This is a genomic window from Pseudooceanicola marinus, from assembly GCF_002786295.1.
GTDB lineage: Bacteria > Pseudomonadota > Alphaproteobacteria > Rhodobacterales > Rhodobacteraceae > Pseudooceanicola > Pseudooceanicola marinus.
Genome location: NZ_PGTC01000029.1, coordinates 2,064 through 58,136 on the forward strand (window position 1 = coordinate 2,064; position 56,073 = coordinate 58,136).

A 56,073-nucleotide genomic window follows, 5' to 3' on the forward strand; every position below is an offset into this window, starting at 1 on the left:
GAGTGGAAGACCTGGGGCCCGGTGATCGAGACCCCGCGCGGGCCGATGCCCTGCCCGCAGCGGCGGGGCGAGACGTTCGAGCGGTGGCGCAAGGCCATCCGCAAGTTGGGCGGCAAGATGGAGACGCGCGAGTTGCGGGCCTGCGACTACGGCGCGCCCACGATCCGCAAGCGGCTCTTCGTCATCATCCGCTTTGACGGCCAGACCATTGTCTGGCCCGAACCGACCCACGGGGCGCCGGACGATCCCCGCGTGATCTCGGGCAAGCTGCAGCCCTGGCGCACCGCCGCGGAGTGCATCGACTGGTCGATCCCCTGCCCCTCGATCTTCGACAGCGCCGAGGAGATCCGCGCGCGCCTCGGTCTGCGCGCCGTGCGCCCCCTGGCCGACAACACCCTCGCGCGCATCGCCCGGGGCGTGGCCCGCTACGTGCTGGAGGCCGAAGCGCCCTTCCTGGTGGTTACTCACTCCATCGTGAGCTCAAGGAACATTGCCCCCTCCATTAGCGGACATACGTACGTTTGCGCGAATGGTACGGCAGATTGCTGCTGTCATCTGGACCGCCTCACTTGCCGGTGCCAAATTGGTGCTGGCTCGGACACACACACCTGCGTGTTTCAGAAGGACCGACGCATTCAAAGCCAAGGCTTTGCTGTGCCATTCGCACCATCCCCCTCCAAGGATGCGATTTTGAGCCCGGTTCCGACCTACGCTCAGCAGGGCGGGAACACCCGCGACGCCACGCTGCCCCTGCACACCATCTGCGCCAGCACGAAGGACCAGAACGCCGTCCTGCTGCCGACGCTGATCCAGACCGGTTACGGAGAACGCCAAGGCCAGGCGCCCCGCGCGCTGGACATCGGCAGGCCGCTCGGGACCATTGTCGCCGGGGGCGCCAAACATGCCGCCTGCGCTGCCTTCCTGGCCCAGCAGAACGGCGGGCCGCGCATGGGTGCCCACGCAGGACACGACGCGCGCGATCCGCTCTCCACCGTGGCCGCCAGCGGCAGCCATCAGACGCCCGTCGCCACCTTCTTCGCCAAGTACTACGGCACCGGCGACGGCGCCCGCACCGATGCGCCCTGCCACACGATCACCGTGAAGGACCGGATGGCGCATATGCAGGCCGCCCTGCAGGCCCCGCCCTTCACGGCAGCGCACGAAACTCGCGCCCGCGAAGTGGCCGAGTTCCTGCGGTCCCACGGCGCCTGGGACGGCGGCGACCTGGTCACCCTCGACATCGCCGGCACCCGCTACGTCATCGCCGACATCGGCATGCGGATGCTCACCCCGCGCGAGCTCTTCACCGCCCAGGGCTTCCCCACCGACTACGTGATCGAGGGCGTCTGGGAGCAGGACGATAGCGGCGCGTGGGACTGGCGCAGCTTCACCAAGAACACCCAGGTCAGCTGCGTCGGCAACTCCGTCTGCCCGCCCGTCGCCGCGGCGGTGGTTAAGGCGAACTGTGGGCAGCTGGCTGAGAAGGAGGACCTGCAATGCTTGATGAATTGACGGGCTACCAAGCCGAAGAAGTCGGACGACTGCATAGCATCGGCGCTCGCGCCCGGTCGCTTGCGCAGGAGGCTTCCCCTGCGCTGCGAAACGTCTGCGTCGCCATCCTGGGCGAGACGAAACTGATGATCAAAGAAATCAGGGAGGGCCGCTAATGCTAGTGCATTCAACTCTTCTAGGTCGACCCGCCGTCCGAGCTTGGAACCTTCCTTGCTCAAGCTTACACGCCGTATCCCCCAAACACCCGTCATCAGAACGGACAAAGCGATGAGCCGCCCCCGCCCCAAACTCGCGGTGACCGACAAGGAGGCTGCGCATATGCTCTCGCTGCCCTTGGGAGAATTCAACAAGCTCGTAAAGGCAGGGGCTTTGCCTAGGCCAATTCTCCTTGCCAGCAAACACCCAAGATGGCCAGTGAAGACGCTCGACGCTGTGCTGTCGAGCGCAGCACTTGATGACGATAACGAATTCGAGACATGAAACGCCCTGACCTGCCCTACCTGGAATTCAAGACCGTCAAAGGTCGAGAATACATCTACTTCCGTAAAGGCAAGTATCGCAGACGGCTGCCCTCCAACCCCGACAGCGAAGAGTTCAGCATCGAGTATTGGGCAACCCGCAATGGCCAGCGGAAGCGTCAGGTAAAGACCACCTGGCATGCGCTGATAACCAGCTACTTTCAGAGCGCAAACTACAGGAGCCTCTCGAAGGGTTCGAAAGCCAACTACAGACGCCATTGTGAAGAGATCCGTGAAAAGAACGGTGACAAGGACATGCGCGCCTTTCGGCGAAAGCACGCTCTGGCGGCACGTGACGCTCTCCAAGACACATGGTCCAAAGCCAATGAGAGGGTCGCCGTACTGTCGATCCTGTGCAAGCACGCCGTCGACCTGGAATGGATTGAACGAAACCCGGTGGAAGGCATCGAAAAGTTGAAGGGCGGCGAGTACGCGCCCTGGCCAGATGAAGCTCTAAGTGCCTTCACGAAGCTCTGTGAAGAAAAGAATCTGAACCTTGCTCGGACTGCGTTCGAATTGGCCATCGGCACGGGCCAGCGCCTCGGGGATTGCATCAAGATGAAGTGGTCTGACCTCGACGGTGAGTACATCCGCGTCACACAAGAAAAGACCGGAGCTGATCTTTGGATCTACTGTCCCACTCGCCTGCGCCAATACCTCGACGAGCTTCCTCGCATGGGGGACTACATCCTTGCGAACGGATCATCAGGACCAGTCGGCAAGCGGCAGATACAGAAAGCAATTCAAACTGTGAGAGAAGAGATCGGCGCCATGCACGGCTCTGGGCGACTTGTTCCACATGGCTGGCGGTACACGGCGGCGGTGCAGCTCTCGGAAGCGGGCTGCAGCGACGCGGAGATCCAGGCAGTGACCGGCCACAAAACTCTTGCCATGGTCCAGAAGTACCGCGCCAAGGCAAGCCAGAAGCGGGCCTCCAAGGCAGCACAGAAGCGTCGAGAAGAATGGCAGGAAGATCCATGAAAGCGTTTCGCAGGTTGGCACTTTGCCCCGCAAATGTCCTGCGAACTCTTCACCCTCAAGCCACTGATTTAAATTAAAAATTCTGAAATTTAGGTTCTGGCGCCTTTGGCGTGGGGGTTCGAGTCCCTTCACCCGCACCACCTTGAAATCATCGAGCATTGTCGGGACGCTCGTTTCCTGGGCGCCGCGAAGCTGGAATGGTTTCGCAATTCGTCTCGCACTGTCCCGATTTATCCTTGCTTCGTTGCCGCTTCTGCTGGGCCCGTTTGGACGCCTTCTTCTGGGCTGCGTCAGAGGCATATTTTTTCGCCATTTCAATTACCTGGCGCCCGGTGACCGCTTTATTTTCGGAAATGTCAGTGCCCGCGACGGCTCGCTCCTTGACCGCAATGTAGTGCCACCCATGGTCGACGTCGTTCTCTAGCGGCATGCGGCGCGGGACCGGGTGTTCTTCGGCCACTTCGGCACCGGCGGGGTGCAGCATGCGACGGAAGTCACGAGCGGGCGCGGCAGCGGACCCAGCGGATGGCAGGGCCGCCCCAGCCAAAAGCAAAAGGCGCGACGGGGCTCAAAGTGTGGGGACATTCAAAATCCGTCGCGCCCCGCAGTCGGGGTGGGTTTCCCTTCCACCCGAGATGCGAAAGCGAAGTCATTCGCCTGCGCGCTTAATGCCCCGGTCTCAGAAGGAATGTCAAACGGTTGTTTAGCACCTCTGATATTCACGCCCCCGGATCAGCGCAGGCTCGGCCGGGCGTTCTCCGGCCCGACCTCGGCCGCCGCCAGCCCCGTCCAGGCAGGGATGCCTGCGCGCCCCACCCAGAGGCAGCAGGGGCATGGCGCATCACCCTCAGGCCAGGGCCGGGGTGGACGACAGGGCTGGCCGGCACCGCACGTTATCATGCGCTTCCCCTCGCGGTGACAATTGCCTTCCCCATGGGCGCGCGGCTTGCCCCGGGCGTCGCTGTCAGGGAAGACCGCCGCCTAGCCCCTCACGGCATGCGCATGCTGCGCCACGTCACTCTCTGGACCGACGTTGCGGCCCTGCTCCTGACGGCCCTCGCGCCGTAGCAGGCGCGATCTTCCTCGGGCTGCGCATGCAGTCCTTCCGTGGCAGAGACGGACGTCTGCCTGGCGCCGGGGCTCTTCCCCGGGTCCGTCGGCCGACTTGGATGCAGCGCGAGATATTTTCCGTGCCGCCCCCGATCCGCCGCGCGTGCGCGCGTGCGCGCGTGCGCGCGGCAAACACATCCACCGGCCCCCAGGGCGCAAGGGAAACACCCGGGAACCGGCAGATTGGGAACGTGTAACAACTGCCCTCCCCGGCCCGGCAGTCGGGGATGGCGGATCCGGGTCCAGCGCAGGCACCCCCACGTGCCTTCGTCAAACCCGATTGGATCAGGGGCCGAAGCTGATCGGTCCCGGAGAGAGGCCCAAAGTCAGGCCAACTGTCAGGCCAACTGTCACGCCAACTGTCGGGCCCGGTATCAGACCTTGTTCAGGCTCAACGTGTCTTCAGGGAGCATCCCGGCGGCCTGAAGGGTTGCAACCAGATCCAGCGCCGCCGTGCGCTCGCTCGTGGAAGAGGCGGCCCCCAGTTGCTCCTGGCACCAGGCCTGAAGCGCGGAGGGGGTGGCTGCCGCGTCCTCCGAGGCGAATTGCGCCGGCGCCGGCACCACGGTGGCCTCCGAACGGGTTTCAGCCCCGTCTTCCAGCGCCCGTGCGGTCGCATCATCGACGAAGATATCGCCCTCGATCCCGGCGAAGGCGCGGATGCGGTTGATGCGCTCGTCGGTGCAGTCCAGCAGCGCCGCCATGGCGGATGTCTTGCCCATGGGCTTGGTCGAACCGACATAGCCGTAGGGCACGCAGTCGGAGCGTTTCAGCACCCGGTTCATGATCGGGTCGATCACGGTGACGATGTCGGTGATGCCCGAATCCCGCGCGAATTCCAGCGAGCCGGCCATCAGTTCACAGGTGGCGTAGCTGACAGAGTTGCGAGATTTCCCGCCGCTCAGCCGGTCGGTATCCACGCAGAACCGTGTCGATTCCCAGAGCGTCGGGCTGCGCAGCGGCGGCTCACCGTCCAGGATGTCCGAGAAGACATCCGACAGCATGTGCGGGCCGGTTGTCTGCAAGGCCCGGACACAGGCCACCACATGCCCATCATCGTCCAGGCCCAGCACATAGGCCGGATCAAGAGAATCGAATTCATCGATTTCCTTGCCATCCTCGACCACCACGTCCCATCCCAGGCGGTCCTTGAAAACACGCGCACGCAGCGCGAACATCTCGTCAATCAGGTTGCTGTAGCGATGCCGATTGAGTCCGTCGACAATTAGGATCATTCTGACCCCTCCAATTCATTCCCACGAATGAAGGAGTATGCCGATCGCCGCAGCCATTCTATTAGGGAAATCCCTTACCCTGCCCCAGAGCCAGGAAACAAAGGGGTTCAGCCGGGGTGGATCAGTCCGAGGCTGATCGCGCGGCCCACGGCCTGGGCGGTGGTCAGCGCCCCCAGCTTGGTCCGGCTGGACCGCAGGTGCACCTCGACCGTCCGGCTGGAAATCGTAAGGATGTCGCCGACATCCTGCTGGGTCTTTCCGGCGGCAATCCATTGCAGCACGTCGGTTTCGCGCTGCGACAGGGCCGGATGGGTCAACCGGCGCACCATGTCATGAGATTGCACCACATGATCATGCAGGTGCACGGCCGCGGCCTGAAGATCCGAGAGGATGCTGGATTTCAGCAGCTGCCATTCCCGTTCGGAACAATCCCGAGTGACGCTGAACAGCCCGATGTCGCCGTAGGGCCCGCGCACCGGGATGGTCAGCCCCTGCTTGGAAATCCCGAAATCATGCGCGGCATGGAAGATCGTGTCGAAGGCCTCTTCCCGATGCAGGCGTTTCCAATCCACCGGGGAAATGCTGCGGCTGGCGGCCAGCAAGGTCGGATCCCTGTGCTGGAAATTCTGATCGACGTAGAGTTGTTGCCATTCGTCGGGATAGTTGACGAAACCATGCACCGTCTGCGCAATCGGGTTGACCCCGGCATAGGCCGCGTAATCGAGCTGGTGCGTGTCACACACGGTATCCAGAAACTGCCTGAGATCGTTCGCAGGCGCGTTGCGTTTACTGAGATCGATGACAGCCAAAAGTCTCTCGCGTTAACCGTAAGGTCCCAACATCAAGTGCCGACAATGCAGGATAGCTCTCCTATGAATTGTCGGGATCGGCTCGCAAAGCAACCGAAAAGGCATCTTGCAATGGCCTGACCTGGTCTCGATACCACGAATAGGAACAAGTCAAAAAGGGATGACGCGGCCGAGTGCCGCCTGCTTTGCGCGTCAACCGCCCTGCAATGCCCCCAGGACATGCGGCAGCATCTCCGGCAGGTCTTCGGCGATCAGGCCGGGGCCGAAGCGGCGGGCGCATTCGGCATGCACCCAGGCGGCGGTCGCGGCGGCGTCCAGCGGGGCGAACCCGCGGGCCAGAAGGCCGCAGATGATCCCCGACAGAACATCCCCGGCCCCGGCCGTGGCCAGCCAGGGGCAGGCCCGGTCACGCAGGGCGGCATTGACCCGCGCCGCGCCGTCGGCGCCGACAATCACCGTGTCGGCCCCTTTCAGCAGGACCACGCAGCCGGCCCGGTCCGCCGCCTGCCGCACCACATCCAGCTTCGACAGGGCCGGACCGCGATCCGCGGGCGCCTTGGCGGCCTCCGCCAGGTCCGGGAAGAGCCGGGCAAATTCGCCCCAATGGGGCGTCATCACCACCGCCTGCCCGCGCGTCGCGGCAAGAAGCGCCTCCGGATCCTCGGCAAACAGACTGAGGGCGTCGGCGTCCAGCACCGTGCGCCGCCCGGCAGCCAGGGCCGTCAGGACCAGCGCACGCGCGCGATCACCCGTGCCCAGCCCGGGGCCGAGGCAGATGGACGTGAAGCGCGGGTCGTCGGCCAACAGGGTGCCGAGCGCATCGGCGTCGGGGATCCGCGCCAGCATCAGCGCGGTGATCTGCGATGCAACCTCCATCTGCGCGGCGGGGGGCACGCCCAGGGTCACCAGTCCGGCCCCCATGCGCAGCGCCGCGCGGGCCGACAGGCGGGCGGCACCGGTGCGCCCTGCCCCGCCGGTCAGCACCAGCGCATGGCCGGATGTGAACTTGTGCCCCGCAGGATCCTTCTGCGCGGCCGGGCGGCACGCTTCCCGCTCGACCAGCTGCGCAACGGGCCCGCCGGCCCGCTCCGCGTCCCGGCCCCCGTCCAAGCCGATATCTGCCACGGCCAGCGCCGGGCTCAGCGCCGCGCCCTGCCCCAGCATGTGCCCCGGCTTGGCGGTATGGAAGGTCACCGTCAGGTCCACGGCGCCCACATCGACGCCGCCCAGCATCCGGCCGCTGTCGGCATCGAGACCCGAGAGAATGTCGACTGCCACGCGCCGCCGCCCCGCCGCCAGGACCTGCCGCAGAGCAGTCGCCAGATCCGCCGCCAGGGGGCGCGCCAGACCGGTCCCGAAAAGGGCATCCACCGCCAGATCGACCGGCGCTGCGTCCAGCCGATCCAGCAGGCTGTCCAGGTCGAGCACGGCGCCCCGTACTGCCCATTGCGCGTGCATCTCGGCCGCATCGCCCGAAAGGCAGGCAGGATCGCCCAGCAGGCCGAGCTCCACCTGCCAGCCGCGGTCGACAAGATGTCTTGCCACGACGAAACCATCGCCGCCGTTGTTTCCCGGCCCGCAGAGAATCGCCGCACGCGGGTGATCGGCCTCGCAAAGCTCTGGCCAGTAACGATAAATCTCCGAAACCACCGAACTTCCGGCGGTCTCCATGAGGTCCAGACCGCGGCATTCCCCGGCGGCCATGGCCGCCCCTTCCACGGCCCGCATCTGTGTTCCGGTCAGGAGATTTGACATAACTTTCCCAAACTGCACAAATTTTACGCTCACCGCCACTTTTTCGCGCGGCATTTTCGCGCCATCTCTGGCCTCTCCTCCGGTTTCCCTCTAGCCAATTGTGAGGGCGCTGCGAAAGTGGTCTGACCGATGCGACGTTACTGTGAGGAGTATCCCATGAAGAAGATCGAAGCGATCATCAAGCCGTTCAAGCTTGATGAGGTGAAGGAGGCGCTTCAGGACGTGGGCGTGCAGGGGCTCTCCGTGATCGAGGTCAAGGGCTTCGGTCGCCAGAAGGGCCACACCGAACTTTATCGCGGAGCAGAATATGTCGTCGATTTCCTTCCGAAGGTGAAAATCGAAGCCGTCCTCGACGACGACCAGGTGGATGGTGCGATCCAGGCGATCATCGACGCCGCCAAGACCGAGAAAATCGGCGACGGCAAGATCTTCGTGTCGCCGATCGAACAAGCCATTCGCATCCGCACCGGCGAGACCGGTACGGACGCACTTTAAGAGACTCAAAACCGAAGGGAAAAGGGAATGAGCAAGGACAAGGTTCTGAAGCTGATCGCTGACGAGGATATCGCCTACGTCGACATCCGCTTCACCGACACGCGCGGCAAGCTGCAGCACGTCACCGTGATGGCAGATCAGGTCGACGAAGACTTCCTCGACGAAGGCTTCATGTTCGACGGGTCGTCCATCGCCGGCTGGAAGTCGATCGAAGCATCCGACATGAAGCTGATGCCCGACACCGAGTCGGTCTACATCGACCCTTTCTATGCCGAGAAGACCCTGTGCGTTCACTGCACGGTCGTCGAGCCCGACACCATGGAGCCCTACGAGCGTGACCCGCGCGGCACCGCTCAGAAGGCCGAAGCCTACCTGAAGTCTTCCGGCATCGGCGACACCGCCTTCATGGGCCCGGAAGCTGAATTCTTCCTGTTCGACAACGTCAAGTTCTCGGTCGCCATGAACAAGGTGTCCTACGAGGTCGACGCGCTGGACGCCGCCTGGAACACCGACACCGACTACGAAATGGGCAACACCGGCCACCGTCCCGGCGTCAAGGGCGGCTACTTCCCGGTCAACCCGATCGACGACGGCCAGGACATCCGTGCCGAGATGCTCTCGACCATGAAGCGTCTGGGCATGAAGGTCGACAAGCACCACCACGAAGTGGCGTCCTGCCAGCACGAGCTGGGCCTGATCTTCGACAGCCTGACCAAGCAGGCCGACGAACTGCAGAAGTACAAGTACGTCATCCACAACGTGGCCCAGGCCTACGGCAAGTCGGCCACCTTCATGCCGAAGCCGATCGCCGGCGACAACGGCACCGGCATGCACGTGAACATGTCGATCTGGAAGGACGGCAAGCCGCTCTTCGCAGGTGACAAGTATGCCGACCTGTCCGACGAAGCCCTGTTCTTCATCGGCGGCATCCTGAAGCACGCCAAGGCCCTGAACGCCTTCACCAACCCGTCCACCAACTCCTACAAGCGCCTGATCCCCGGCTTCGAAGCCCCGGTTCTGCGCGCTTACTCGGCCCGCAACCGTTCCGGCTGCGTCCGTATTCCGTGGGCGGAATCCCCCAAGGCCAAGCGCGTCGAAGCTCGCTTCCCCGATCCTTCGGCCAACCCCTACCTGTGCTTCGCGGCCCTGCTTATGGCCGGCCTGGACGGCATCAAGAACAAGATCCATCCCGGCGACGCGATGGACAAGAACCTGTACGACCTGCCGCCCGAAGAGCTGGCCGACATCCCGACCGTCTGTGGCTCGCTGCGCGAAGCCCTGACTGAGCTGGAAGCCGACATGGACTTCCTGCTGGCCGGCGACGTCTTCACCAAGGACCAGATCGAAGGCTACATCGGCCTGAAGATGGAAGAGCTGGAAATGTACGAGCACACCCCGCACCCCGTGGAATACGCTCTGTACTACTCCTGCTGATCCCCATCACCGGGACAGTGACGGAAGGGGCGCCCATCAGGGCGCCCCTTTTGCGTTGCGCCCCTACCCTGCGATGCGCTGCTGCGGCGCGCCCTGCCCCATCGTCCGACCGATCTGCGGCATCCGAGGGACGCGCCGCGGCGCCGGGACGGGCGCACGGCGCCTCGTAACGCGCAACACGCGCCCGGCTCGACCCTATCCATTGGGATAGGCCGATCCTACCAAAGGACCCTTGGGATGGACCTGCGCGCCATTGACGGTAAACTCGTCGCAGCAGGCCCCAATCCGGGCAAATAGGTTAATTCCTCCGCCACAATCCCGCCACATTGCGGCGCGAAGCGGGATCGAAAGGGCGCCCTTGCCGCAGTTTCGACCGCATTTTACACGCAGCGCGTGTATCCGATTCTGCCCGCTATCCTGACCCTCAAACGCATCAATGGCCCAAGTCGCTGTATACAGCGCCAACCGGCCCAATTGCGGCGCAAAGACGGCAAGGTCGCCACACCCACGCCGCACTGTGGCGCGAACCGGGCCGATCGCCATGAAAATTCCTAACCAACTGTGAATTTCCCGGCTTTGCGTCCAACTTCCTCCCGATTCGCCCGCCAGGATGTCCTTAATCGAGAGCAAACCACGGAAAGACAGTTCCATGTCTCATACCGCCCAATGCCACCAAGCCGGCCTGATCTTCACCGACGACAGTGACGTGACGGTCGAACATCTGCTGGATCCGGTGAAATTCGTCCTCAGCGCCTTCGGGCAGCAGGGTGATGTCGTACAGGTCGATTTCGACCAGGCCGCCATCGCCTCGCAATCGGTTCTGGTCGAGCTTCAGATCTTCGATGCGCCCGAAGCGGACCCCGATACCCTGCGGGTCCTGTCCTCCGGCCCGCGCACCCACCTCAGCGACGCCTCGCGCCAAGCGCTGGAGAACCCGACGTTCTGGATCCACGTCTCGGTCTGCGACACCTCCTACGACGACAACCGCCACCCCGAGGCCTCCAAGGCCCTGCTGGCCGAACTCGTGCATCGACTGATCGCCGAGACCGGCGCGCCCTTCGTGCAGTGGCTGGACCGCGAGACCGTGCTGACCTCCGCCCGCTTCCAGTCGGCCTTCACGCCGATCTCGATGCGCGACACCGATGTCAGCCCGCTGCAGCACCCTATGCATCCCAGCCGCGCCGGCGGTGGCATGGCCAGCAGCATGGCCTCGACCCCCGTACGGCCCACCCTGGCGGCGGCCGTCTTCCCCGAGATCCAGTCGGAAACCGGTCACCTGGACGAACGGTTCGACGCCCTGCGCGAAGAACTGAAGGCACGGCGCCAGAACACCTGGGTCGGCACTGATCCCGCCGGTGTCACCAGCCGTTCCATGGCCTCCGAGGACGAACTGCGCGAGGTCTTCCGCGCCGACCTGGAACTGGACGAGGAAGACGACCCCAAGCGCCTGGAACACAAGGTGGCCATCTATACGATCAACGCCGCCGTGGCCCTGGTGAACCCGCCTGTTGCCGGGGCCCTGCTGGCCTACAACGTGATCAAGGGCGAAGACTTCCGCATCTCGACCCATGCCATGACCCTCTCGGCCGTCTTCGCTGTCGTGGGCACCGGCGCGACACAGGCCATGGCCGACACCCTGGCCTGGCTGCCCCTGCTCTGAGGCAGCCAGTGGCCCCCGCGGGGCCGCTCTCGATGTCCTTCTCCGACCCTTCGGACACCGCCTGCCCTCGGCAGGCGGTTTTTTTCTTGCCCGGCGGTCCGCGGGTTCGGGGGTCAGGCGCGGATCATGAAGGTGTGGATGCCAAAAGCCACCGCGCGGCTCTCGGGCAGGCGCCACAGGCTCTGGCGCTCACTGCGGATATAGGCGCCGTCCTCGGGGTGGCGCTGCGCGGGCGGTGCGTTTTCCGACACCGGCGCAAAGAGCGTCGGCGCCGCGTAGCGCAGGTGGTTGGCCCGCCACAGCGGCCGCCCGGGCTGGATCCCGTCAAAGAGACGCTGCACGCGCCGCGCCAGCATCTCGTCGTAGACCGGCACCGGCACATGGATGCGTAGCAGGGGCTGGCGAAATTTCTCCGCCAGAGTCCAGCTGGCGGGGAAGCAGAGCACGGCGCCGGTCAGCACGTGTTCGTCGCCGCGTTTCTCCATCAGGCAGAAGTCCTGCTGCACCAGCCGCCCGATCAGCGCCAGCGGCGCCTCGGGCGCGGGATCCGTGCCCGCCGCCAGAGGGACGCGCCCCCCATCCGGGCGGGTCACATGGCTGTCCCCAACCTCGTAGTCAGGCCGCGCCCGCAGCGCCTCCAGCACCTCGGCCAGCAGCTCCTCGGCGGCAGGTCGGGCGGCTGGGTCGCAGGCCAGCACCTTGTCGGTATGGCTCATCAGCAGGGCCTCGCGCTCGGCCATCTGGGCACCGAAAGCCTCATCCACCAGAATCCAGTCAGCGGGATCCATCGGCGCCACGCCCGGCAGGCGCGCGGGCACCTCGAAAGGCAGTCCGGCCTGCAGGATCTCCCGTATCGTCAGGTTGCCCTGACGTTCCCTGGTCTCACCGCTCATCCCTGACACTCCGCTGGCCGGTCTTCCGACGCCAAGGCTATGCGCTCCGCCATCGGCAGGCCAGACGTACGGGGCGAAAGCTGCGGGTCCCGCAGCGGCATTGCCACTGCGCTCGGCAGATGCGGGGCAATGACATCACGCAGGCCTGATCGCCCTCTCGGATCCGTGGCTTGACCGGACCGCGCCCGGCCCGAAGAGTGCCGGCACCCCGCCGCAACCTGGACCCCGCCCCATGGCCCCACAGATCACCTTTGCCCGCCTGCCAGACGTTCCCCTGGCGGAGATCACGGCGCAGATGAACGATCCGCGCGTCGGCGCCCACATGCCGCTTCTGCAAGGGACATGGGACGAGGCGACCACGCGCCGCTTCGTCGCGGCGAAGGAAGCCTGCTGGGCCCGCGACGGGTTGGGGCACTGGGCGTTTCTGGGGGACGGCCAGTACCTTGGATGGGGCGGCTTCCAGAAGGAGGGCACGGAATGGGATTTCGGGTTGGTCCTGACACCGGAGCATTTCGGGGCCGGGCTGCAGATTGCTCGCCAGGCGCTGGCCTTCGCCCGGGCCGATCCCCGCATTCCCTTCGTCACCTTCCTGCTGCCGCCCAGCCGGCGGAGCTTCGGCGCGCTGGCGCGTCTGGGCGCGCGCGAGCTGGGACCGGTCCGCTATGATGGCGAGACCTTCCTGAAATACCGCCTCGAGACCACCTGACAGGCCCCGCCGTCTTCCGGCGGCGCCCAAGCAAAAGGGGCGCCCCGCAGGACGCCCCTCATGATCTTGCAATCCTGTCCGGATCAGCCGCGGGCGCGGCCCACCAGTTTCCAGGCCAGCGGCAGCACCAGGGCGGCCAGCGCCAGCTTCAGCGCGTCGCCGAAGATGAAGGGCGTCAGGCCCCAGGCGACGATCGGCTGGTCCCAGCCATAAAGCGCGCCCAGCCAGGCCAGGCCGGGGACGTAGAGCACGACATTGCCGATCAGCATCGCCAGCGCCATCCACAGGACCGACCGGTCCCAGCCGCGACGCGCCAGCACGCCCAGCACCACGGTGGCCATCACGTAGCCCAGCAGGTAGCCGCCGGTGGAGCCCATCATGTAGCTGACGCCGTTCAGGTCGGCGGTCGAGCTTTGGAAGACGTCGAAGCCCAGCATGCCGATCAGCATGTAGCCCATGATCGTCACCAGGCCGAGGCGTGCGCCATAGGCCGCGCCGAGGCCCAGCACGGCGAAGGTGCCCATGCCGATGGCGACGGGAGAGCCAGGCACCGGCACCTGGATCTTGGCCATGATCGTCAGCAGGGCGATGCCCATGACGACCAGAACGGCCTGTTTCAGACGCAGCGCGCTGCCTTCGGTCGGGCCGAAGGTCTCGCTCAGCACCTGTTCATTCATAGCGTGGGACATGGGTACGTCCTCTCCATTGCCTCCAGTGTCATCACTTCACTGATGCCCGAAGCCGCAGCGCAGCGCAAGTTTTGAGCAGCGTCGGAGCGGCTGCAAATTGCAAATCCGTCCGGACAAACCCCTGCGGAATTGCAAAGTCTGCAAACTTTGCAAGGCCGGAACAGCGCCCGCCCTGTCCCTCCGGGGCTACTCAGCCGGGCTGATGCAGGCTCTCCATCCGATAGTCCTTGCGCGGCCCGCGCACCTCCCAGGTGCAGCGCCAGCGGGGCCAGTCGGCGAAATCATAGACCACGTCGTAGACATCCGGCGGACAGTCGTGATGCGCCTGTGCCCCGGCGCCCGAAGGATCGAAGTCGTGGAAATATCGGCCATCCTCGAAGAGGACCGTGATCCGTGCGCCCTGCCCCTGCCAGAGATAGCGGCGCGTGGCGCTCAGCACCGGCCCGTCGCCCAGGCGCAGCTGGCCGGTTTCCTCCCAGATCAGGCCCCCTGCGGGATCGGCGCGCAGATCCGCCCGGCCGTCGAACCGACCCATGGTGCCCGCCCGCCGGTCGGTGATGACCCGCGAGATCCGCCAGCCCCCAGCGAAGGCATTGATGTTCCGTGCCGTCATGGCCCGCTCCTTCTGCCATTCCCCCTCTCTATCCCGCCCCCCAACCCGAGAAAAGAAGCATGGATAGTCCGCATGACCCCACGGCGCTTGTCCCGACGCCCGGCCTCGCTTATGAGGCCCCCAAACCTTGCCTGGCCAGAAGGATGCTGCCGATGATCCCCCGTTATGCCCGCAAAGAGATGACCGACATCTGGGAGCCCGCCACCAAGTTCAAGATCTGGTACGAGATCGAGGCCCATGCCTGCGACGCCCAGGCCGATCTGGGCGTCATCCCGCGCGAGAATGCCGACGCCGTGTGGAAGGCCAAGGATGTCGAATTCGACGTGGCCCGCATCGACGAGATCGAGGCCGTCACCAAGCATGACGTCATCGCCTTCCTGACCCACCTGGCCGAACACGTCGGCTCCGAAGAGGCGCGTTTCGTCCACCAGGGCATGACCTCCTCCGACGTGCTGGACACCTGCCTGAACGTCCAGCTGGTCCGCGCCGCCGACCTGCTGCTGGCCGACATGGACAAGGTGCTGGCCGCGCTGAAGAAACGCGCGATGGAACACAAGATGACCGTGCGCGTCGGCCGCTCCCACGGGATCCACGCCGAACCCACCACCATGGGCCTGACCTTCGCCCGCTTCTACGCCGAGATGGACCGCAACAAGGCCCGACTGCAGGCCGCCCGCGAAGAAGTTGCCACCGGCGCGATCTCCGGCGCCGTCGGCACCTTCGCCAACATCGACCCGGCGGTCGAGGAGCACGTCTGCGCCAAGCTGGGCCTGAAGCCGGAGCCGATCTCGACCCAGGTGATCCCGCGCGACCGTCACGCCATGTTCTTCGCCACTCTGGGCGTCATCGCCTCCTCGATCGAAAACGTCGCGATCGAGATCCGCCACATGCAGCGCACCGAGGTTCTGGAAGGGGCCGAGTTCTTCTCCATGGGCCAGAAGGGCTCCTCGGCGATGCCGCACAAGAAGAACCCGGTGCTGACCGAGAATCTGACGGGCCTTGCCCGCCTCGTCCGCATGACCGTCGTGCCGGCGATGGAGAATGTGGCGCTGTGGCACGAGCGGGACATCTCGCATTCTTCCGTCGAGCGCGGCATCGGCCCCGACGCCACCGTGACCCTGGACTTCGCCCTGAACCGTCTGGCAGGCGTCGTCGACAAGATGATCATCTATCCCGAGAACATGCTGGCGAACATGAACAAGTTCCCCGGTCTGGTGATGTCGCAGCGCGTGCTTCTGGCCCTGACGCAGGCGGGCGTGTCGCGCGAAGACGCCTATTCCATGGTGCAGCGCAACGCGCTGAAGGTCTGGGAAGAACGCCTCGACTTCCGCGAGCTGCTGCTGGCCGACGAGGAGGTCGTGGCGGCCCTGGGCGTCGACGGCATCAACGAGAAGTTCGACATGGAGTATCACACCAAGCACGTCGACACGATTTTCAAACGGGTCTTCGGCGAGAGCTGATCCCCGCGACAGGAAGCGACATACAGCGGCGCCCCTCGGGGGCGCCGTTTGCCTTTGCGGGACCGACAGATGGGGGCGCTGCCCCCCGCCCCGCCTGCGGCGCGGCGCCCCCCGGAGTATTTTCAGCCATCGTATGGGAGCAGGGGCGGCGCAGGCGGCGTCGGAGCGCCCGGAATTTCGGGTTTCGGTCCCTTCGTGCTATGCTGGCGCCATCAGACGGAGGATTTGCCATGAAGACCCTGCTCGTCACCACCCTTCTTACCTTCACCATCGCCGCGCCCCTGCAGGCCAGTTGCGCCTGGCATGAACAGCAGGCCAGCACCTGCGGCGAGGGCCTGACGTGGAACGCCGACAGCCAGAGCTGCGAGAAGATCGTCACCGGCTGAGGCGAGGCTTCGCCGCGATTTCAGCCTTTCTTCACGCTTCCCTGATTAGCTGCCCCCCGCACGCTGAATGAGGGGATCATGGGCGATCTGGCACCGCTGGCGCAGTTTGCGCCCTCTCCGGCCTCGCCGGGGCAGATGACTCGCAAACAGAAGGCCGCGGTAATCATCCGGCTGCTGCTCAGCCATGGGCTGGATGTCCCGCTGAAGGAACTGCCGGACGAGGTTCAGGCAGAGCTGACCCTGCTTCTGGGCAGCATGCGCCACATCGACCGCAGCACGCTGTCCGGCGTGGTCGACGAGTTCGTCGAGGAGTTGGAGGCCCTGGGCCTGACCTTCCCCCGCGGTGTCGCCGGGGCGCTCTCGGTGCTGGACGGCAAGATTTCCCCCCACACGGCGGCGCGGTTGCGCAAGGAGGCCGGGGTGCGCCAGACCGGCGATCCCTGGGACCGGGTGCGCGCCCTCGATCTGAAGAAGCTGCAACCGATCGCCGAGAGCGAGTCGATCGAGATCGCCGCCGTGATGCTGTCGAAGCTCGACACCGGCAAGGCGGCGGAACTGCTGTCGAAACTGCCCGGCCCTCGCGCCCGGCGCATCGCCTATGCGATCTCGCTGACCTCCGGCATTTCCCCCGAGGCGCTGGACCGGATTGGCCTGTCTCTGGCCAGCCAGCTGGACGCCCAGCCCGACAGCGTTTTCGACAAGGATCCCGTCGAACGGGTGGGCGCGATCCTCAACTTTTCGACCGCCGCCACCCGCGACGACGTGCTGGAAGGTCTCGATGAGACCGACAGCGACTTTGCCGAGCGGGTGCGCAAGGCGATCTTCACCTTCACCAACATTCCCGCCCGCGTGGCCCCGCGCGACATCCCCAAGGTGGTGCGCCAGGTGGATCCCGGCATGCTGGTCACGGCGCTCGCCGCCTGCAACGGGGCGGAGGAAACGGCCACGGCGGACTACGTGCTGGGCAATATGTCGGCTCGCCTGGCCGACAGCCTGCGCGAAGAGGTGAACGATCGCGGCAAGGTGAAACCGAAAGATGCGGAAGAGGCGATGAACTCCGTGGTGTCCGCCATCCGCGAGCTGGAAGCCGCCGGCGAGTTGCTGCTGCTGGCGGGAGACGAGGACGAAGAGGGCTGATTGCAGGGGGCTGTCCTGGACGACGTGCGGCCCGCTCCGCCCATGCTCGCCCACCGTCATCGGGTCCAGCGACCCCGATCCCCCGGGCCGGACAGGACGCCGTCGCAGGATTACCCCTCCTTGCCGAGGGGCGGCGGCGCCTCCCGGCCAAGGTTCCGGAATCATCGCCTCCGCTCACCCGGGCTCGGTCTTCTCTTTGCTGTAAGTCTCCCGGAGACTGGGCCGCTCCCGGGACGCGTCTAGGGAACGATTTCAGCGATGGAGGCGCGCGGGCCTGGACCCGAGCCAGCAGGACGCAAGAGGGGCAGAGCCCGCTGCCGTGGCGCCCGGAACGCACGCCGCGCGATGTCTCCCCCAGTTTTTCCCGCTCACCTCCGTCCTCCCCGCAGGAACTCGCCCGTCCTGGTCCGCGCTTGTGCAGCCCCCGCGCTCTGGACACGCCTGCACGCGGCCCCTACCGTCCGCCGGACACGCGACCCGAGGCCCCAATGTCCAACGATCCCACCCACACCGGCCGTGCCATCCTGCTGATGATCATGGCGATTTTCTGCTTCAGTTCGATGGATGCCTGCGCCAAGGCCATCGCGGCGGAAAGCAACACGGTCATGGCGCTCTGGGCGCGCTACGCCGGCCAGGTCGTGCTGGTGCTGGCCATCGTCGCGCCTCGGCTGCGGCAGGTGGCGCGCACCCAGTTCCCGAAACTGCAGTTCTTCCGCTCGGTCTGCCAGCTGACGGCAACCTCGGCCTTCTTTCTGGGGCTGAACCACCTCGGGCTGGCGGAAAGCACGGCGATCATGGACATGAACCCCGTGCTCATTACCCTGGGCGCGGCGCTGTTCCTCGGCGAACGGCTGGGCCCGCGCCGCCTGATGGCCATCGTCGCGGCCCTGGTGGGGGCGATGATCATCATCCGCCCCGGCAGCGCCGTCTTCTCGCCCGCGGCCCTCTTCCCGCTGACCGCCGCCCTGGCCTATGCCGGCTTCGCCCTGGCCACCCGCCACATCGGGCATCGCGAGGATCCCTGGACCTCGCTGCTCTACTCCGCCCTGCTGGGCTCGCTGGTGCTGTCGATGCTGCTGCCAGCCTACTGGGACCTGCCCTCGCTGAAAGTCGCGCTGCTGATGCTGGCGCTGGCCGGGCTGGGCACCTCGGCGCAGCTGCTGCTGATCCGCTCGCTGTCGCTGGGCGAGGCGGCGATGCTGGCGCCCTTCTCCTACGCCGGGCTGATCTCGGCCACCTTCTGGGGGATCGTCGTCTTCGGCGAATACCCCGACCGGGCGACGGTGATCGGTGCGCTTGTGATCGTCAGCGCCGGGGTCTATGTCTGGCACCGCGAAACCCGCGCCGCCCGCGCGCCGGCGCTGGCAGAGGTGAAGGTGGCCCCGGCGCCGGAAACCCCGGTCCTGCCCGACAGCGCGGATCCCCGGGACTAGGCGCGGCAACCGTCCCGACCCGAGACAGAGCCCGAGAGACCGCCCGCCCCATGGCCAAGCCCGTCGTCACCGACCCCGCCCAGTTGCCCCCCGCACAGCGCCTCGGCCAGTACCTGGTCAACCTCGGCCTCGGCGGCATGGTGCGCCTTGGCCTGGCGCTGCCCTATCGGGTCCGTGTGCCCCTGGTCGGCTGGCTGGTGTCGCGCCTGGTGGCGCCGCTGGCGGGCTACAACCGCCGTATTCGCGACAACCTGGCCCTGGTGCGCCCGGACCTGTCGCCGGAGGAGGTGCGGCGCATGGAACGGGCGGTCACCGACAATGCCGGCCGCACCCTGATCGAGATCTACTCGGGCCCCGAGTTCAAGGCGCGCCTGGCCAATGCCCCCCTCGACGGGCCGGGCCTGGCCGCGCTGGATGCCGCGCGCGCCGCCGGGCGCCCCGTCATCCTGGTCTCCGGTCACTTCGGCAATTACGACGCCTTCCGCGCCAAGATCGCCGCGCGCTACGGCGATGTCGGCGCGCTTTACCGGCCGCTGAACAACCTCTTCTTCAACCGCCACTACGTACGCGCGATGGAATCCATCGCAACGCCGCTTTTCCCGCGCGGACGGCGCGGGCTGGCGGAGATGGTGAAATACCTGCGCGGCGGCCATATCGTTGCGCTGCTGTCGGACCAGTATTTCGGCCAGGGCGCCGACCTGACCTTCTTCGGCCGCCCGGCGAAGACCGCCACCTCGGCCACCGAGATGGCGCTGAAATACGACGCCGAAATCCTGCCGATCTACGGCATCCGCCAACCCGACGGGCTGTCCTTCCACATCCGGGTAGAGGCGCCCCTGCCCCACAGCGATCCGGAAACCATGTCCCAGGCGCTGAACGACTCGCTGGAAGAGATGACGCGGGCGCATCCCGAGCAATGGTTCTGGGTGCATCGGCGCTGGAAACAGAAGACGCCGAAACAGCCCAAGGCCCGCAACCGCAGCTGAGGGCCGGCGCCCCTGCCAGGTCCCGCGATAGGCAAAAGGCGCCTGCCGCTCGGCACGCGCCTTATTTCATCAGGAGGAAACGGGATTGGATCAGGGCAGCCGGGCCGCGGCCTCGATCGGGCCCATGCCGGCGCGCTGCACCAGCACGGCACCGGGGCGGTCCTGGACGGGATCGAAGGCCAGCTTCAGGGGCGCGCGCCCGTCCCAGTCGGCCACCGGGCGCCAGAAGGTCACCACGTTCACGTAGTCGATCCGCGCGCCGGCATTCTCGCCGCGCAGAATCTCCACCTGCTTGTGCGGCAGGTAATGGACCAGGGTGACCTGCATCGGGCCTGCTGCCAGACCCTCGGTCGGCAGGACCTCCAGGTGGTAACCGCCCCCGGCGGCCTTGCCCACCTCGACCCGCACCGATTTCGGGCGCAGGCGCGCCCGGGCGATCTCATCGGCCACCTCGACCTCATGGGCGCCCTTCACGAACCCCTGGCCGTCGATGATCATCTGCGGCGTATAGACCATGCGCGAGCCCTGGGCGCGGGCATAGGCCTTCTGACGGCGGGTGAACATCGGGTCGGCCAGGCCGTCCTTCCAGCCCAGGTAATCCCAGTAATCGACATGCAGCGACAGCGGTAGGACCTGGGGATGATGCACCATCTCCTGCAGCATCCGGTCCGCCGGCGGGCAGGAGGAGCAGCCCTGCGAGGTGAACAGCTCGACCACGACCGGAGAGGTTTCGGCGGGCGCATCCTGCCCGGGCGATACGCTGACCGTCTGTGCCCAGGCCGGCCCTGCGGCCAGCATGCCACCGACGGACAGAAGCCCTGCCACCATCGCGTCCCTGCGGCTTGCGACCATCCTTCACACTCTCGTCTGCAAAATTCCCGTTGCAAGATACCTAGCCAAGACGCCCCTCAACTGCCAATCAAGGTTTTGCGAGAGGCCGGAAGACGGGCGCAATCTGTGACCCTTTGGTCAGGGCCGATGCCGCCGCGCCCCCCGCCGCACCCTGCTTGAGGCCCCTCAGGGCCAGCGGTGAGCCGCCCGATCCGACGATTTGTGTGCAAAGGTATACTAAAATTGCCGATGCCCCCTTGATCGCTCCCCCCCGATGGGGCAGAAGCTGAACACAGCACGAACCCCTCATTCTCATTGGAAGGGAGCCATCTCCATGCCCATCGTAGTCGGACAGGACACCGCCAAGACGCGCAAGACGCTGACGGTCGGTGACAAGAGCATTGCCTATTACTCGATCCCCGCGGCGGAAGCTGCCGGGCTCGGCGAGTTTTCGAAACTGCCCGCCGCCCTCAAGGTGGTGCTGGAGAACATGCTGCGTTTCGAAGACGGCAAGACCGTCTCCGTCGACGACATCAAGGCCTTCGCGGAATGGGGCGCCAAGGGCGGCAAGAACCCCCGCGAGATCGCCTATCGCCCGGCCCGCGTCCTGATGCAGGACTTCACCGGCGTTCCGGCGGTGGTCGACCTGGCCGCCATGCGTGACGGCATCAAGGCCCTGGGCGGCGACGCCAAGAAGATCAACCCGCTGGTCCCCGTCGACCTGGTCATCGACCACTCGGTGATGATCGACGAGTTCGGCAACCCGCGCGCCTTCCAGATGAACGTGGACCGCGAGTACGAGCGGAACATGGAACGCTACCAGTTCCTGAAGTGGGGCCAGACCGCGTTTGAGAACTTCCGCGTCGTTCCCCCGGGCACCGGCATCTGCCACCAGGTGAACCTGGAGTACCTCGCCCAGACCGTCTGGACCGACAAGGACCAGGACGGCACCGAGGTCGCCTATCCCGACACGCTGGTCGGCACCGACAGCCACACCACCATGGTCAACGGCGCCGCCGTCCTGGGCTGGGGCGTTGGCGGCATCGAGGCCGAGGCCGCGATGCTGGGTCAGCCGATCTCCATGCTGATCCCCGAGGTCGTCGGCTTCAAGCTGACCGGCGCGATGGTCGAAGGCACCACCGGCACCGACCTGGTGCTGAAGGTCGTCGAGATGCTGCGCGCCCATGGCGTTGTCGGCAAATTCGTCGAATTCTACGGCCCGGGCCTGGACAACCTGCCCCTGGCACAGCGCGCCACCATCGCCAACATGGCCCCCGAATACGGCGCCACCTGCGGTTTCTTCCCGATCGACGCGGAAACCCTGCGCTACCTGGAACAAACCGGCCGCGACAAGGACCGCATCGCCCTGGTCGAAGCCTACGCCAAGGAGAACGGGTTCTGGCGCGGTGAGGACTACGACCCCGTCTACACCTCCACCCTGGAGCTGGACATGGGCGACATCGTCCCCGCCATCTCGGGCCCGAAACGTCCGCAGGACTACCTGGCGCTGAGCACCGCCGCCCCGGCCTTCGCCAAGACCGTGGCCGAAATGCGCGGCATCGACATCTCCGCCGAAGCCCAGGAAATGGCCGACGAAGGCCCCGCCCCCGTGCTGGCCAAGTCGCCGCTGAAATCCGCCTCGGTCGACGGCGAAGACTACGAGCTGAAGGACGGCTCGGTCGTGATCGCCTCGATCACCTCGTGCACCAACACCTCGAACCCCTACGTGCTGATCGGCGCGGGCCTGGTCGCCAAGAAGGCGCATGAGATGGGCCTGAACCGCAAGCCCTGGGTGAAGACCTCGCTGGCCCCCGGCTCGCAGGTCGTGACCGAGTACCTGGATGCCGCCGGCCTGACCGAGCACCTGGACGCCGTGGGCTTCAACCTGGTCGGCTACGGCTGCACCACCTGCATCGGCAACTCCGGCCCGCTGCAGCCCGAGATCTCCAAGGCGATCAACGACAACGACCTGATCGCAACCTCGGTTCTGTCGGGCAACCGCAACTTCGAGGGTCGGATTTCGCCGGACGTGCGTGCCAACTACCTGGCCTCGCCGCCGCTGGTCGTGGCCTACGCCCTGGCCGGTGACATGAACATCGACATCGCCAACGACCCGATCGCCCAGACCCCGGAGGGCAAGGATGTCTACCTGAAGGACATCTGGCCGACCGACGCCGAGATCGCCGAACTGGTCGAGAAGGTGGTCACCCGCGAGGCGTTCCAGTCCAAGTACGCCGACGTCTTCAAGGGCGACGAGAAGTGGCAGGCCGTGGAAGTTTCGGGGGCCGAAACCTACGACTGGCCGGCCTCCTCGACCTACATCCAGAACCCGCCCTACTTCCAGGGCATGGGCGCGGAGCCGGGATCGGTCAACGACATCACCGGCGCCAAGGTCCTGGCGATCCTGGGCGACATGATCACCACCGACCACATCTCGCCCGCCGGCTCCTTCAAGGACACCACCCCGGCCGGCAAGTACCTGATCGAACGTCAGGTGCCCGTGCGGGAGTTCAACTCCTACGGGTCGCGTCGTGGTAACCACGAGGTCATGATGCGCGGCACTTTCGCCAACATCCGCATCAAGAACGAGATGCTGGACGGCGTCGAAGGCGGCTACACCCTGAGCCCCACGGGCGAGCAGACCTCGATCTATGACGCCTCGATGGAATACCAGGAGGCAGGCATCCCGCTGGTCGTCGTCGGTGGCGAACAGTACGGTGCGGGCTCCTCGCGCGACTGGGCGGCCAAGGGCACCAACCTGCTGGGCGTCAAGGCCGTGATCGCCGAGAGCTTCGAGCGGATCCACCGCTCGAACCTGGTCGGCATGGGCGTGATCCCCTTCGAGTTCACCGGCGGCGACACCCGCAAGACCCTGGGTCTGAAGGGCGACGAAACCGTGGACATCGAGGGCCTGGGCGACGTGAAGCCGCTGCAGGAGGTCCCGGCGACCATCACGATGGGCGATGGCTCCAAGAAGGAGATCACCCTGAAGTGCCGCATCGATACCGCGATCGAGAAAGAATACATCGAGCACGGCGGCGTTCTGCACTACGTGCTGCGCGATCTGGCCAAGTCCTGATCCCCGCTGCGATGGATTGACGGAAAGGGCGCCTTCGGGCGCCCTTTTCTTTCGTGCCGGGCGCCAATGCCGCGCGCCTCCCCCCGAAGCGTCACCCGCTGTCGGATGGGGCTTGCCTCTCGGCGGCAGCCGGCGTTCTCTGGTCCGATGACACAGCCCGTTTCCTCCACCCACCTCCCCGTTGCCCTTGTCACCGGGGGCGCGCGCGGCATCGGCGCGGCGATCACCCGCGATCTGGCGCGCGACCACCGCGTCGTCTTTACCTATCGTGGCGCCGAGGCGGCCGCGCAGGCCCTGGCCGCCGAGCTGCCCGGGAGCCTGGCTCTGGCCGCAGATTTCGCCGACCCCGCAGCGCCCGAGGCGTTGATCGACGCAGTGATGGCGGCCACGGGACGTCTGGACGTTCTGGTGAATGCCGCCGGCACGGTGGAGGAAGAGGACGCGCTTAGCGTCGACATGGCCTCGGCCGAGCGTCAGATGCGGATCAACGCGCTGGCGCCCGCCGCGCTGATCTCCGCCGCGGGCGGGCTGATGCGTGAGGGCGGCGCGGTGGTCAACGTCACCAGCATCAACGCCACCTTCCCGCCCGCCGGCGCGGTGACCTATGCCGCCTCCAAGGCCGCGCTGGAAAACTACACCCGCGGCTTTGCCAAGGCGTTCGGGCCCAGGGGCATCCGCGTCAACGCCGTGGCCCCGGGGGCGGTGGAACGCGCCCATGCGCCGCGTCCCGAGGCCCTGCAACAGGCCTTCCTGAACGAGACCGCCCTGGGCACCTTGGCCACGCCCGAGGACATCGCCCAGGCCGTGCGCTACCTGATCGCGGCGCCGGGTGTGACCGGGGTCATCCTGCCGGTGTCGCGCGGGTTCAGACTCTGAGGAACCGATACCGGCCGCATCCGTTGGCCCCATATGACCCTGACAGAACTCTCTCCCTGGCTCCTGGGCGCCTGGGCGGTGGTGATGCTGCCCTCGCTGGCCCTTGTCCTCCATGACCTGCGCCGCCACAACAGCCACCTGATGCCGCTGATGCAGGTGGTCTGGGCACTGACGGTCTTCTACTCCGGCCCCCTAGGCCTGCTGATCTACTGGCGCACCGGGCGCAAGAGCATCCCCGATGACGGCGACTGGCGCCGCGCCTTCCGCTCCGTCGCGCATTGCTACTCTGGCTGCGGCATGGGCGAGATCGTCGGCGTGACCCTAGCCGTGGGGCTACTGGCGCTCGGCAATGCCTGGACGGCGGCGATCACCTTCGCCTTTGCCTATCTCTTCGGCTTCGCCCTGACCGTCGGGCCGGAAATCCAGGGCGGTACAGCCCCGCGCACCGCCGTCATGGACGCGCTGAAGGCCGAGACGCCTTCGATCGTGATGATGGAGCTGGTGGCGATCAGTGTCGACCTGTTGCTGGCCGGGGACGCAGGCATGGGCGATGCGCTCTTCTGGCTGTCGCTGGTGGTCTCGCTGACCTGTGGCTTGCTGGCGGCCTGGCCGGTGAACTACTGGCTGATCCGCCGTGGCGTGAAAGAAGGCATGATGGACCCGCGCATGACCGACCATCACGGGCATGGTCACGACGCGCATGAGCAACACGGACAGGCCGCGCAGGGCTGACACGTCGTCGCGCCCGCCCGGCCTGGGCGATCACTGACGCTGAACGGAAAGCGCGCCGAGGCTTGGACAGCACCGGCGCGTTTCGCAGTCTCAAACTCGCCGGGCGGCCCGGGCGGTGGCCAGAGAGACTACTCCCCCCGCGCCTCGGCAATGGCCGGGCGGATGGTGCTTTCCAGAACCCGCTCGGTGATCGGCCCGGCAAAGCGGGTGATGATCACCCCGTCGCCGTCGATCACGTAGGTTTCCGGCACACCATAGAGGCCCCAGTTCAGGCCCATGCGCCCCTGGGCGTCGGCACCGACGGCGGTATAGGGATCGCCCAGTTCGGCCAGGAAGCCGCGCGCCGCGTCGGGTTTGTCCTTGTAGTTCACGCCGTAGATCGGGATCCCCTCCAGCCCAAGGGCCAACAGGTTGGGATGTTCCACCCGGCAGGGCGCGCACCAGCTGGCCCAGAAGTTCACCAGCTTCACCTCGCCGTCACGCAACGTGGCGTCATCGAAGGGCGTCAGCCCCTCCAGCGCGGTCACCTGCACCGCCGGGGCCGGCGCGCCTGCCAGCGCAGTCGGCAGCTGATCCGGGTCCTCGCGCTGCATGCCGATGTAGAAGAGCGCAGCCAAGGCCGCAAAGACCAGCGGCGGCAATACCATCAGGGGTTTGATCTTCATCCCAAGTCCTTTCCGGCGCGTCCTGCGCCCGCGCCGTTATTGCGCGCGCTTGCGCCGCGCCTCGACCGTTTCCAGCTCGGCCCGCATTTTTCGCGCGCGCCAGATCGACCAGACCGCCAGCACCACCAGAAGCAGCAGCGACACCGCATAGGCCGACAGCACCGTATCGGCGTATTTCCCAAGTTCCGGCATCATCCTCAGCCCCTCCTTTCACGCGCCATCAGCGCCCGCATCCGCCGCGCGCGGATCTCCGTCTGGGTGCGCAGCAGCACCAGCGCCACGAAGAACAGCACGAAGCCCGCCATCGAGAGGAAGAGCGGCGCGGCAAAGACATTGCTGACCCGTTCCTCGGTGTCCCCCGCCAGGGCCCCCGCGCGCATCACGCTGGCGCCCTGGTGCAGGCCCTGGTTCCAGAAATGCACCGCATAGCGGCTGAGCACGGCAAAGACGGAACCGACGATGCACAGGATCGAGGTCAGGTCGGCCGCCGTGTCGTCATCCTCCACCGCGGCCCAGAGCGCGATGTAGCCCAGGTAGAAGAGGAAGAGGATCAGGAAGGAGGTCAGACGCGGGTCCCAGACCCACCAGGTACCCCACATCGGCTGGCCCCAGATGGCGCCGGTGGCCAAGGCGATGATCGTCATCACCGCCCCGATGGGCGCCGCGGCGCGGGCCGCCAGGGCGCTGACGTGGTGGCGCCGGATCAGCCAGATCAGCGAGGCCAGCAGCATCATGAACCAGCCATTGATCGCCATCAGCGCGGCGGGCACATGCAGGTAGATGATCTTCACCGTCGATCCCTGACGATAGTCATCGGGGGTGAAAAAGAACCCCCAGACCAAGCCTACCACCATGCAAACCACGGTCAGCCCGGTCACCCAGGGCAGAAGCGCCTGGGACGTCTCGATGAACTTCTTCGGATTGGCATATTCCCAGATCGATTTCATGGCTTTCGCCTATCCCCTTTCGCCCGTTCGGGACAGTAAACTTAAAGACAGCCCGCCATCAACGCAGGTTCACCCGCAGGACCGCCGCGCTGGCAAAGGGCAGCAGGGCCAGCGTGGCGCAGGTGATGCCGGCCAGCAGCAGCAGCGGCACCTCCACCGACAGCCCCCCGGCCCCGCGCCGCGCCACCTCGGCGCCGAAGATCAGCGTCGGCACGTAAAGCGGCAGCACGATCAGCGACATCAGCAGCCCGCCCCGTTTCAGTCCCACGGTCAGCGCCGCGCCGAAGGTGCCCAGCACCGACAGCGCGGGCGTGCCCAGCAAAAGCGACAGGAACAGCCACAGATAGCCCTCGCCCGGCAGGCTCAGCATCAGCGCCAGCAGGGGCGCGGCCACCACCAGCGGCAGCCCGGTGGTGATCCAATGCGCCAGGGCCTTGACCGTGACGATCCCCTCCATCGGCAGGGGCGCCGTGGCCAAGAGGTCCAGACTGCCGTCCTCGCGATCCAGCGCGAAGATCCGGTCCAGCGACAGCAGACAGGCCAGCAGCGCGCCCACCCATAGGATACCGGGCGCGATCCGCGCCAACAGCGCGCTCTCGGGGCCGACGCCGAAGGCCACCAGCGCCACCAGGATCAGGAAGAAGGCAAGGCCCAGGCCAAAGCCGCCCCCGGCGCGCACCGCCAGTTTCAGGTCCCGGGTCAGCAGCGCGATCACAGGAAGGCCTCGTCGAAATCATCAAGCTGCGCGGCGGGCAGCACGGCCTTCAGCGGGCCGACGTCCAGCACCTCCGCCTCGGGCAGGCCCAGTTCGATATGGGTGGCGATGACCGCCATGCCACCGCGCGCCAGGTGGCCGCGCACGGCCTCCGCGAAAAGGCCGACCGAGGCCGTATCCAGCGACACCGTAGGCTCATCCAGCAGCCACAGCGGCCGGCCTGTCACCATCAGACGCGCCAGACCCAGCCGGCGCTTCTGCCCGGCCGAGAGGGTCCCCGCCAACCGGTCGCGCAGCCCTTCCAGGTCGAAGGCCGTCAGCGCCGGGTCGATCTCGCGCAGCCCGTGGACGGCGGCCCAGAAGGTCAGGTTCTCGGTCACCGTCATCTGCGCCTTCAGCCCGTCCGCATGGCCGCCATAGGCCACGGCTTCGCGATCAAAGGACATCTCGCCGGCCAACGGCGGCTGCAACCCAGCAAGCGCCCGCAGAAGCGTCGTCTTGCCCGATCCGTTCGGTCCGCGCAGGATCAGCGCGCGCCCCGGCGCCAGGGTGAAACTCACCCCCGCCAGCAACGGCACGCCCCCGCGGGCGACAGCCAGATCGGTCACTTTCATCTCCATGGGAAATCCATAACCCGTTCACGCGAAGGGCAAAAGAACCGATCCGTCTCACCCCGTCCTTGACATGGGTCAGGTGAATGGTGCGGCGACACCCTGGGCGAGCGAATTTCAAACCATCGAATGGGAGAAGGCGGCAGCGCCGGCTCCCCCCACTTTGGCAACAGGCGCGCGCCAGCCGCGGTCAACAGGCACGCCCGCGCCTCCCCGGGTGGCCCCCAATCTCTCTATTTTTTGGCCAGAAATATCCCCGGGGAGAATTGAGCCAAAGGCTCAAGGGGGGCAGAGCCCCCTTTTTCCTTCCATTTGTCGCCCTCCGGCGACGGAGGGGGCACAGCCCCCCCCCCTTCCCCGCTCAGACCGACAAAAGCGCGGCGGCGACCCGGCGCCCTTCGGACAGCAGGATGTTGAAGCTGCGGCAGGCCGAGGGTGAGGCCATGGGTTCGATCCCCACGCCCGCCTCGTCCAGCGCCTCGCGCAGGGTCGCGGGCACCGGGGCCATGGTCTCGCCCGTGCCCAGCAGGATCACGTCCACCTGGCCCGCCAGCGCCTCCAGCGTGGCGGCATCCTCCAGCCCGCCCCACGGTCGGGTGGAATTGGCAAGGACCAGCACAGGCGCATCGACCACCTCGCCGCCGACGCGGAAGAAGCCGGGTCCGTAGCCGTCGATGGGCCGGGCATCGTCATAGGAAATTTCGACAAGATCCATGGGGTTCTCTCCGTCAATGATCGGTGTCTGGGGTCAGCTCAGCGGTGGAAGATCGGCAGGCCGGAGACGATCGCCAGGGCGATCACCCCATAGGCCAGCCAGCGGTAGGCGCGTTCATGTTCGGGCGCGAAAAGGCGCTGGCCCACCAGGATGCCGACAGCATAGGGGATCGCCAGCAAAAGGGCCAGCCACAGCGCCGAGGCAGTCACCCGCCCCTGCCAGAACAGCCCGGCGATGATGGCGATGTCCAGAAGCGCCAGAAAGAGGATCGTATTGGCCCGCACCACGGCGGCGCCCGAGGGGCCCGCCAGGTAGAAGAGGATCACCGGCGGCCCGGTCAGCCCGGTGGTGCCCCCCAGCACCCCTGCCGCCGCGCCAACCCCGGCCAGGCCAGGCCAGCGCACCCGCCCGCCATAGCGCCACCCCGAGATCAGCGCCGCCAGGGTCAGCGCCGCCGCCCCGCTGACGCACCAACGCAACGCCGCCTGCGGCAACCAGCCCAGCAACCACAGGCCAAGCGGCGCGGCCAGGATGGCCGCCCCCGCGAGCACGGCCACCTGGCGCCGGTCCGCCTCGCGCGCCGCGCGCGGCACGATCACAGGCCAGGTCAGCACCCCCATCCCCATGACCACCACGATGGCCTCGGGGACCGGCAGGAAGATCCCCGCCACCGGCATGATGATCAGGGCCGAGCCGAAGCCCGCGAACCCGCGCACCACCCCCGCCGCCAGGCAGGTGAACAGCAGAACGAAAAGGCCGGGGCTTGCGAAAGCCCCGGCCAATCCCTGCGTCACCGCCTCTGCGACAACGCCGCTCATGCGTCGATATTGGCGAACTTGGTGCCGGCGCCGCCGCCCGAGTTTTTCGTCCAGTCGCGTTTCACGCCCAGCCACAGCACCACGTTCTTGGCCACGTAGACCGAAGAATAGGTGCCGATGACCACGCCCCAGGTGATGGCGAAGACGAAGCTGCGGATCACGTCGCCGCCCAGCACCAGCAGCGCGATCAGCGCCAGCAGCGTGGTGCCCGAGGTCATGATCGTCCGGCTCAGCGTCTCGTTGACCGAGATGTTCATCACGTCGATCAGCGGCTTCTGCTTGAACTTGCGCAGGTTCTCCCGCAGCCGGTCGAAGATCACCACCGTGTCGTTGATCGAATAGCCGATGATCGTCAGCAGCGCCGCGATGGTCGCCAGGTCGAAGCGGATCTGCAGCAGGCTGAACACGCCGATGGTCAGGATCACGTCGTGGAACAGCGCAAAGACCGCCCCCAGCGAGAACTGCCATTCAAAGCGCAGCCAGATGTAGAAGAGGATCGCCGCCAGCGCCGCCGAAACGGCCAGGACGGCCGTCTGGATCAGCTCGCCCGACACCTTCGGCCCGACGCTTTCGACGCTGGTGAAGCGGATCGAGGGATCCACCTCCTGCAGCGCGGCCTCCACCGTGGCCACCGTCTCGGCGGCGACGGCTTCCTGCTCGTCCTGGGCCTGGATGCGGATCATCGCCACATGCTTGCCCTCGCCGAAGGACGGGTCGAACACCTCGGAGATCACCACGTCGCCCAGCCCCAGCGGGTCCAGGGCATCGCGATAGGCGCCCACGTCGACCGAGCTGGTGCTTTCGGTGCGCAGCGTGGTGCCGCCGCGGAAGTCGATGCCGAAGTTCAGCCCGACCACCAGCCAAAGGATCACCGAGGCGACCATGGCCACCGCCGAGATCCCGAAGGTCAGGTAGCGGTACTTGAAGAAGTCGATGTGGGTTTCTTCGGGAACAAGTCTCAGCCGCATGATCAGATCTCCAGCGTCTTGGGCCGCGCCCGTTCGAACCACATGACCACGATCAGCCGCGTGATGTAGATGGCCGTGAAGACCGAGGTGAGGATGCCGATCCCCAGCGTCACCGAGAAGCCGCGCACGGGGCCGGAGCCCAGCACGAAGAGGATCACGGCCACGATGAAGGTGGTGATGTTGGCGTCGATGATCGCCGACAGCGCCCGGTCATAGCCCAGCTCGATCGCCCGCGCCGGTCCCTTGGCCGTCTTCAGTTCCTCGCGGATCCGCTCGAAGACCAGCACGTTGGCGTCCACCGCCATGCCGATGGTCAGCACGATGCCGGCAATGCCCGGCAGGGTCAGCGTCGCCCCGATCATCGACAGCAGGCCGAAGATCAGCCCGACGTTCAGGATCAGCGCGATATTGGCGAAGAGGCCGAACAAACCGTAGCTGGCGAACATGAAGACCAGCACGGCGACGCCTGCCACGATACAGGCGATCTTGCCCGCCTGGATGCTGTCGGCGCCCAGTTCCGGGCCGATGGTCCGCTCTTCAAGGAAGTCGAGCCCAGCCGGCAGCGCACCGGCGCGCAGCAGGACGGCCAGCTGGGTGCTTTCCTCGACGCTGAAGTTGCCGGTGATGATGCCCGAACCGCCGGCGATATGCGCCTGGATGACCGGGGCCGAGATGACCTCGTTGTCCAGCACGATGGCGAAGGGGTTGCCGATATTCTCGGCGGTGTAATCACCGAACTTCCGCGCGCCCGAGGGGTTGAACCGGAAGGACACGGCGGGCCGCCCGTTCTGGTCGAAGCTGGGCTGCGCATCCACCAGTTCCTCGCCCGAAACGACGGACGCGGTTTCCAGCACGTAGAAGAGACCGTCATCATCCAGCGACGGCAGCACTTCCTGCCCCGCGGAGGGGCGGGTGTCGCCATTGGTGGTGGAGGAGACGACGGGCTGGAAGGTCAGCTGCGCCGTGGTGCCGATGATCTCCTTCAGCTCGGCCGCCGAGCCGATCCCGGGCACCTGGATCAGGATCCGGTCGCTGCCCTGGCGCTGAATGGTGGGTTCGCGGGTGCCGACCTCGTCGATCCGGCGGCGGATGATTTCAAGGCTCTGGCGCACCGTGCGGTCGTCCGTCGCCAGGCGCTCGGCCTCCGACAGCTGCACGGTGATCGTGTCGCCCGCGCCAGAGACCACGATGTCGCTTGCCCCCGCCCCGGTCAGCGAGGCGACCGGCTGCGACAGCCCGCGCACCAGTTCTACCGCGCGGTCGAGACCGGCCGGATCGCCGATGCGCACCACCAGGGTGCCGTCGTCGGAGGGTTGCAGGCGGATCGTGCCGACCTCGTCGCGGTGATCGCGCAGCAGGTTGCGCACCTCGGGCCACAGCCCTTCCATGCGCGTCTGGTAGACCTCTTCCACCCGCACTTCGGCCAGCAGATGCGCCCCGCCCCGCAGGTCGAGGCCGAGGTTCACCAGACCAGAAGGCAGGAAGGAGGGCCAGCCGCCGACGCCGGTGTCATCGCCCGCCTGGGCGGCCACCTCGTCGTTGTAGGTCTCGACCCGGGAATAGAAGGCATTGGGAAGGGCCAGCAGCAGACCGAGGGCGACAAGCCCCCAGATCAGGACCCGTTTCCACGTTTCGATTTGCAGCATGTCGGCCCTTTCCTGAAGGCGTCTGCCGGCACCGGGCCCGGATCACGCGACGGGGCGCGCCTGGCGCACCCCGACCGCCCGGACCCCGGGGCCTTACTTCGCCTCTGCGGCGGGCTCGGTCTTGGAGACCACGTTCGCGAGGGTGGACTTCACCACGCGGACCTTCACGCCCTCGGCGATCTCGACCTCGACCTCGCCGTCGTCCTTGACCTTGGAGACCTTGCCCATGATGCCCCCCTGGGTGATCACCTGGTCGCCCCGGCGCACGCCATCGACCATGGCACGATGTTCCTTCATCTTCTTCTGCTGCGGACGGATCAGCAGGAAATACATGATCGCGAAGATCAGGATCAGCGGCAGGAACTGCGCGATAGCGTTGCCTTCCATGGGGCTCCCCTCTTTTGGCCACCCGCGAGACTGCCCCGCGGAATTTGGCCGGAACCTATGTGCGGTGCTGGGGGATTGCAAGGTGAGAAGGGGCGCGGGCGGGTGCGCGGCGCACACATTCGCGGGGGCTCGAGGGTGCTGCGGCGGGGTTTCGGGCGGGTCGGAGATTTTGGGCGGCGGGGTGTCTGGGTGTGGCGTGAGGCTGTGCCCCGTCGGCTGGAGGTCAGCCCACCGTCTTTCGGCCATCGTCCCACCCTGCCCCCGGGAAACGCCCCGGGAGCCTGTCGCCGCTGTTGCGCTCTGGCGTCAGGGCGTTAACCATTCGGGCGGGATCTTGGGACGCGGGGGACAGGCGAAAGATGGATAGCTATCTGCAAGTGGTGACGCATCCATTTCTATGGATAGCGGCGGGGTTCGTTGTTCTCTTCTATCTGGTGCAGATGCTTGTCTCCTGGGACAGCAGCAAGGACGATCAGTCCCGCCACCTGCGCACCTCGCCGAGCGAGATGCTCATCCGCTGGCTCAAGGGAAACTACGTCCCGACGATCCTGCTTACCACCGCCCTCCTCGCCATTCTCGCGCTAGGCTTCTACCTGTTCGACATCGCCCGCGCGGTGCACAACATGGTCGGCCTGCTGCTGGACCAGACCCGCGACATCCGCGCCGGGGAAGCCGATCTCTCCGACAGCTCCGACACCCTGCGCGACCTCGCTCATGGCTCTGCCCTGCTGCTCGGCGTCCTTGCCGCCGCCGCCACGATCTTCTTCTCGGTCATCCGAGTCTGGATCAACGACCGCAATATCCGCGCCACCGAAGACGGTTTGGTGACCGACCGGATCAACAAGGCGGTTGAGGGGCTGGGAAAGTTCACAGAGTTCAAGACCACGCAGAAATTAGCTGGCGGTTCTTTCCAGACAGTCGAAGAAACGAAGCCAGACTTGGTCGTACGAATTGGGTCAATTCAGGCCCTTGAGCGCATCGCTGAAGACAGCGAACGGGATAGGGAGCGTATTGTAGTGCTACTGACGGAATACATCAGGGAGAATGCGCGTTGAGTGGAGGAGCCAGCCAATCCTCGCGGGAGGCAACCGCGGCCAGACGAGACATCAGAGCCGCTTTAGAAGCAGTGCTGAGAGTTCGAGCCTTGGCTTCACGAGCAATTGAAATCCCTCGCAGGTTGGACATGTCGGACACAGATTTTTCCCATGCAGATCTCCAAGGTCTGGATCTCAGCGAAACGCAGTTTAGGAACACAACATTCCGCGAAGCCCAGTTGAACCAATCGAACATGTCCGGCGCCACACTCATCAGAGCAATACTAGACGGCGCTCATTGCCTCTTCACTAATTTCACATCCGCCGACCTGACTGCCTCCTCTTTGGTAAAAGCCGTTCTTCGCCGTGCAAACCTAGAGGGGGCCGTTTTCACGATGGCAGACCTTTGGTGCGCAGACCTTAGGGAGACGAATTTGCGTGGCGCTAACCTTTCGAGGCCAAAGCGGTTTGGGGCGCACCTTAATCGGTCTGACTTATCCTACGCAAAGCTGCGCGACGTAGATCTTCGCGGCGGCTTCATCAGAGGCTGCAATTTCAACGGCGCAGACCTTGGGTGGACGAAATTCGATGACGAGACCGAGTTCCAGGGTTGCTCCTTCGCGGGCGCTGCTTTGAAGGAAACTGACCTGAGCGACGTCAAGCGGATCAAACCCTATTTGAAGAACATCTTCTTCGATGGCTCCGTTACGCTGCCCGGCGGGATCACACCTCAGCACCCCGACTGGCCCAAGGATCGCCCCAAGGAGCGCCTGTTCGGTGGCCTCTACACCGAGGAGAGGGATTCTGAGTTCCACCAAGCCTGGCGCGCCTGGCAGCGCGAGCATCACCCGGACACCCTCCCCGACCACCTCCGCTAGCCCCCGCGCCACACTCCCCGCCTGCCGCGCCCGCCCCCGCACTCCCCTGTACCCTTTCGCGGGCTTTTGCGGCATAAGGCCCCCGACTCAACGCGGCCCCGCGCCGCCCCATTTCAGGAGTGCACGACATGCATGACATCCGCACCATCCGCGACAATCCGGCCGCCTTCGACGCCGCCCTGTCCCGCCGTGGCGCCTCGCCCGTGTCGTCCTCCTTGCTGGCCCTCGACGAGGAACGCCGCGCCAAGATCCAGGCCGCCGAGACCGCCCAGGCGGAGCAGAACGCCGCCTCCAAGCAGGTCGGCGCCGCCAAGGCCAAGGGCGACGAGGCCGAGTTCGAGCGTCTGCGCGCCCTGGTGGCCGAGAAGAAACAGGCGGTTGCCGCCATGCAGGCCGAGGCCAAGGAGCTGGACGCGCAGCTGACCGAGGCCCTGATGGGCATCCCCAACCTGCCCTTCGACGACACGCCCGACGGCAAGGACGAGGACGACAACGTCGAGATCCACCGCTGGGGCACCCCGCCCGAGCTGTCCTTCCCCCCGAAGGAGCATTACGAGCTGGCGGGCGTCGTCCCGGGCATGGATTTCGAGACGGCGGCGAAGCTGTCGGGCTCGCGCTTCGTGGTGCTCTCGGGCGCCGTGGCGCGGATCCATCGGGCGCTGGCGCAATTCATGGTCAACACCCACGTCGACGAGAACGGCCTGACCGAGACCTGGACCCCGGTTCTGGTGCGCGAAGAGATGATGCTGGGCACCGGCCAGCTGCCGAAGTTCGGCGAAGACAGCTATCAGACCCGCGAAGGCTGGTGGCTGGTGCCCACGGCCGAGGTGACGCTGACCAATATCGTCAATGGCGTCGTGGTCGAGGAAGGCTACCTGCCCCGCCGCTACGTGGCCCACACCCAGTGCTTCCGTTCCGAGGCGGGCTCTGCGGGGCGCGACACCGCCGGCATGCTGCGCCAGCACCAGTTCGAGAAGGTCGAGATGGTCTCGATCACCCATCCCGACGCCTCGCGCGAGGAGCTGGACCGGATGACCAAATGCGCCGAGGGCATCCTGGAGAAGCTGGGCCTGGCCTATCGCACCATGGCCCTTTGCACCGGCGACATGGGGTTCGGCGCGCGGCGCACGCACGACATCGAGGTCTGGCTGCCCGGGCAGAACACCTACCGCGAGATCAGCTCGGTCTCGGTCTGCGGGGATTTCCAGGCCCGGCGGATGAACGCGCGGTTCAAGCCCGCCGATGGCGGCAAGCCGCAGTTCGTACATACGCTGAACGGCTCGGGGCTTGCCGTGGGCCGCTGCCTGATCGCCGTGCTGGAAAACGGCCAGCAGGAAGACGGCTCGGTCAAGCTGCCCGAGGTGCTGGCCCCCTACCTGGGCGGCAAGCTGACCCTGACCGCCGAGGGCGTTCTGGCTTAAGCTACGGCGCCCATACGCCTGCGACAAAATGACAAAAGGCGAGGCCCCGGTGAACCACACCGGGGCCTCATGCGTTTGTCATACGACAAACGGAGGTCTCCCATGTTCCGCATGAAAGCCATTCTCGTGCTCTGCGCCACGATCGCCTTTGCCCTGTCGCCGGTGGTCTCCCCCGGCTTTTCGGGGTTCACCGCCGATCAGTTCCCGGTGCCGCAGGTCGATCCGCCGATCCAGCCCATGGGGCTGACCTTCGCGGTGATCTGGACGGTGATCTATGGCTGGCTGATCGTCATGGCGATCTATGGCCTCTTCAAACGCGCCGACGATGCGGGCTGGGACGCAGGGCGCTGGCCGCTCTTCGCCTCGCTGGTGGTGGGGGCCGCCTGGATCCCGGTCGCCAACCTGACGCCGATCTGGGCGACGGTGCTGATCTGGATCATGTGGGCCACCGCCCTCTGGGCGCTGTGGCGGGTGCCGGGGCGCGACCGGCTGTGGCTGCAAGCGCCGCTTGGCCTCTACGCGGGCTGGCTGACGGCGGCCTCCTGCGTGGGCACGGGTGTGCTCGCTACCGGTTACGGCGCGGCGCCGGTGCTGTGGGTGCATGGCGCCTTCCTGCTACTGGCCAGCTGGATCGCCGTGGCCGTGGCACGGCTGTCGCCCGGCGCGCGGCCCTTCTACCTGGGTGCCATGCTCTGGGCGGTGCTGGGGATCGTGATCGACAATGCCGTCGCGGGCCGGTGGATCTTCGGCGGGATCGCCGCGGCGGTGCTGGTGGTGCTTCTGCCGATCTTCGCGAGACATCTGCGGCGCTTCGCGGCGACCTGACCGCGGCAACCGGGATAAAAGGAAAAGGGCGCCCGTCGGGCGCCCTTTCGCATGGCCTGATCACTTCACCGGCTTGCGGCCCAGGGGCTTGCCGCCCGAGGGGCGGCTGCCGCGCTTGGGCTTCTCGTCGGCGCGGCCCTTGCCCAGGTGCTTGCGCAGGCGCGAAGGCGTCGTCTTCGTCTTGTTCTTGTAGGGGTTCTTGTCCCCCTGCCCCCGCATGGTCAGGCGAATGGGAGTGCCCGGCATGTCGAAATCGGCCCGCAGCCCGTTCACCAGGTAACGCGAGTAACTGTCGGGGATCTTGTCGGGATGGCTGCACATCACAACAAACCCCGGCGGCCGCGTCTTGGCCTGAGTCATGTAGCGCAGGCGGATGCGACGGCCGCCCGGGGCAGGCGGCGGGTGCTGCTCCAGCATGGCAGTCAGCCAGCGGTTCAAGCGGCCAGTGGAAATGCGACGGTTCCAGACCGCATGGGCCTTCAGGATCGCATCATGCAGGCGGTCGAGGCCGCGGCCCGTCTTGGCAGAGACGGTGATCAGCGGCGCGCCGCGCAGCTGCGGCAGCAGGCGCTCGAAGCTCTCCTTCAGCGCCTTCAGCTTCTCCTGCTTCTCGTCCTCGATGTCCCACTTGTTGACGGCGACGACAACGGCACGGCCCTCGCGTTCGGCCAGGTCGGCGATGCGCAGGTCCTGCTGTTCAAAGGGAATGGCGGCGTCGAGCAGGACCACCACCACTTCCGCGAACTTCACCGCGCGCAAGCCGTCGGCCACCGACAGCTTCTCGACCTTGTCCTGCACCTTGGCCTTCTTGCGCATGCCGGCGGTGTCGAAGATCCGCGTGGGCGTGCCCGCCCAGTCGATGCGCAACGAGATCGAGTCGCGGGTGATCCCGGCCTCGGGGCCCGTCAGCAGGCGATCCTCGCCCAGGATCTTGTTGATCAGGGTGGATTTCCCGGCGTTCGGCCGGCCCACCACGGCGATCTGCAGCGGGCGGTCCTCGCTGGGGGCCCAGGCGGCCTCGGCCTCTTCCTCGCCGCCGTCTTCCTCCGGCACGCTCACGTCCATCTCGGGCGCGGCGGCCACGGCCACGGCGGTGCGTTCGGCGAAGGTCTCCGACAGGGGCAGCAGCGCACCGAAGAGATCGGCCATCCCCTCGCCATGCTCGGCGGAGATGCGGACCGGTTCGCCCAGGCCGAGGTTCCAGGCCTCCAGCACACCGGCATCGGCGGCCGAGCCCTCGCCCTTGTTGGCGGCCAGGATGACGTGATCGGCCTTCTTGCGCAGGATCTCGGCGAAGACCTCATCCGTCGGCGTCACCCCGGTGCGGGCGTCGATCATGAAGAGGCACACATCGGCCATTTCCACGGCGCGTTCGGTCAGGCGGCGCATGCGCCCCTGCAGGCTGTCGTCGTTGGCATCCTCCAGCCCGGCGGTGTCGATGACGGTGAAGTCGATGTCGCCGAGGCGCGCCGCGCCTTCGCGCAGGTCGCGCGTGACACCGGGCTGGTCATCCACCAGGGCGAGCTTCTTGCCCACCAGGCGGTTGAACAGCGTCGACTTGCCGACATTGGGACGGCCCACGATGGCCAGGGTGAAGGACATGAACGCCTCTCAGGGTTGCGAAAGCGCCGCATAGCGCGGAATGGGGGCCGCCGTAAAGGCTGATCGACCACGGCGCGTCTTCCACCGGGACGCGAGGGGGCGCTGCCCCCGTCTCCGTGCCGGAGACTCCCCCGGAGTATTTTCAGCTGTCGGATGACAAAGGCGCGGCGCCCTGTTCATCCGACAGCCCCAAATACTCCCGCCGGAGGCAACCGGCCAGGGGCCGGTCCGGCTCAGCGATAGGCCAGCAGCTGGCCCTTCTTGTTCAGCACGTAGAGCACACCACCCGCAACGACGGGCGCCGAGGCCGCGCCCGCGGGCAGTTCCGCCGTGCCGGCCAGCGCGCCCGAGACCGGGTCGAAGAAGCGCAGGAAACCGTCGGAGGAGGCCACGACCAGGCGGCCACCGGCCAGGACCGGGCCGTAGTGGGCAAAGACGGCGCCTTGGCGGCGCGGCCGGGACTTCTGGAAGAACGGCAGGTCGACGCCCCAGATCCGCGCGCCGGTTTCGGCGTCGAGGCGCACCAGTTCGTTGCCGTCGCTGAGGATGAAGACAGACCCGCCGGTGACCCAGGCGGGGCCCATGGGGCCCTCGTCGGCGGTCCACTTGCGGGTGCCGCTGGCCAGGTCCAGCGCGACCATGCGGCCCGACTGGTTGCCGGCATAGACCGTATCGCCGACCACCACCGGGTCGCCGGTGATGTCGCTGAGGTTGGCCCGGGCAAAGCCCGAGCGGCGACCGGTGATGATCGTCGACCAGACGGACATGCCGCCCTGGCGGAAAGCGGCCTGCACCTCGCCCGAGCCGAAGCCGAAGAGCGCATATTGATCGGTCAGAGCCGGGCTGGGCGCGCCGGCGAAGTTGTTCACGTCAGGCGTGGCCGACAGCTGCCAGCGGACGCGACCGGTTTCGGTGTCCACCGCCCAGGCCTGGGATTCGCCCGAGGTCACATAGACCAGACCGTCGTAGACCGTCGGCGCGCCGGTGGCCGGGGCCAGCAGCTTCTGACGCCACAGCACCGTGCCGGTTTCAGGATCCAGCGCCGAAAGCTCGCCGAAGCCGGTGGTGACGAAGACGCGACCGTCACCATAGGCAACACCGCCGCCCGAGGCCTGCCCCGTACGGTCCTGCGCTGGCACCATTTCCGTCTGCCACAGCAGCGCCCCGGCGGGCGAGGTCGCCGCCACATGGCCGGTGGAATCCAGGGTGAAAATGCGGCCCGACGCCACCACCGGATCGGACGTGATGAAGGCCTTGCGCCCGTCGCCATCACCGATCTTGGTCTGCCAGATCAGCTGCGGCGCGCCCGAAAGCGCCGCATGGGCGACCCGCGTCGAGGGCGTGCCGGAGCCTTGGGTCCAATTCGCGTTGGTGGTCTGCGCCGGCAGCGAGATCGGCCGGGCCTCATTCACCGGTACCTCGGCGACGTCGCCCGGCACCTGGTCAGTGAGGACCGACCGCAGGTCCTCGCGCTCTCCGAGCAGTGTCACTTCACGTTCGGCACAGGCCGAGAGCGCCAGCAGCGTCGCCAGCCCCAGGGGCAGCAGGCGTCCCGCGCGCCGGCGCGGCCCCTCCGCTGCCATGATCCGATTTCCGACCGAGCTGCCCTGCTTCGTCATGCCGCGCATCACCTTCCGCCTGTCCCGGCCCCGACGCGTCCTGCATCCGGGCCTTTTCCTGCCGGGTCAGGGACTTGTCCGTCCCGCCCGTCTTTTCTCGTCACTGCCGTCAGGCCGTGCAGGCTCAGCCCGCCTCGGCCGGGTCGCCGCCCAGGGCCACCATCAACTGACTTGCCCGCTGACGCAAGCCCTCCGTCACCTCGGCGTCGTCGAGGATCTCGCGCAGCACGCCCAGGGCGGCCTCGTTGTCGCCTTCAGCCACATGGGTCAGCGCGATCTGTTCCTCGGCCAGCAGGCGCAGCGGGTTGCCCGGCACCGCCAGTTCCAGCAGCGCATCGCGGCGTGCCCCAGGCTCCATCTGGCCGCTTTCCAGCAGCAGCCGCTTGAACCGGGCAATGTCAGCATAGATACCGGTGGCTGGCGTGTCGGCCAGGGCCGCGGCGGCCCGGGCCGGATCCTCGGCCCCGGCGGCCGCCTCGGAGGCGGTCAGGAAGGCCAGCAGCGCCTGCTGCTCGGGCGTGGCGGCCTCGACCCCTTCCAGCCCCGTGATACGCGCCTCGCTGTCATCGGCGTCCAGCGCCGCCAGGATCGCATCCCCGAAGGCCTCCGCCTCGGCGCGTTCCTGCGCCTTGCGCCATTCGTTCCAGGCCGCGCCCCCGACGATCAGCACCACCGCCAGGATGGCGATCCAGCCATAGCGGCGCAGCAGACCATAGAGACGGTCGCGGCGGACCTCGTCATTGACTTCATCGATGAAACTGTTGGCGTCGCTCACGTTCGGCCCCCCTTGCGCATTTGGCCCCTCCTTACCCCGTCCCCCCGGGCGTGCCAAGGGCGCGCATGGGGGACGGCGCGGGGCTGCGCAATGCGATCCCGGCGCGGTGCCTTTCAGGCGCGCGCGCCCATGCCGCACCCCTCTTCAGGTGAGGGCCTTTGGGAAAGATGTTGCCTTGAATCCCCGTTGGCAGCAGGCTTGCAGCAGAGGTCGGCGCCGCAGGGGCGTTTTTCTTGCATCAAACGCTGCCGTCTCTAAGGCGATCATAGAGTATCACAGTGTAACGCAACGCCTCGGGTATCATCATGCGCCTCCTGTCCATCCTCTCCGCGATCCTGGTGGTTTGCGTCCTCTACCTCGTGCTGCTGCAACGCCCCGCCCTGCTGACCTTTGCCTACGGCGAAGGGATCGACCAGGCTTTGGCCGTGGCGCGCGGCGAGGCCGAGCCCTCGGAAGCGGTACAGATCGCCCTCGGCACTGTCGAGGAGGCACCCGGGGAAGGTGGCGCAAGCGATCAGGCAGAGACCACGCCCGCCGCCGCCCCAGAGGCACAGGCGACAGACGCGGAGACCCGCGCCGTGCGCGTGGTGGCCCGCCATTCCACCGCGCAGATGGTCGACAGCGCCGTGCGCCTGCGCGGCCAGACCGAGGCGGCGCGCCGGGTGACGCTGCTGTCGGAAACCGCCTCCACCGTGATGTCCGCACCCCTCCCCCGGGGCAGCCTGATCGAGGCGGGCCAGCTGCTGTGCGAACTGGACCCCGGCACGCGTGAGACCGCCCTGGCCGAGGCCCGCGCCCGCCTGGCGGAGGCCGAGGCCGCGAAACCCACAGCCGCCGCCACCCTGGCCGAGGCCGAGGCGCGGCTGGAGGAGGCGCAGATCAACCTGACCGCCTCCGAGAAGCTGTCGGAAGGGGGCTTTGCTTCCACCACCACCCTGGCCGCGCGCCGCGCCGCCGTGCGCGCCGCCGAGGCGGGCGTGGCTGCCGCCGAGGCCGGACTGACCTCGACCGATGCGGGCCTGCAATCGGCTCAGGCTGCCGTCGCCGCCGCCGAGAAGGAGATCGAGCGGCTGCAGATCCACGCCCCCTTCGCCGGGATCCTGGAGGACGACACCGCCGAGCTGGGCGCCTTCCTGTCCGTGGGCGGTCACTGCGCCACGGTGATCGCGCTGGATCCGATCCGGCTGACCGGCTACCTGCCCGAAACGGAGGTCGAGCGGGTGGAGATCGGCGCACCCGCCGGCGCCCGGCTGACCGCCTCGGGGCGCGAGGTCATGGGACAGGTCACCTTCCTGTCGCGGTCGGCCGATGCCACCACCCGCACATTCAAGGTCGAGATCTCGGTGCCGAACCCCGATCTGGCCATCCGCGAAGGCCAGACCGCCGCCATTGCCATCGAGGCCGAAGGCGTGCTGGCGCATTTCCTGCCCCAATCCGCGCTGACCCTGAACGACGAGGGCACCCTGGGCGTGCGCCTGGTGGGCGCCGAGGGCCTGACCGAGTTCGCCCCCGTGGCCGTCCTGCGCGACCAGGTGGACGGCATCTGGCTGACCGGCCTGCCCGAGGAGGCCGACGTGATCGTCATCGGCCAGGAATACGTCATCGCCGGGGTGCCGGTGATCGCCAGCTTCGACAGCCCGGCGGAGGCCACGCAATGACCGGCCTCGTCGACTGGGCCGCCGCGCGGGCCCGCATGATCCTGGCCTTCATCGCGCTGTCGCTGCTGTCGGGCGGGTTCGCCTATGTCTCCCTGCCCAAGGAAGGCGAGCCGGACATCGAGATCCCCGCGCTCTTCGTCTCGGTCCCCTTCCGCGGCATCTCCGCCGAGGACAGCGAGACCCTGCTGGTCAAGCCGATGGAGACGGAGCTGTCGGACCTTGATGGGCTGAAGCAGATGACGGCGACGGCGGCCGAAGGCTATGCCGGCCTGGCGCTGGAGTTCGAGTTCGGCTGGAACAAGACCGAGACCATGGCCGAGGTCCGCGATGCCATGGGCCGGGCCGAGGCGAAGTTTCCAGAGGGCTATGACAGCTACTCGGTCAACGAGATCAACTTTTCAGAATTTCCGATCATCATCGTCAACCTGACGGGCGACGTGCCCGAACGCACGATGGCCCGGGTGGCCGAGGACCTGCAGGACCGGGTGGAAGGCATCGAGGCGGTGCTGGAGGCGGGCATCGCCGGCAAGCGCGACGAGATGGTCGAGGTGCTGATCGACCCGCTGCGCCTGGAAAGCTACAACGTCACGGCCGATGAGCTGATCTCGGTCGTGCAGAACAACAACCAGCTGATCGCCGCCGGCGAGGTCGACAGCGAGGCGGGCACCTTCTCGGTGAAGATCCCCGGCAGTTTCGACGACGTGCGCGACATCTACGCCCTGCCGGTGAAGATGAATGGCGACCGGGTGGTGACGCTGGGCGAGCTGGCGACGATCCGCCTGACCTTCGAGGATCGCGAGGGCACGGCGCGGTTCAATGGCGAGACGACGGTGGCCCTGCAAGTGGTGAAGCGGAAGGGCTTCAACATCATCGACACCGCCGAGGAGGTGAAGGCCGTGGTGGCCGAGGCTGCCGCCAACTGGCCGCCCGAGCTGCGCGCCGCCGTCAACGTGGGCACGTCGAACGATCAAAGCCGCGTGGTGGGCTCGATGGTGGATCAACTCGAAGGCTCGGTGCTGACCGCCATCGCCCTGGTGATGATCGTGGTGCTGGCGGCCCTGGGCCCCCGCCCCGCCCTGCTGGTCGGCTTCGCCATCCCCACGTCCTTCCTGCTGTGCTTCGTCCTGCTGGGCCTGATGGACATCACCATTTCCAACATCGTCATGTTCGGCCTGATCCTGGCCGTGGGGATCCTGGTCGATGGGGCCATCGTGGTGGTGGAGTACGCCGACAAGCGGATTTCGGACGGGGTCGGGCCGATGCGCGCTTATGTGGAGGCCGCCAAGCGGATGTTCTGGCCCGTGGTCAGCTCGACCGCCACGACGCTTTGCGCCTTCCTGCCCATGCTCTTCTGGCCCGGCGTGCCGGGGGAGTTCATGGGGATGCTGCCCGTGACCCTGATCTTCGTGCTGGCCGCCTCGCTGGTGGTGGCGTTGATCTACCTGCCGGTGATGGGGGGCGTCACGGGGCGCATCTCGCGCGTTTTCGTCAACAGCTCGGACGCGCTACGGGCGAGGTTGCCCTGGGTGCTGCGCGCGGCCCTGGTGCCGCCCGCCCTGCTGGGGATGTATCTGGGCGCCATGCTGGTGCTGAACCCGGGCTATTTCGGGCCTGCGCCCCTGCCCGGCGCGGCGGCGGTCCTGCCCGGCGCGGCGCTGTTCCTCGCCGCCAGTTTTGCCGCCTCGATCACCCTGGGCGCGGCCAAGATCTCCCGCCGGCGCCGCCTGCGGGCCGGCAACCGGCGCAGCCTCTTCGGCTACGTGATCTGGGCGATCACCGCCAATCCGATCATGCCGCTGGTCACCATCGCCGCCGTCATCGCCTTCGTCGTGTCGGTCTTCGGCTACTACGGCGCCAACAACAACGGGACGGAGTTCTTCACCGAAAGCGAGCCGGAGCAGGCCATTGTCTATGTCAGCGCCCGGGGCAACCTGTCGCTGGCGCAGAAGGACGCCCTGGTGCGGGAGGCGGAGGAGATCGTGCTGGCCCATCCCGGCGTGCTGAACGCCTTCGCCTTCGCCGGGGACGGCGGGCTGTCGACCAACACCGGCGGCGCGGAACCGCCGCTCGACACAATCGGTCAGATCCAGCTGGAGATCGTGCCCTGGGAAGACCGCCGCGACCGGCCCGAGTTGGACGGCGACCTGGTGATCGCGGATCTGACCGAGGCGACTAGCCGCATCCCCGGTATCAAGATCGAGATCCTCTCGGCCAACATGGGCCCTGCCTCGGCCAAGCCCGTGCACCTGCGCCTGATGGGCGACAACTGGGACGAACTGCGCGCGGCCACCGCCCGCGTGCGCGAGCAATTCGAGGACACGCGCGGTCTGACCCTGGTCGAGGACACCCTGCCCCTGCCCGGCATCGACTGGCAGATCGACGTGGATGTCGAAAAGGCCGGGCGCTACGGCGCCAATGTCGCCACCGTCGGTGCCATGGTCCAGCTAATCACGCAAGGGCTGGAGCTGGACACCATGCCGGTCGACAGCTCGGACGAGGAGATCTCGATCCGGCTGCGGCTGCCCGAGGCCGACCGGGTGCTGGCGACGCTGGACACGCTGAAGGTGCGCACCGCCCAGGGGCTGGTGCCGCTGACGAACTTCATCACCCGTACCCCGGTGGCCAAGCTGGCGCAGATCAAACGGGTGGACGGTACGCGCTACTTCGACGTGAAGGCCGCCGTGACGCCGGGGCTGATGACGGAAGGCACCGATCCCCGCACGGGGGAGCCGACCCAGGTGCCCGTGACCCCGGCCGAGCGGATCGCGACGCTGCAAAGCTGGCTCGATGAGGAGGCCTCCCTGCCCGCCTCGGTCAGCACTGAATGGACCGGCGACCAGGAGGACCAGGACGAAAGCGCCACCTTCCTGATGACCGCCTTCTCGGCGGCGCTGGCGCTGATGTTCATCATCCTGCTGGCGCAGTTCAACTCCTTCTACAACGCCGTGCTGGTGCTGCTGGCGGTGGTACTGTCGACGGCGGGCGTGCTGATCGGGATGCTGGTCATGGACCAGGCGTTTTCCATCATCATGACCGGGACCGGCATCGTGGCGCTGGCGGGCATCGTGGTGAACAACAACATCGTGCTGATCGACACCTACCAGGAATACGCCGCCTACATGCCCCGGATCGAGGCGGTGATCCGCACCGCCGAGGACCGCATCCGCCCCGTACTGCTGACCACCGTCACCACCATGGCGGGCCTTGCGCCGATGATGCTGGGCCTGTCGCTGGACTTCTGGGCGGGTGGCTATGCCATCGACAGCCCGACGGCGCTGTGGTGGAAACAGCTGGCGACGGCGGTGGTCTTCGGCCTCGGCATCGCCACCATGCTGACGCTGGTCTTCACCCCCTCGATGCTGGCGCTGCGGGTCTGGGCCACGACCTATGTCACCTGGATCGCGCGTCTGCTGGCGAAGCTGTCACTGGGCAGTTCCAGCCGCGCCGCCCGCGACTGGGCGCTGAACCGGGCCGCGCGCCGGTTGAAGGCCCCCGAGATCCTCTGGCCGCTGGAAGAGGACCCCAAGGCCCCCGCCGCGCCGCGGATCTCGCCGCTGAACGCCGCGGAATGAGGGCAAGGGCGGCGGGGGCGCTGCCCCCGTCTCCGTCCCGGAGACTCCCCCGGAGTATTTTCAGCCAACGTATGGAATGAAGAAGAGCGCCCGGCCCTTCGCGCGCGCCCTTGTGGCCCGGGTGTCGGCGAGGGACACCGGGGGCATCGACCGCCAGGCCCATAGCCGCCCGCCCGGGATCAGGCGGCCTCGTCGGCCTCGGCGGATTGGCGCGCCCAGAGGGCCGCATAGCGGCCCTGGCGGGCCAGCAGGTCGGCATGGGTGCCTTCCTCCACGACCTCGCCCTTTTCCAGCACGACGATGCGGTCGGCGTCGGCGATGGTCGACAGCCGGTGCGCGATGGTCAGCACCGTGCGCCCCTCGCCCGCGCGGTTCAGCGCCGCCTGGATCTCGCGTTCGGTATCGGTGTCCAGCGCTGAGGTCGCCTCGTCCAGCAGCAGCACCGGGGGGTTCTTCAACAGGGTGCGGGCGATGCCCACGCGCTGCTTCTCGCCCCCCGACAGCTTCAGCCCGCGTTCACCCACCCGGGTCTCGTAGCCTTCCGGCAGGGACATGATGAAATCGTGGATCTGCGCGGCGCGCGCCGCCTGCACGATTTCCTCGAAGCTGGCGCCGTCACGGCCATAGGCGATGTTGTAGCCCACCGTGTCGTTGAACAGCACAGTGTCCTGGGGCACCACGCCGATGGCGTCATGCAGGCTGTCCTGGGTGACATGGCGCAGGTCCTGGCCGTCGATGCGGATCGCCCCGCCGGTGACGTCGTAGAAGCGGAACAGCAGCCGCCCGATGGTCGACTTGCCCGAGCCGGAGGAACCCACAAGGGCCACCTTCTGCCCCGGGGCCACGCGGATCGACACGCCCTTCAGGATTTCCCGTTCGGGATCATAGGCGAAACGCACGTCGTCGAAGACGACCTCGCCCCCCTGCACGTCCAGCCGCCGCGCATCGCGGGCGTCCTGTACCTCCGCCGGCTGATCCAGCAGCTGGAACATCTCGCCCATGTCCACCAGGCTCTGCCGGATCTCGCGATAGACCGTGCCCAGCATGTTCAGCGGCATGGAAATCTGGATGATGTAGCTGTTGACCATGACGAAATCGCCGACGCTCAGCCGGCCCTGTTCGACGCCGATGGCCGCCATGACCATCACCCCGATCAGCCCGGCGGTGATCAGCACCGACTGGCCGAAGTTCAGGAAGGCGAGCGAGTTCTGGGTCTTCACCGCGGCCGTCTCATAGCCCGCCATGGCGGCGTCATACCGCCGCGCCTCGCGCGCCTCGGCACCGAAGTACTTCACCGTCTCGAAGTTCAGCAAGCTGTCGATGGCCTTCTGGTTGGCATCCGTGTCCTGTTCGTTCATCTGCCGGCGCAGGGTCACCCGCCATTCCGTCACCTTGAAGGTGAAGAGGATGTAAAGGCCGATCACCACCGCCACGACGGCCACGTAGCTGAGGTCGAAGACCACGGCGAGGACGACCGAGACCATGATCAGTTCCAGGATCAGCGGCCCGATGGAAAACAGCATGAAGCGCAGCAGGAACTCGACGCCCTTCACCCCGCGTTCCATGATCCGGCTGAGGCCACCGGTCTTGCGCGTCAGGTGATAGCGCATCGACAGGCGGTGGATATGGGTGAAGGTTTCCAGCGCCAGCTGGCGCAGGGCCCGCTGGCCCACCCGGGCGAAGACCACATCGCGCAGCTGCTGGAACCCCACGGCCCCGGCCCGCGCCACGCCATAGGCCACGGTCAGGCCGATGGCGCCATAGGCCATCAGCCAGCCCGCGCTCTCGCCCTCCCCCGCCAGGCTGTCCACGGCGGCCTTGTAGAGAAACGGCGTGCCCACGGTCACCATTTTGGCGATGACCAGCACCACCAGTGCCACCACGACGCGGCGTTTCACCCAGGCGTGTTCGCGCGGCCAGAGGTAGGGCGCCACCCGCATCAGGATCCGTCCCGCGTTGTCGGGCAGTTCCGTGGAGGTGGTGGGCTTGTTGCGCAGGCTCATGGGGATCTCACTGACGTTTCGGCGGTCGGACAGGCGCCGCCGACGATCCGGGCGGGCGCGACGGGGGCTTGCCCCGCGCGGTCATATACCTTACCTCCGGGATAGTTCAACACTTCATGAGTAATTGAATTGATGCTCCAGGCCCAGGCCCTCGACGCGCTTTCGGCGCTTGCCAATGAAACCCGGCTGCAGATCGTGCGGCTGCTGGTCGAACATGGGCCCACGCCCGCGTGCAAGCGTCAGGCCGAAACCGCGCCGAACACGGAGCCGGACGGCGTGCCGGCGGGGGAAATCGCCCGCGCCGTGTCGGTCACCGCGTCGAGATTGTCCTTTCACCTCAGCGCCCTGGAACAGGCCGGCCTGATCCGGGCCGAACGCCGGGGGCGCCAGGTGCTTTATACCGTGGATCGCACCGCCATGGGCGGGCTGATCCACTACCTGCTGAACGATTGCTGCCGGGGCGACCCGCAGGTCAGCGCCTGCTGCCAGCGCCGGGCCGAGGGCGCGACCGAAAGCCGCGACAGCGGGCTGCAGCTGCCCTGAGGCCCCTCAGTCGGATTGCGGCACGGTGAAGACCTGGCCCGGGTAGATCAGGTCGGGATCCCGGATCAGGGCGCGGTTCGCCTCGAAGACCCGCACGTAGAGGATCCCGTCGCCATAATTCTCCCGCGCGATCGCCCAGAGCGTATTGCCCGGCTGCACCGTCACCTGGGTCACCGGGCTGGCCTCCAGCGCCTCGGCCACCGTCTCCGACGCCTCGCGTTTGAACGGGGTTTCCACGCGGCTCAGGACCGTGCCGCCCGCGTCGACCTCATCCACCCGCAGGCGGTAGATCCCGGTGTCCACGTCGGGCAGTTCACTGCGCCAGTTCCCATCCTCGGCGATGCGCGAAGAGGTGATGGGTGTGTCGTCCAGGTAGATCCGTACAAAGGCGCCGGGCGTGCCGCGCCCCGACAGGACCACGTCGCCGCCGGCGTTGTAGGAAATGGAATCCAGCGCAACATTGTCCAGAACCTCGGGCGCGCCCGGTTTCTGCAGCACGCGCACGCCATCGGCATCCGACAGCAACACGGTTGGCGCGGCGGCGGGGGCTGCGGCGGCGCCCTCGGCCAGGGTCCCGGCGGCATCGGCCACGGAGGCCACCGCCTCCCCTGCCCCATCCACGGCGCCGGCGACCACGGCCGAGGCGACATCCCCGGCAGAGGGCGCGGCGCCCCCGGCGGGCGCGGTCTGCGGCGCCTCCGGGCTGGCGGTCCCATCGGTGGCGGTCAGGGCTGCGGGGGTGTCAGGCGCGCCGGATGGGCCGGCGGCCATCGCGCCGCCCTCCGCCACAGGCGCGGCGGCCAGCGCCTCGGGCGTGGCGGAAACCGTGGTCTCCCCGGCACCCGTCGCATCTTCGGCCACGGGCGGCGCAGCGGCCAGCTGTGGTCCCGGCGCTGCCGGGCTAGGCGCCAGGATCACCTCGGCGTCGGACAAGATTTCCGCATCGCCCTCGGGGCTGGTCATGCGCAGGCTCAGCACGCGTGGCACGTCAGACCGGCCCAGGTCGAGGAAGGTCACGAACTGGCCGTCATTGCCGGCCTCCAGCGTTTCCGAGGCCGCGCCATCGACCAGCACCGCCACCGACCAGAGGGGCGCGGCCACGCCGGCCACCAGCGTCGTGCCATCGGAATCGACCCGTACCACGTCGAACCGCGGCGGCGCGATCTCGGCCACGGCATCATCCTGGGTGGCGGAATCCGGGGTCTCTGCGGGGGCTTCGGCGGTGTCGGTCGGCGGCGTGGATGGCGTCCTGGCCTCGGGCGCGGCGGCCATCTCGGGCGCCGCGGTTTCGGACAGGGAGGCCTGCTCCGGCGCCGTTGCGTCCCCCGCGCGCGGACCGGACCCGCGCTCCGGGTCGAACCAGCCCTGCCAGATGGCAACGGCGACGGCCACGACGACCACCGCGCCCCCCGTGAGGGCGGACGTGCCACCATATTTCCCCAACTTCACGTCAAATCCCCCCGAAAATGACCTTTGTTTACCTCTCAGGAAGAGGTTGAGACCATATATCAACACGGACTACACCGGTCAAAAGTACAACACCCGCGGGAGGGTCCGGCATGACGATAGCATCCATCTGTGTCTATTGTGGCTCACGTCCGGGGCTGGAGCCTGCCTATCTGCATCAGGCAGGGCAGCTCGGACGCCGCCTGGCGGAGATGGAGTGGCGCCTGGTCTATGGTGCGGGCGACGTCGGCCTGATGGGCGAAGTGGCCCGCACGGCGCGCGAAAACGGGGCGGATCTGTTCGGCGTCATTCCCCAGCACCTTCTGGGCGTGGAACGCGAGCGCAGCGACCTGTCGCGCCTGGTGGTCACCCAGACCATGCACGAGCGCAAGAAGGTCATGTTCATGAACTGCGACGCCGCCGTGGTCATGCCGGGCGGCGCGGGTACGCTGGACGAGTTTTTCGAGGTGCTGACCTGGCGCCAGCTGGGGTTGCACCAGAAACCCATCGTCCTGATGAACATCGGCGGCTACTGGTCGCCCCTGATCTCCATGCTGGAACAGATGGCCGCCCAGGGGTTCGCCGATCCGGCCATGCTGCACTCGGTCCGGGTGGTGGAGGACGCCGATGGCGCCATCGACAGCCTGGCGCGTCACTTCGACCAAGGCTGATCGTTCAGGGCTGACACCGCCTGCCCGACGCAAAACGCCGCCGGGCGCGTCGGCGCTCCGGCGGCGTGGACGGGGGAGAGCGGGGATCAGGCCCCGGCCAGATCGGCCTTCACCTGGTCCTCGATCTCATCCACGGGATGGTTGGTCAGGGTCTTCGGCACCTCGCCGATGACCTTCTGCGCCACCTCCTGGTGGATCTTCTTGCGCAGCTCGCCCAGCACCTTGGGCGGTGCCACCAGGACGATCTTGCCAAAGTCGCCGCGATGCGCCCGCTTGTAGAGCATCTCGGCCAGCTCATCGGCGAAGCGCTCCTTGGCCAGCTCGTGCCAATCGGTGTCATCCACCGCGGATCGCTGGCCGACGCCGGTGTCGTGCATCCGGCCGGGGCGGTTGGCGGACTGGTCGTAATCGCTCGGGTTTTCCTGTTCCTTCTTGCGCACCACTTCGAGGAAGGGATCCTCGCCGTCGGTCACGTTGCGCAGGAACAGGGCCTTCTCGCCATCGGCCACCAGGACCCAGGCGTCATGGGGAAGTTCGCTCACCTCGGCTTTGGTCATCACACCTTCTCCTTGTCGCCGCTGCCATCCTGATCCTGGGCCAGGGGACGGGTTGCACCTGTGGCGGTGCCGCTGACGCGCTTTTCCTCATCCCGGGTGCCGACCTTGCGCTGGATCTCGCCGCCCTTGCGACCCTGGGCCTCGGGGGCCTCTTCCATCTCTTCCGGGGCGACGCCCAGAACCTCTTCGGTGTCGCGGCTCATATCCTTGGATCTTGCACGCTCTGCCATGATGTCCTCCTTCGGTAGTCCGCCCGTCGACCGGGCGGGTTCACCAGAAAAACGCATGGGGAAACGGGAGGTTCCGTGGTGAACCTCCCGATGAGCCTAGTCTAGCTCGCCGCAGTCTTCCTTCACCTGCTTTTGCGCACCGTGGCGCGCCCCGGCGTCTAAACACTGCTGATGGACATAGGATCGAGCCCAGGCCGTGCCCTCGGTCCAGTACCGCCAGGTCGTCGTACGCCCATTCGCACCCAACTCGACCCGACCGATCTCCCGGTTCTCCTCGATCACCTTGCGGGTCAGGGACAGCAGACGCTTGAGCCGACGTTCCCCCGAGGCCCCGTCATCCAAGCTGGGCTGCCAGTAGGTCGTGCCATCGACGTAGAAGTCCTTCAACTGCTCACGCAGGTCCGCACAGGCGCCCTTTGCGACCCGCTGGGTCGTGACCGTCTGCGGCGCGGTCGTCCCCTCCAGGAACTGAAGTTGCGCCATGAGGGTCGGCGTGCTCTTAGTCACCGGGCAGGCATGTGCCACGCTGCGTACGAAGATATGGGTCATGTCCCGGAAGGTCGCCGCAGCCTTGCGCAGCGCCGGGGCCTGATCTCTCAGCTCGAAGATCGAACCCAGTAGCCCCGTGATCGACTCCAGGTCGAAACTGTCGATGTCGAGCCGAACGCCGATGTTCTCGGTCATGCGGTAGGACAGATCCCCCAGCTCGCGCTGCACCTCCAGCGACAGTGTCTCGAAGCTCAGGCTTGTTCTCTCAATGTTAGCGGGCAGTCCACCGGCATCGTTCTCCCCGTCCGCGTCCATCGGCGGATAGGTGCAGAACTCCAGCCCCGCGCTGTCATAGCCGCAATTCTGTACCGCCACGGCCAGCGCCTCCAGCGCCTCCCAGGCCTCTCTCACATCCTCCGCCGCATCCTGGGCGGACTCCGCATCATAGGCGGCCGTCAGGGCCAACGGCGCGGCGAAGAAGAAGAACGTCCGATACCTGTCAACATGCTGTGCCGGCGTCACCGCCTTCTGGTAGCGATCTGCCTGGACGGCGACATAGCCGCCAGGCGAATAGATCTCATCGCGCACCACGTCGCAGGCGCTCAGGCCAAGAAATATGGCCGGAGCCATGAAAATAAGTCGATCAATCATCTGTCTCTCCAAAATAATGCAGCTATTTTGGAGGAAGGCAGGCCATCTTGCGCAAGCGTTTCAACTTTCTGACGTGACCCAGCGTCACCTTTTGTGACCCTGGCGCCACAAAAAGCGGCCTAAAAAACAACGCCCCCGTACCGTTTCCGGCCGGGGGCGTCTGAAAGGGCGGGCCACGCAGGGCCCGCGCCGCGTCACGCGATTACATGCGCGAGGCGACGTTTTCCCAGTTCACCAGCTTGTCGAGGAAGTTCGACAGGTAGGCGGGGCGCTTGTTGCGGAAGTCGATGTAGTAGGAATGTTCCCACACGTCGCAGCCCAGCAGGGCGGTCTGGCCGAAGCACAGCGGGTTCACACCGTTCTCGGTCTTGGTGACCTTCAGCGCGCCGTCGGTATCCTTCACCAGCCAGCACCAGCCGGAGCCGAACTGGCCCGCGCCTGCGGCGGAGAAATCTTCCTTGAACTTGTCGACCGAACCGAAGCTCTCGGTGATGGCCTTCTCCAGCTCGCCGGGCATGCCGGTCTGTTCCGGGCCCATCATTTCCCAGAACTGGTTGTGGTTCCAGAACTGCGAGGCGTTGTTGAAGATGCCATTCTGGGCGACGGCATTGGCGTCGTAGGTGCCCTTGATGATCTCTTCGACGGACTTGCCTTCCCACTCGGTGCCGGCAATGGCCTTGTTGCCGTTGTCGACATAGGCCTTGTGGTGGATGTCGTGGTGGTACTCCAGCGTCTCCTTGGACATGCCGAGCGATTCAAGCGCGTCGTGGGCATAGGGAAGATCGGGAAGTTCAAAAGCCATGGGAGGGCCCCCTTTCCTGGAATTGGTTTAACTTCTGCGCCTAGATGTTATCCGAAGCGGCGGAACGTCAAGGGATTATACCGGTGCTTTCGTGCACATCGGCCTGTTTGGAAACATGACCTACGCCGGATAACCATTTGATAGTACGAAAAAAGGGGCGGTCGCGCCGCCCCTTTTGAAACTCCATCCGCCAGCGAAGGCCGCGAAATTCAGCCGAAAAGGCCGACCTCGCTGCCGGGCCGCGCCGCGTCGCGCAGCAGGGTGAAGACGTAATCGGCCACCGAGCGGAAACAGACCACCTCGATCCGGCCGGGCGCCGGCATCCAGATCGCCGCCGAGACCTGCCCGATGCGCGACCGGCGGAAGCTGCCCGCCGGAAAGGCCGCGGGCGACAGATCCACCGGCGCCAGTTTCGCCGCCACCTCACGCACCAGCCCGTCGGGGCCCGAAAGCGAGAAGAGCGCGCGCGCCTGGCTGACATCGGTGTAGTTCAGTGCCGGGTCGGTCAGCGTCGCATCGAGCTGGCCAAGCGCCTTGGCGTGTTCGTCCCAGGGAGTCATCACCAGCAGTTCGTCCGGCGACATCCAGGCGATGCAGTGTTCGCCGTTCAGCGCCACCTGCCCCTGCCCCGGCATGTCGACCGCCGCCAGCCCCGTGGCCGCGTTCTTCAGCGCCTTGGCCGACAGATCGCCACGCAGGGTGAACATGGCGCGCAGGGGTTCCTCCGCCACGCGGACGTAGCCGTCGAAGGCCGCGCCGCCAAGCGCCAGAACCGGCGCGGGTCCCGAAAGATCAGACATTCTGCTTCTCCCCGTCCTTGTCGTAGAACACCGGCTCGACGACCTTGGCCGCCACCGGGGTGGTGCCCAGGCGCGTGACCTCGACGGTCTCTCCGGCGCGGCTCAGGCCGCCCTTCAGCAACGCCATGGCGATGCCCTTCTTCAGCGTCGGCGAATAGTAGGTGGAGGTGATCCGCCCCTGCATGTTGCGCTGACCCTTGTCGTTGTCGCCCGCATCCAGGATGTAGGCGCCATCTTCCAGCACCGCGCCATCCGCGACCTCCAGGCCGACGAGCTTCCAGCGGTCGGGATTCAGCGCCAGATGCTGCCGCTGCTGGCCCCGCTTGCCGATGAAGTCGTCCTTCTTCTTCGAAATCGCCCAGTCGAGGTTCAGGTCCTGCGGTATCACCGTCCCGTCGGTTTCGTCCCCGATCATGATGAAGCCCTTCTCGGCGCGCAGGATGTGCAGCGCCTCGGTGCCATAGGGCGCCACGCCGAAGCCGTGGCCGGCCTCATAGAGGGCCTCCCACAGGGCGCGGGCCTGACCGGCGGGCACGGAGATCTCGTAGCTGAGCTCGCCAGAGAAGCTGATCCGGTAGATCCGGCAGGGGATGCCGCCCACGACTCGGTCCGCCCAGGCCATGAAGGGCAGCTCTTCCTTGGAGATGTTGGGAGTGCCCAGCACCTCCAGCAGTTGCCGCGCCATCGGGCCGACAACGGCGATCTGGCCGTATTGTTCGGTCACGTTGGCCACATGCACCTGCAGGTCCCACCATTCGGTCTGCAGCCATTCCTCCATGTGGGCATGGATGGTGTCGGCGCCGCCGGTGGTGGTGTGGCACAGGAAGGTGTTCTCGTCGATCCGGGCAACCACGCCGTCGTCGATCAGGAACCCGTTTTCGTTGCACATCAGCCCGTAGCGGCAGCGGCCCGGTTTCAGGTTGGACATCATGTTGGTGTAGAGCAGATCCAGGAACTTGCCCGCATCAGGCCCCTTCACGATCAGCTTGCCCAGGGTCGAGGCGTCCAGCAGCCCGACCTTTTCACGCACCGTCAGCACCTCGCGGTTCACCGCGTCATGGGTGCTTTCGCCCGCTTTGGGGAAGCAGAAGGGACGGCGCCAGTGGCCGACCGGCTCCCACTGAACGCCATGGCTTTCGTGCCAGTCGTGGATCGGCGTGCGGCGCAGCGGCTGGAAGGTTTCCCCCCGGCCCTGCCCGGCCAGCGCGCCCATCGAGACGGGCGTGTACGGCGGGCGGAAGGTGGTGGTGCCGACCTGCGGGATCGCCTCACCCAGGCTGGCCGAGAGGATCGCCAGGCCGTTGATGTTGCTGAGTTTCCCCTGGTCGGTCGCCATGCCGAGCGTGGTGTAGCGCTTGGCGTGTTCGACGCTCTCGTAGCCCTCCTGGGCGGCCAGTTGGATGTCGCTGACCTTCACGTCGTTCTGGTAGTCCAGCCAGGTCTTCGCGCGTTTGTCATAGCTGGCGCCCGCGGGCATCAGCCAGACGGCGGCCAGCGGGATCTCGGACACCTCGTCCACCTGCCAGCTTTGCGCCACCGGCGCCTCGAAGCCCGCGGCCTCGGCAGCCGCCAGACCGGCTCGACCGGCATCGACGATCACCTCCGACAGCAGCAGCGCCCCATTGGAGCTTCCGGCGCAGAGGACGAAGCCCTTGCCGTCGGCGCCCGTGGGGGCCTTGTCGGGATCGGGGCGGA

General features: G+C 66.8%; 54 protein-coding genes (1 of these 54 cut by a window edge). 24 read left to right on the plus strand and 30 right to left on the minus strand.

Going from position 1 to position 56,073, the window contains the following annotated elements; translation table 11 throughout:
• From CVM50_RS19345 to CVM50_RS19355, 4 genes are all read left to right on the plus strand, one after another.
• Nucleotides 1–1,512, plus strand: a 1,512-nt coding sequence (locus CVM50_RS19345; protein WP_232618305.1) for a DNA cytosine methyltransferase, incomplete at its 5' end; no start/stop codon positions are given.
• The gene (locus CVM50_RS21585; RefSeq protein ID WP_157792246.1) at nt 1,497–1,667 is read left to right on the plus strand and encodes a hypothetical protein; all 171 of its coding nucleotides are present in this window, start codon (nt 1,497–1,499) and stop codon (nt 1,665–1,667) included. The genes CVM50_RS19345 and CVM50_RS21585, both read left to right, overlap by 16 nt.
• 112 nt (nt 1,668–1,779) lie before the next feature.
• Complete coding sequence (locus CVM50_RS19350; RefSeq protein WP_085887047.1) at nt 1,780–1,992, plus strand: helix-turn-helix transcriptional regulator; 213 nt, start codon at nt 1,780–1,782, stop codon at nt 1,990–1,992.
• Nucleotides 1,989–3,011, plus strand: a complete 1,023-nt coding sequence (locus tag CVM50_RS19355; RefSeq protein WP_085887048.1) for a tyrosine-type recombinase/integrase — start codon at nt 1,989–1,991, stop codon at nt 3,009–3,011. Before CVM50_RS19350 ends, CVM50_RS19355 begins: the two co-directional genes overlap by 4 nt.
• Nucleotides 3,012–3,159: 148 nt before the next feature.
• On the opposite strand, the gene CVM50_RS21590 is transcribed toward CVM50_RS19355, so the two are convergent.
• From CVM50_RS21590 to CVM50_RS19370, 4 genes are all read right to left on the minus strand, one after another.
• Complete coding sequence (locus tag CVM50_RS21590) at nt 3,160–3,495, minus strand: hypothetical protein (RefSeq protein ID WP_143515582.1); 336 nt, start codon at nt 3,493–3,495, stop codon at nt 3,160–3,162.
• A 1,000-nt stretch (nt 3,496–4,495) separates the two neighbouring features.
• Nucleotides 4,496–5,356 (minus strand): acyl-homoserine-lactone synthase, encoded by an 861-nt coding sequence (locus tag CVM50_RS19360; RefSeq protein WP_085887049.1) that lies wholly within the window; start codon nt 5,354–5,356, stop codon nt 4,496–4,498.
• Nucleotides 5,357–5,463: 107 nt separating this feature from the next.
• Nucleotides 5,464–6,165 (minus strand): autoinducer binding domain-containing protein, encoded by a 702-nt coding sequence (locus CVM50_RS19365; RefSeq protein ID WP_085887050.1) that lies wholly within the window; start codon nt 6,163–6,165, stop codon nt 5,464–5,466.
• 192 nt (nt 6,166–6,357) lie between these two features.
• Nucleotides 6,358–7,893, minus strand: coding sequence for an NAD(P)H-hydrate dehydratase (locus tag CVM50_RS19370; RefSeq protein WP_232618306.1), 1,536 nt, complete (start codon nt 7,891–7,893; stop codon nt 6,358–6,360).
• A 183-nt stretch (nt 7,894–8,076) separates the two neighbouring features.
• On the opposite strand from CVM50_RS19370, the gene CVM50_RS19375 reads away from it, so the two are divergent.
• A complete protein-coding gene (locus CVM50_RS19375; RefSeq protein WP_085887052.1) occupies nt 8,077–8,415 on the plus strand; it encodes a P-II family nitrogen regulator in 339 nt (112 codons plus the stop codon).
• Between the two features lie 27 nt (nt 8,416–8,442).
• On the plus strand, nt 8,443–9,849 hold the full coding sequence (gene glnA, locus CVM50_RS19380; protein WP_085887053.1) for a type I glutamate--ammonia ligase: 1,407 nt from the start codon (nt 8,443–8,445) through the stop codon (nt 9,847–9,849).
• 195 nt (nt 9,850–10,044) lie between these two features.
• On the opposite strand, the gene CVM50_RS21595 is transcribed toward glnA, so the two are convergent.
• Nucleotides 10,045–10,500 carry a hypothetical protein gene (locus CVM50_RS21595; RefSeq protein ID WP_143515583.1) on the minus strand — a complete coding sequence of 152 codons (456 nt, stop codon included), beginning with the start codon at nt 10,498–10,500 and terminating at the stop codon, nt 10,045–10,047.
• Here CVM50_RS21595 and CVM50_RS19385 point away from each other — a divergent pair.
• Nucleotides 10,499–11,509: a hypothetical protein gene (locus tag CVM50_RS19385; RefSeq protein ID WP_085887054.1), complete on the plus strand. Its 1,011-nt coding sequence runs from the start codon at nt 10,499–10,501 to the stop codon at nt 11,507–11,509. The genes CVM50_RS21595 and CVM50_RS19385 overlap by 2 nt on opposite strands.
• Before the next feature lie 113 nt (nt 11,510–11,622).
• Here CVM50_RS19385 and CVM50_RS19390 read toward each other — a convergent pair whose 3' ends face one another.
• Nucleotides 11,623–12,402: a heme-dependent oxidative N-demethylase family protein gene (locus CVM50_RS19390; RefSeq protein ID WP_085887055.1), complete on the minus strand. Its 780-nt coding sequence runs from the start codon at nt 12,400–12,402 to the stop codon at nt 11,623–11,625.
• A gap of 232 nt (nt 12,403–12,634) precedes the next feature.
• Here CVM50_RS19390 and CVM50_RS19395 point away from each other — a divergent pair, with 232 nt between their 5' ends.
• Entirely contained in the window at nt 12,635–13,108 is a 474-nt protein-coding gene (locus CVM50_RS19395; RefSeq protein WP_085887056.1) for a GNAT family N-acetyltransferase, read from the plus strand.
• A gap of 83 nt (nt 13,109–13,191) precedes the next feature.
• On the opposite strand, the gene CVM50_RS19400 is transcribed toward CVM50_RS19395, so the two are convergent.
• Both CVM50_RS19400 and CVM50_RS19405 read right to left on the minus strand, forming a co-directional pair.
• The gene (locus CVM50_RS19400) at nt 13,192–13,797 is read right to left on the minus strand and encodes a biotin transporter BioY (protein ID WP_085887057.1); all 606 of its coding nucleotides are present in this window, start codon (nt 13,795–13,797) and stop codon (nt 13,192–13,194) included.
• Nucleotides 13,798–13,987: 190 nt separating this feature from the next.
• Nucleotides 13,988–14,410: a DUF6314 family protein gene (locus CVM50_RS19405; protein WP_100148556.1), complete on the minus strand. Its 423-nt coding sequence runs from the start codon at nt 14,408–14,410 to the stop codon at nt 13,988–13,990.
• Nucleotides 14,411–14,562: 152 nt separating this feature from the next.
• Between CVM50_RS19405 and purB the strand changes: the two genes are divergently transcribed.
• From purB to CVM50_RS19425, 5 genes are all read left to right on the plus strand, one after another.
• Nucleotides 14,563–15,870 (plus strand): adenylosuccinate lyase, encoded by a 1,308-nt coding sequence (gene purB, locus CVM50_RS19410; protein ID WP_085887058.1) that lies wholly within the window; start codon nt 14,563–14,565, stop codon nt 15,868–15,870.
• A gap of 230 nt (nt 15,871–16,100) precedes the next feature.
• Nucleotides 16,101–16,256, plus strand: coding sequence for a hypothetical protein (locus CVM50_RS21600; protein ID WP_157792247.1), 156 nt, complete (start codon nt 16,101–16,103; stop codon nt 16,254–16,256).
• 78 nt (nt 16,257–16,334) lie between these two features.
• Nucleotides 16,335–17,393: a flagellar motor switch protein FliG gene (locus CVM50_RS19415; RefSeq protein ID WP_085887059.1), complete on the plus strand. Its 1,059-nt coding sequence runs from the start codon at nt 16,335–16,337 to the stop codon at nt 17,391–17,393.
• 488 nt (nt 17,394–17,881) lie between these two features.
• Nucleotides 17,882–18,826 carry a DMT family transporter gene (locus CVM50_RS19420; RefSeq protein WP_085887060.1) on the plus strand — a complete coding sequence of 315 codons (945 nt, stop codon included), beginning with the start codon at nt 17,882–17,884 and terminating at the stop codon, nt 18,824–18,826.
• Between the two features lie 50 nt (nt 18,827–18,876).
• On the plus strand, nt 18,877–19,812 hold the full coding sequence (locus CVM50_RS19425) for a lysophospholipid acyltransferase family protein (protein WP_085887061.1): 936 nt from the start codon (nt 18,877–18,879) through the stop codon (nt 19,810–19,812).
• A 90-nt stretch (nt 19,813–19,902) separates the two neighbouring features.
• Here the strand turns inward: CVM50_RS19425 and CVM50_RS19430 are convergent, their stop codons facing one another.
• Nucleotides 19,903–20,637 (minus strand): DUF1223 domain-containing protein, encoded by a 735-nt coding sequence (locus CVM50_RS19430; protein WP_232618307.1) that lies wholly within the window; start codon nt 20,635–20,637, stop codon nt 19,903–19,905.
• A gap of 340 nt (nt 20,638–20,977) precedes the next feature.
• On the opposite strand from CVM50_RS19430, the gene acnA reads away from it, so the two are divergent.
• The 3 genes from acnA to CVM50_RS19445 all read left to right on the plus strand — a co-directional run bounded on the left by acnA (nt 20,978) and on the right by CVM50_RS19445 (nt 25,330).
• Complete coding sequence (gene acnA, locus CVM50_RS19435; RefSeq protein ID WP_085887063.1) at nt 20,978–23,722, plus strand: aconitate hydratase AcnA; 2,745 nt, start codon at nt 20,978–20,980, stop codon at nt 23,720–23,722.
• A 147-nt stretch (nt 23,723–23,869) separates the two neighbouring features.
• Complete coding sequence (locus CVM50_RS19440; protein ID WP_085887064.1) at nt 23,870–24,598, plus strand: SDR family NAD(P)-dependent oxidoreductase; 729 nt, start codon at nt 23,870–23,872, stop codon at nt 24,596–24,598.
• Between the two features lie 33 nt (nt 24,599–24,631).
• Nucleotides 24,632–25,330 (plus strand): DUF4396 domain-containing protein, encoded by a 699-nt coding sequence (locus tag CVM50_RS19445; protein WP_085887065.1) that lies wholly within the window; start codon nt 24,632–24,634, stop codon nt 25,328–25,330.
• A 128-nt stretch (nt 25,331–25,458) separates the two neighbouring features.
• Here CVM50_RS19445 and CVM50_RS19450 read toward each other — a convergent pair whose 3' ends face one another.
• The 10 genes from CVM50_RS19450 to yajC form a co-directional block, all read right to left on the minus strand.
• Entirely contained in the window at nt 25,459–25,995 is a 537-nt protein-coding gene (locus CVM50_RS19450) for a DsbE family thiol:disulfide interchange protein (RefSeq protein ID WP_232618308.1), read from the minus strand.
• Between the two features lie 36 nt (nt 25,996–26,031).
• Nucleotides 26,032–26,190 (minus strand): heme exporter protein CcmD, encoded by a 159-nt coding sequence (gene ccmD / locus CVM50_RS19455; protein WP_198431948.1) that lies wholly within the window; start codon nt 26,188–26,190, stop codon nt 26,032–26,034.
• A gap of 2 nt (nt 26,191–26,192) precedes the next feature.
• Entirely contained in the window at nt 26,193–26,942 is a 750-nt protein-coding gene (locus tag CVM50_RS19460) for a heme ABC transporter permease (protein WP_085887066.1), read from the minus strand.
• Nucleotides 26,943–27,000: 58 nt separating this feature from the next.
• Nucleotides 27,001–27,657 (minus strand): heme exporter protein CcmB, encoded by a 657-nt coding sequence (gene ccmB, locus CVM50_RS19465; RefSeq protein ID WP_085887067.1) that lies wholly within the window; start codon nt 27,655–27,657, stop codon nt 27,001–27,003.
• On the minus strand, nt 27,654–28,277 hold the full coding sequence (ccmA, locus tag CVM50_RS19470; protein ID WP_085887068.1) for a heme ABC exporter ATP-binding protein CcmA: 624 nt from the start codon (nt 28,275–28,277) through the stop codon (nt 27,654–27,656). The genes ccmB and ccmA overlap by 4 nt, the downstream gene beginning before the upstream one ends.
• Nucleotides 28,278–28,629: 352 nt before the next feature.
• Entirely contained in the window at nt 28,630–28,983 is a 354-nt protein-coding gene (locus tag CVM50_RS19475; RefSeq protein WP_085887069.1) for an Mth938-like domain-containing protein, read from the minus strand.
• A gap of 38 nt (nt 28,984–29,021) precedes the next feature.
• Entirely contained in the window at nt 29,022–29,801 is a 780-nt protein-coding gene (locus CVM50_RS19480; RefSeq protein ID WP_085887070.1) for a TSUP family transporter, read from the minus strand.
• Nucleotides 29,798–30,769, minus strand: coding sequence for a protein translocase subunit SecF (gene secF, locus CVM50_RS19485; protein ID WP_085887071.1), 972 nt, complete (start codon nt 30,767–30,769; stop codon nt 29,798–29,800). The genes CVM50_RS19480 and secF overlap by 4 nt, the downstream gene beginning before the upstream one ends.
• A gap of 2 nt (nt 30,770–30,771) precedes the next feature.
• Entirely contained in the window at nt 30,772–32,415 is a 1,644-nt protein-coding gene (gene secD, locus CVM50_RS19490) for a protein translocase subunit SecD (RefSeq protein ID WP_085887072.1), read from the minus strand.
• 93 nt (nt 32,416–32,508) lie between these two features.
• Entirely contained in the window at nt 32,509–32,802 is a 294-nt protein-coding gene (gene yajC / locus CVM50_RS19495; protein WP_085887073.1) for a preprotein translocase subunit YajC, read from the minus strand.
• 359 nt (nt 32,803–33,161) lie between these two features.
• Between yajC and CVM50_RS19500 the strand changes: the two genes are divergently transcribed.
• The 4 genes from CVM50_RS19500 (at nt 33,162) to CVM50_RS19515 (ending at nt 36,960) form a co-directional block, all read left to right on the plus strand.
• Nucleotides 33,162–33,857, plus strand: a complete 696-nt coding sequence (locus CVM50_RS19500) for a hypothetical protein (protein ID WP_085887074.1) — start codon at nt 33,162–33,164, stop codon at nt 33,855–33,857.
• A 128-nt stretch (nt 33,858–33,985) separates the two neighbouring features.
• Nucleotides 33,986–34,714, plus strand: a complete 729-nt coding sequence (locus tag CVM50_RS19505) for a pentapeptide repeat-containing protein (protein ID WP_085887075.1) — start codon at nt 33,986–33,988, stop codon at nt 34,712–34,714.
• A gap of 128 nt (nt 34,715–34,842) precedes the next feature.
• Nucleotides 34,843–36,135: a serine--tRNA ligase gene (gene serS, locus CVM50_RS19510; protein WP_085887076.1), complete on the plus strand. Its 1,293-nt coding sequence runs from the start codon at nt 34,843–34,845 to the stop codon at nt 36,133–36,135.
• Between the two features lie 102 nt (nt 36,136–36,237).
• Nucleotides 36,238–36,960 (plus strand): tryptophan-rich sensory protein, encoded by a 723-nt coding sequence (locus tag CVM50_RS19515; RefSeq protein ID WP_085887077.1) that lies wholly within the window; start codon nt 36,238–36,240, stop codon nt 36,958–36,960.
• Nucleotides 36,961–37,020: 60 nt separating this feature from the next.
• Here CVM50_RS19515 and der read toward each other — a convergent pair whose 3' ends face one another.
• The 3 genes from der to CVM50_RS19530 form a co-directional block, all read right to left on the minus strand.
• Nucleotides 37,021–38,562: a ribosome biogenesis GTPase Der gene (gene der / locus CVM50_RS19520; RefSeq protein ID WP_085887078.1), complete on the minus strand. Its 1,542-nt coding sequence runs from the start codon at nt 38,560–38,562 to the stop codon at nt 37,021–37,023.
• Nucleotides 38,563–38,795: 233 nt separating this feature from the next.
• Nucleotides 38,796–40,181: a PQQ-like beta-propeller repeat protein gene (locus CVM50_RS19525; protein ID WP_408634079.1), complete on the minus strand. Its 1,386-nt coding sequence runs from the start codon at nt 40,179–40,181 to the stop codon at nt 38,796–38,798.
• A gap of 124 nt (nt 40,182–40,305) precedes the next feature.
• Nucleotides 40,306–40,956 carry a tetratricopeptide repeat protein gene (locus CVM50_RS19530; RefSeq protein WP_085887079.1) on the minus strand — a complete coding sequence of 217 codons (651 nt, stop codon included), beginning with the start codon at nt 40,954–40,956 and terminating at the stop codon, nt 40,306–40,308.
• 305 nt (nt 40,957–41,261) lie between these two features.
• Here CVM50_RS19530 and CVM50_RS19535 point away from each other — a divergent pair, with 305 nt between their 5' ends.
• A complete protein-coding gene (locus tag CVM50_RS19535) occupies nt 41,262–42,614 on the plus strand; it encodes an efflux RND transporter periplasmic adaptor subunit (RefSeq protein ID WP_085887080.1) in 1,353 nt (450 codons plus the stop codon).
• Nucleotides 42,611–46,186, plus strand: a complete 3,576-nt coding sequence (locus CVM50_RS19540; protein ID WP_085887081.1) for an efflux RND transporter permease subunit — start codon at nt 42,611–42,613, stop codon at nt 46,184–46,186. The genes CVM50_RS19535 and CVM50_RS19540 overlap by 4 nt, the downstream gene beginning before the upstream one ends.
• A 179-nt stretch (nt 46,187–46,365) precedes the next feature.
• Here the strand turns inward: CVM50_RS19540 and CVM50_RS19545 are convergent, their stop codons facing one another.
• Entirely contained in the window at nt 46,366–48,189 is a 1,824-nt protein-coding gene (locus CVM50_RS19545; protein ID WP_085887082.1) for an ABCB family ABC transporter ATP-binding protein/permease, read from the minus strand.
• A gap of 132 nt (nt 48,190–48,321) precedes the next feature.
• Here CVM50_RS19545 and CVM50_RS19550 point away from each other — a divergent pair, with 132 nt between their 5' ends.
• Nucleotides 48,322–48,732: an ArsR/SmtB family transcription factor gene (locus tag CVM50_RS19550; RefSeq protein WP_085887083.1), complete on the plus strand. Its 411-nt coding sequence runs from the start codon at nt 48,322–48,324 to the stop codon at nt 48,730–48,732.
• 6 nt (nt 48,733–48,738) lie between these two features.
• Here CVM50_RS19550 and CVM50_RS22065 read toward each other — a convergent pair whose 3' ends face one another.
• A complete protein-coding gene (locus CVM50_RS22065) occupies nt 48,739–50,181 on the minus strand; it encodes a LysM peptidoglycan-binding domain-containing protein (protein WP_232618310.1) in 1,443 nt (480 codons plus the stop codon).
• A 110-nt stretch (nt 50,182–50,291) separates the two neighbouring features.
• On the opposite strand from CVM50_RS22065, the gene CVM50_RS19560 reads away from it, so the two are divergent.
• Nucleotides 50,292–50,849 (plus strand): LOG family protein, encoded by a 558-nt coding sequence (locus CVM50_RS19560; protein ID WP_085887084.1) that lies wholly within the window; start codon nt 50,292–50,294, stop codon nt 50,847–50,849.
• A gap of 86 nt (nt 50,850–50,935) precedes the next feature.
• Here CVM50_RS19560 and CVM50_RS19565 read toward each other — a convergent pair whose 3' ends face one another.
• From CVM50_RS19565 to CVM50_RS19590, 6 genes are all read right to left on the minus strand, one after another.
• On the minus strand, nt 50,936–51,406 hold the full coding sequence (locus CVM50_RS19565; protein ID WP_408634076.1) for a host attachment family protein: 471 nt from the start codon (nt 51,404–51,406) through the stop codon (nt 50,936–50,938).
• Nucleotides 51,406–51,636, minus strand: coding sequence for a hypothetical protein (locus CVM50_RS19570; RefSeq protein WP_085887085.1), 231 nt, complete (start codon nt 51,634–51,636; stop codon nt 51,406–51,408). Before CVM50_RS19570 ends, CVM50_RS19565 begins: the two co-directional genes overlap by 1 nt.
• A 96-nt stretch (nt 51,637–51,732) precedes the next feature.
• Nucleotides 51,733–52,776, minus strand: coding sequence for a hypothetical protein (locus CVM50_RS19575; RefSeq protein WP_085887086.1), 1,044 nt, complete (start codon nt 52,774–52,776; stop codon nt 51,733–51,735).
• Nucleotides 52,777–52,978: 202 nt separating this feature from the next.
• Nucleotides 52,979–53,578, minus strand: coding sequence for a superoxide dismutase (locus CVM50_RS19580; RefSeq protein WP_085887087.1), 600 nt, complete (start codon nt 53,576–53,578; stop codon nt 52,979–52,981).
• 209 nt (nt 53,579–53,787) lie between these two features.
• Complete coding sequence (locus tag CVM50_RS19585; protein WP_085887088.1) at nt 53,788–54,378, minus strand: sarcosine oxidase subunit gamma; 591 nt, start codon at nt 54,376–54,378, stop codon at nt 53,788–53,790.
• Nucleotides 54,371–56,073, minus strand: the 3' portion of a protein-coding gene (locus tag CVM50_RS19590) for a sarcosine oxidase subunit alpha family protein (RefSeq protein WP_085887089.1). 1,312 nt of this gene lie beyond the right edge of the window; 1,703 of the gene's 3,015 nt are visible here — the last part of the coding sequence; its start codon lies beyond the right edge, outside the window — the gene reads right to left on this strand; it ends in the stop codon at nt 54,371–54,373. Before CVM50_RS19590 ends, CVM50_RS19585 begins: the two co-directional genes overlap by 8 nt.

Bases quoted from the DNA above. Each gene is read 5' to 3' on its own strand.
- CVM50_RS19420 (WP_085887060.1), top strand. From the start codon at position 17,882: ATGTCCAACGATCCCACCCACACCGGCCGTGCCATCCTGCTGATGATC.
- CVM50_RS19355 (WP_085887048.1), top strand. From the start codon at position 1,989: ATGAAACGCCCTGACCTGCCCTACCTGGAATTCAAGACCGTCAAAGGT.
- CVM50_RS21590 (WP_143515582.1), bottom strand. From the start codon at position 3,495: ATGCTGCACCCCGCCGGTGCCGAAGTGGCCGAAGAACACCCGGTCCCG.
- der (WP_085887078.1), bottom strand. From the start codon at position 38,562: ATGTCCTTCACCCTGGCCATCGTGGGCCGTCCCAATGTCGGCAAGTCG.
- yajC (WP_085887073.1), bottom strand. From the start codon at position 32,802: ATGGAAGGCAACGCTATCGCGCAGTTCCTGCCGCTGATCCTGATCTTC.
- CVM50_RS19360 (WP_085887049.1), bottom strand. From the start codon at position 5,356: ATGATCCTAATTGTCGACGGACTCAATCGGCATCGCTACAGCAACCTG.
- CVM50_RS19425 (WP_085887061.1), top strand. From the start codon at position 18,877: ATGGCCAAGCCCGTCGTCACCGACCCCGCCCAGTTGCCCCCCGCACAG.
- CVM50_RS19540 (WP_085887081.1), top strand. From the start codon at position 42,611: ATGACCGGCCTCGTCGACTGGGCCGCCGCGCGGGCCCGCATGATCCTG.
- CVM50_RS19460 (WP_085887066.1), bottom strand. From the start codon at position 26,942: ATGAAATCGATCTGGGAATATGCCAATCCGAAGAAGTTCATCGAGACG.
- CVM50_RS19560 (WP_085887084.1), top strand. From the start codon at position 50,292: ATGACGATAGCATCCATCTGTGTCTATTGTGGCTCACGTCCGGGGCTG.
- acnA (WP_085887063.1), top strand. From the start codon at position 20,978: ATGCCCATCGTAGTCGGACAGGACACCGCCAAGACGCGCAAGACGCTG.
- secF (WP_085887071.1), bottom strand. From the start codon at position 30,769: ATGCGGCTGAGACTTGTTCCCGAAGAAACCCACATCGACTTCTTCAAG.
- CVM50_RS19450 (WP_232618308.1), bottom strand. From the start codon at position 25,995: ATGAAGATCAAACCCCTGATGGTATTGCCGCCGCTGGTCTTTGCGGCC.
- CVM50_RS19445 (WP_085887065.1), top strand. From the start codon at position 24,632: ATGACCCTGACAGAACTCTCTCCCTGGCTCCTGGGCGCCTGGGCGGTG.
- ccmD (WP_198431948.1), bottom strand. From the start codon at position 26,190: ATGATGCCGGAACTTGGGAAATACGCCGATACGGTGCTGTCGGCCTAT.
- serS (WP_085887076.1), top strand. From the start codon at position 34,843: ATGCATGACATCCGCACCATCCGCGACAATCCGGCCGCCTTCGACGCC.
- CVM50_RS21585 (WP_157792246.1), top strand. From the start codon at position 1,497: ATGCTTGATGAATTGACGGGCTACCAAGCCGAAGAAGTCGGACGACTG.
- CVM50_RS19405 (WP_100148556.1), bottom strand. From the start codon at position 14,410: ATGACGGCACGGAACATCAATGCCTTCGCTGGGGGCTGGCGGATCTCG.
- CVM50_RS19550 (WP_085887083.1), top strand. From the start codon at position 48,322: ATGCTCCAGGCCCAGGCCCTCGACGCGCTTTCGGCGCTTGCCAATGAA.
- purB (WP_085887058.1), top strand. From the start codon at position 14,563: ATGATCCCCCGTTATGCCCGCAAAGAGATGACCGACATCTGGGAGCCC.
- CVM50_RS19515 (WP_085887077.1), top strand. From the start codon at position 36,238: ATGTTCCGCATGAAAGCCATTCTCGTGCTCTGCGCCACGATCGCCTTT.
- secD (WP_085887072.1), bottom strand. From the start codon at position 32,415: ATGCTGCAAATCGAAACGTGGAAACGGGTCCTGATCTGGGGGCTTGTC.
- glnA (WP_085887053.1), top strand. From the start codon at position 8,443: ATGAGCAAGGACAAGGTTCTGAAGCTGATCGCTGACGAGGATATCGCC.
- CVM50_RS19535 (WP_085887080.1), top strand. From the start codon at position 41,262: ATGCGCCTCCTGTCCATCCTCTCCGCGATCCTGGTGGTTTGCGTCCTC.
- CVM50_RS19400 (WP_085887057.1), bottom strand. From the start codon at position 13,797: ATGTCCCACGCTATGAATGAACAGGTGCTGAGCGAGACCTTCGGCCCG.
- CVM50_RS19385 (WP_085887054.1), top strand. From the start codon at position 10,499: ATGTCTCATACCGCCCAATGCCACCAAGCCGGCCTGATCTTCACCGAC.
- CVM50_RS21600 (WP_157792247.1), top strand. From the start codon at position 16,101: ATGAAGACCCTGCTCGTCACCACCCTTCTTACCTTCACCATCGCCGCG.
- CVM50_RS19395 (WP_085887056.1), top strand. From the start codon at position 12,635: ATGGCCCCACAGATCACCTTTGCCCGCCTGCCAGACGTTCCCCTGGCG.
- CVM50_RS19370 (WP_232618306.1), bottom strand. From the start codon at position 7,893: ATGCGGGCCGTGGAAGGGGCGGCCATGGCCGCCGGGGAATGCCGCGGT.
- CVM50_RS19575 (WP_085887086.1), bottom strand. From the start codon at position 52,776: ATGATTGATCGACTTATTTTCATGGCTCCGGCCATATTTCTTGGCCTG.
- CVM50_RS19505 (WP_085887075.1), top strand. From the start codon at position 33,986: ATGTCGGACACAGATTTTTCCCATGCAGATCTCCAAGGTCTGGATCTC.
- CVM50_RS19565 (WP_408634076.1), bottom strand. From the start codon at position 51,406: ATGACCAAAGCCGAGGTGAGCGAACTTCCCCATGACGCCTGGGTCCTG.
- CVM50_RS19475 (WP_085887069.1), bottom strand. From the start codon at position 28,983: ATGGATCTTGTCGAAATTTCCTATGACGATGCCCGGCCCATCGACGGC.
- CVM50_RS19500 (WP_085887074.1), top strand. From the start codon at position 33,162: ATGGATAGCTATCTGCAAGTGGTGACGCATCCATTTCTATGGATAGCG.
- CVM50_RS19375 (WP_085887052.1), top strand. From the start codon at position 8,077: ATGAAGAAGATCGAAGCGATCATCAAGCCGTTCAAGCTTGATGAGGTG.
- CVM50_RS19525 (WP_408634079.1), bottom strand. From the start codon at position 40,181: ATGACGAAGCAGGGCAGCTCGGTCGGAAATCGGATCATGGCAGCGGAG.
- CVM50_RS19415 (WP_085887059.1), top strand. From the start codon at position 16,335: ATGGGCGATCTGGCACCGCTGGCGCAGTTTGCGCCCTCTCCGGCCTCG.
- CVM50_RS19585 (WP_085887088.1), bottom strand. From the start codon at position 54,378: ATGTCTGATCTTTCGGGACCCGCGCCGGTTCTGGCGCTTGGCGGCGCG.
- CVM50_RS19440 (WP_085887064.1), top strand. From the start codon at position 23,870: ATGACACAGCCCGTTTCCTCCACCCACCTCCCCGTTGCCCTTGTCACC.
- ccmA (WP_085887068.1), bottom strand. From the start codon at position 28,277: ATGGAGATGAAAGTGACCGATCTGGCTGTCGCCCGCGGGGGCGTGCCG.
- CVM50_RS19545 (WP_085887082.1), bottom strand. From the start codon at position 48,189: ATGAGCCTGCGCAACAAGCCCACCACCTCCACGGAACTGCCCGACAAC.
- CVM50_RS19390 (WP_085887055.1), bottom strand. From the start codon at position 12,402: ATGAGCGGTGAGACCAGGGAACGTCAGGGCAACCTGACGATACGGGAG.
- CVM50_RS19480 (WP_085887070.1), bottom strand. From the start codon at position 29,801: ATGAGCGGCGTTGTCGCAGAGGCGGTGACGCAGGGATTGGCCGGGGCT.
- CVM50_RS19570 (WP_085887085.1), bottom strand. From the start codon at position 51,636: ATGGCAGAGCGTGCAAGATCCAAGGATATGAGCCGCGACACCGAAGAG.
- CVM50_RS19580 (WP_085887087.1), bottom strand. From the start codon at position 53,578: ATGGCTTTTGAACTTCCCGATCTTCCCTATGCCCACGACGCGCTTGAA.
- CVM50_RS19350 (WP_085887047.1), top strand. From the start codon at position 1,780: ATGAGCCGCCCCCGCCCCAAACTCGCGGTGACCGACAAGGAGGCTGCG.
- CVM50_RS21595 (WP_143515583.1), bottom strand. From the start codon at position 10,500: ATGGAACTGTCTTTCCGTGGTTTGCTCTCGATTAAGGACATCCTGGCG.